Origin of the sequence: Nocardia sp. NPDC050717 (genome assembly GCF_040654275.1) — a bacterium.
GTDB lineage: Bacteria > Actinomycetota > Actinomycetes > Mycobacteriales > Mycobacteriaceae > Nocardia.
In genome coordinates this window covers 1-56,658 of record NZ_JBFAHR010000012.1, presented here as the reverse complement: position 1 = coordinate 56,658, position 56,658 = coordinate 1, and the positions used below count along the sequence as shown (strand labels likewise).

56 protein-coding genes and 4 pseudogenes (1 of these 60 only partly in view) are annotated in these 56,658 nt (G+C 68.4%); 24 read left to right on the top strand and 36 right to left on the bottom strand.

Going from position 1 to position 56,658, the window contains the following annotated elements; all coding sequences use genetic code 11:
• Positions 1–437, top strand: partial view of an NUDIX hydrolase gene (locus tag AB0H56_RS22990; RefSeq protein ID WP_357166781.1) — the 3' portion only. It extends 10 nt beyond the left edge of the window; 437 of the gene's 447 nt are visible here — the last part of the coding sequence; the start codon falls outside the window, past its left edge; its stop codon occupies positions 435–437.
• 143 nt (positions 438–580) lie between these two features.
• Positions 581–871, top strand: coding sequence for a hypothetical protein (locus AB0H56_RS22985; protein WP_357166778.1), 291 nt, complete (start codon positions 581–583; stop codon positions 869–871).
• Between the two features lie 7 nt (positions 872–878).
• Here AB0H56_RS22985 and AB0H56_RS22980 read toward each other — a convergent pair whose 3' ends face one another.
• The 5 genes and pseudogenes from AB0H56_RS22980 to AB0H56_RS22960 all read right to left on the bottom strand — a co-directional run bounded on the left by AB0H56_RS22980 (position 879) and on the right by AB0H56_RS22960 (position 5,413).
• Complete coding sequence (locus tag AB0H56_RS22980) at positions 879–1,400, bottom strand: OsmC family protein (RefSeq protein ID WP_357166775.1); 522 nt, start codon at positions 1,398–1,400, stop codon at positions 879–881.
• 146 nt (positions 1,401–1,546) lie between these two features.
• The gene (locus tag AB0H56_RS22975) at positions 1,547–2,368 is read right to left on the bottom strand and encodes a YceI family protein (protein WP_357166772.1); all 822 of its coding nucleotides are present in this window, start codon (positions 2,366–2,368) and stop codon (positions 1,547–1,549) included.
• Positions 2,368–3,123: a carboxypeptidase-like regulatory domain-containing protein gene (locus AB0H56_RS22970; protein WP_357167143.1), complete on the bottom strand. Its 756-nt coding sequence runs from the start codon at positions 3,121–3,123 to the stop codon at positions 2,368–2,370. The genes AB0H56_RS22975 and AB0H56_RS22970 overlap by 1 nt, the downstream gene beginning before the upstream one ends.
• 243 nt (positions 3,124–3,366) lie before the next feature.
• Positions 3,367–4,878, bottom strand: a pseudogene (locus AB0H56_RS22965) (MDR family MFS transporter); the annotation flags it as partial.
• 37 nt (positions 4,879–4,915) lie between these two features.
• Complete coding sequence (locus AB0H56_RS22960) at positions 4,916–5,413, bottom strand: MarR family winged helix-turn-helix transcriptional regulator (protein ID WP_357166769.1); 498 nt, start codon at positions 5,411–5,413, stop codon at positions 4,916–4,918.
• Between the two features lie 166 nt (positions 5,414–5,579).
• Between AB0H56_RS22960 and AB0H56_RS22955 the strand changes: the two genes are divergently transcribed.
• From AB0H56_RS22955 to AB0H56_RS22935, 5 genes are all read left to right on the top strand, one after another.
• On the top strand, positions 5,580–7,439 hold the full coding sequence (locus AB0H56_RS22955) for a hypothetical protein (protein WP_357166766.1): 1,860 nt from the start codon (positions 5,580–5,582) through the stop codon (positions 7,437–7,439).
• Positions 7,439–7,621 carry a hypothetical protein gene (locus AB0H56_RS22950; protein WP_357167141.1) on the top strand — a complete coding sequence of 61 codons (183 nt, stop codon included), beginning with the start codon at positions 7,439–7,441 and terminating at the stop codon, positions 7,619–7,621. The genes AB0H56_RS22955 and AB0H56_RS22950 overlap by 1 nt, the downstream gene beginning before the upstream one ends.
• Positions 7,618–7,986, top strand: coding sequence for a hypothetical protein (locus AB0H56_RS22945; RefSeq protein ID WP_357166764.1), 369 nt, complete (start codon positions 7,618–7,620; stop codon positions 7,984–7,986). Before AB0H56_RS22950 ends, AB0H56_RS22945 begins: the two co-directional genes overlap by 4 nt.
• Entirely contained in the window at positions 7,983–9,311 is a 1,329-nt protein-coding gene (locus tag AB0H56_RS22940; RefSeq protein ID WP_357166761.1) for a hypothetical protein, read from the top strand. The genes AB0H56_RS22945 and AB0H56_RS22940 overlap by 4 nt, the downstream gene beginning before the upstream one ends.
• Positions 9,312–9,485: 174 nt before the next feature.
• Entirely contained in the window at positions 9,486–9,752 is a 267-nt protein-coding gene (locus tag AB0H56_RS22935; RefSeq protein WP_357166758.1) for a hypothetical protein, read from the top strand.
• A gap of 8 nt (positions 9,753–9,760) precedes the next feature.
• On the opposite strand, the gene AB0H56_RS22930 is transcribed toward AB0H56_RS22935, so the two are convergent.
• Positions 9,761–10,297: a hypothetical protein gene (locus tag AB0H56_RS22930; protein WP_357166755.1), complete on the bottom strand. Its 537-nt coding sequence runs from the start codon at positions 10,295–10,297 to the stop codon at positions 9,761–9,763.
• Between the two features lie 80 nt (positions 10,298–10,377).
• Positions 10,378–11,022 carry a hypothetical protein gene (locus AB0H56_RS22925; protein ID WP_357166752.1) on the bottom strand — a complete coding sequence of 215 codons (645 nt, stop codon included), beginning with the start codon at positions 11,020–11,022 and terminating at the stop codon, positions 10,378–10,380.
• A 228-nt stretch (positions 11,023–11,250) separates the two neighbouring features.
• On the opposite strand from AB0H56_RS22925, the gene AB0H56_RS22920 reads away from it, so the two are divergent.
• The 3 genes from AB0H56_RS22920 (at position 11,251) to AB0H56_RS22910 (ending at position 14,057) form a co-directional block, all read left to right on the top strand.
• Positions 11,251–12,123: a DUF5995 family protein gene (locus AB0H56_RS22920; protein WP_357166749.1), complete on the top strand. Its 873-nt coding sequence runs from the start codon at positions 11,251–11,253 to the stop codon at positions 12,121–12,123.
• A 277-nt stretch (positions 12,124–12,400) separates the two neighbouring features.
• A complete protein-coding gene (gene rsgA / locus AB0H56_RS22915) occupies positions 12,401–13,492 on the top strand; it encodes a ribosome small subunit-dependent GTPase A (protein WP_357166746.1) in 1,092 nt (363 codons plus the stop codon).
• 49 nt (positions 13,493–13,541) lie between these two features.
• The gene (locus AB0H56_RS22910; protein ID WP_357166743.1) at positions 13,542–14,057 is read left to right on the top strand and encodes an N-acetyltransferase; all 516 of its coding nucleotides are present in this window, start codon (positions 13,542–13,544) and stop codon (positions 14,055–14,057) included.
• Positions 14,058–14,114: 57 nt separating this feature from the next.
• On the opposite strand, the gene AB0H56_RS22905 is transcribed toward AB0H56_RS22910, so the two are convergent.
• Positions 14,115–14,771: a nitroreductase family protein gene (locus AB0H56_RS22905; RefSeq protein WP_357166740.1), complete on the bottom strand. Its 657-nt coding sequence runs from the start codon at positions 14,769–14,771 to the stop codon at positions 14,115–14,117.
• Between the two features lie 163 nt (positions 14,772–14,934).
• Between AB0H56_RS22905 and AB0H56_RS22900 the strand changes: the two genes are divergently transcribed.
• Positions 14,935–15,825: an aminoglycoside phosphotransferase family protein gene (locus tag AB0H56_RS22900; RefSeq protein WP_357166737.1), complete on the top strand. Its 891-nt coding sequence runs from the start codon at positions 14,935–14,937 to the stop codon at positions 15,823–15,825.
• Positions 15,826–15,870: 45 nt separating this feature from the next.
• Here AB0H56_RS22900 and AB0H56_RS22895 read toward each other — a convergent pair.
• Positions 15,871–16,449 (bottom strand): annotated as a pseudogene (locus AB0H56_RS22895) (zinc-binding dehydrogenase); the annotation flags it as partial.
• Positions 16,450–16,480: 31 nt separating this feature from the next.
• Positions 16,481–17,401 carry an NAD-dependent epimerase/dehydratase family protein gene (locus AB0H56_RS22890; protein WP_357166734.1) on the bottom strand — a complete coding sequence of 307 codons (921 nt, stop codon included), beginning with the start codon at positions 17,399–17,401 and terminating at the stop codon, positions 16,481–16,483.
• On the opposite strand from AB0H56_RS22890, the gene AB0H56_RS22885 reads away from it, so the two are divergent.
• Positions 17,392–20,574 (top strand): protein kinase, encoded by a 3,183-nt coding sequence (locus AB0H56_RS22885; protein WP_357166731.1) that lies wholly within the window; start codon positions 17,392–17,394, stop codon positions 20,572–20,574. The genes AB0H56_RS22890 and AB0H56_RS22885 overlap by 10 nt on opposite strands.
• Here the strand turns inward: AB0H56_RS22885 and AB0H56_RS22880 are convergent.
• A complete protein-coding gene (locus AB0H56_RS22880; protein ID WP_357166728.1) occupies positions 20,564–22,045 on the bottom strand; it encodes a diacylglycerol kinase family protein in 1,482 nt (493 codons plus the stop codon). The two genes, AB0H56_RS22885 and AB0H56_RS22880, sit on opposite strands and share 11 nt — an antisense overlap.
• A 103-nt stretch (positions 22,046–22,148) precedes the next feature.
• Here AB0H56_RS22880 and AB0H56_RS22875 point away from each other — a divergent pair, with 103 nt between their 5' ends.
• Together AB0H56_RS22875 and AB0H56_RS22870 are read left to right on the top strand one after the other, a co-directional pair.
• Positions 22,149–22,892 (top strand): helix-turn-helix transcriptional regulator, encoded by a 744-nt coding sequence (locus AB0H56_RS22875; protein ID WP_357166725.1) that lies wholly within the window; start codon positions 22,149–22,151, stop codon positions 22,890–22,892.
• Between the two features lie 217 nt (positions 22,893–23,109).
• Positions 23,110–25,026, top strand: a complete 1,917-nt coding sequence (locus tag AB0H56_RS22870; RefSeq protein ID WP_357167138.1) for a potassium transporter Kup — start codon at positions 23,110–23,112, stop codon at positions 25,024–25,026.
• 30 nt (positions 25,027–25,056) lie between these two features.
• Here the strand turns inward: AB0H56_RS22870 and AB0H56_RS22865 are convergent, their stop codons facing one another.
• Positions 25,057–25,299, bottom strand: coding sequence for a MerR family DNA-binding transcriptional regulator (locus AB0H56_RS22865; RefSeq protein WP_357166722.1), 243 nt, complete (start codon positions 25,297–25,299; stop codon positions 25,057–25,059).
• An 80-nt stretch (positions 25,300–25,379) separates the two neighbouring features.
• On the opposite strand from AB0H56_RS22865, the gene AB0H56_RS22860 reads away from it, so the two are divergent.
• Complete coding sequence (locus AB0H56_RS22860; protein ID WP_357166719.1) at positions 25,380–26,138, top strand: SDR family oxidoreductase; 759 nt, start codon at positions 25,380–25,382, stop codon at positions 26,136–26,138.
• Positions 26,139–26,379: 241 nt separating this feature from the next.
• Positions 26,380–26,589, top strand: coding sequence for a hypothetical protein (locus AB0H56_RS22855; protein WP_357166716.1), 210 nt, complete (start codon positions 26,380–26,382; stop codon positions 26,587–26,589).
• Between the two features lie 34 nt (positions 26,590–26,623).
• On the opposite strand, the gene AB0H56_RS22850 is transcribed toward AB0H56_RS22855, so the two are convergent.
• On the bottom strand, positions 26,624–28,936 hold the full coding sequence (locus AB0H56_RS22850) for an FdhF/YdeP family oxidoreductase (protein WP_357166713.1): 2,313 nt from the start codon (positions 28,934–28,936) through the stop codon (positions 26,624–26,626).
• A 221-nt stretch (positions 28,937–29,157) separates the two neighbouring features.
• On the opposite strand from AB0H56_RS22850, the gene AB0H56_RS22845 reads away from it, so the two are divergent.
• The gene (locus AB0H56_RS22845) at positions 29,158–29,544 is read left to right on the top strand and encodes a hypothetical protein (protein WP_357166710.1); all 387 of its coding nucleotides are present in this window, start codon (positions 29,158–29,160) and stop codon (positions 29,542–29,544) included.
• Here the strand turns inward: AB0H56_RS22845 and AB0H56_RS22840 are convergent.
• On the bottom strand, positions 29,533–31,047 hold the full coding sequence (locus AB0H56_RS22840; RefSeq protein ID WP_357166707.1) for a serine hydrolase domain-containing protein: 1,515 nt from the start codon (positions 31,045–31,047) through the stop codon (positions 29,533–29,535). The genes AB0H56_RS22845 and AB0H56_RS22840 overlap by 12 nt on opposite strands.
• A gap of 36 nt (positions 31,048–31,083) precedes the next feature.
• Between AB0H56_RS22840 and AB0H56_RS22835 the strand changes: the two genes are divergently transcribed.
• Positions 31,084–31,716 carry a TetR/AcrR family transcriptional regulator gene (locus tag AB0H56_RS22835; RefSeq protein ID WP_357166704.1) on the top strand — a complete coding sequence of 211 codons (633 nt, stop codon included), beginning with the start codon at positions 31,084–31,086 and terminating at the stop codon, positions 31,714–31,716.
• Positions 31,717–31,726: 10 nt separating this feature from the next.
• On the opposite strand, the gene AB0H56_RS22830 is transcribed toward AB0H56_RS22835, so the two are convergent.
• Entirely contained in the window at positions 31,727–32,755 is a 1,029-nt protein-coding gene (locus AB0H56_RS22830; protein WP_357166701.1) for a hemolysin family protein, read from the bottom strand.
• Positions 32,752–34,110, bottom strand: a complete 1,359-nt coding sequence (locus AB0H56_RS22825; RefSeq protein ID WP_357166698.1) for a hemolysin family protein — start codon at positions 34,108–34,110, stop codon at positions 32,752–32,754. Before AB0H56_RS22825 ends, AB0H56_RS22830 begins: the two co-directional genes overlap by 4 nt.
• Positions 34,111–34,281: 171 nt before the next feature.
• Here AB0H56_RS22825 and AB0H56_RS22820 point away from each other — a divergent pair, with 171 nt between their 5' ends.
• Complete coding sequence (locus tag AB0H56_RS22820; protein WP_357166696.1) at positions 34,282–34,680, top strand: MerR family transcriptional regulator; 399 nt, start codon at positions 34,282–34,284, stop codon at positions 34,678–34,680.
• Between the two features lie 39 nt (positions 34,681–34,719).
• Here AB0H56_RS22820 and AB0H56_RS22815 read toward each other — a convergent pair whose 3' ends face one another.
• Positions 34,720–35,181 carry an RDD family protein gene (locus AB0H56_RS22815; protein WP_357166693.1) on the bottom strand — a complete coding sequence of 154 codons (462 nt, stop codon included), beginning with the start codon at positions 35,179–35,181 and terminating at the stop codon, positions 34,720–34,722.
• A 207-nt stretch (positions 35,182–35,388) separates the two neighbouring features.
• Between AB0H56_RS22815 and AB0H56_RS22810 the strand changes: the two genes are divergently transcribed.
• Positions 35,389–36,294 carry a hypothetical protein gene (locus AB0H56_RS22810; protein ID WP_357166690.1) on the top strand — a complete coding sequence of 302 codons (906 nt, stop codon included), beginning with the start codon at positions 35,389–35,391 and terminating at the stop codon, positions 36,292–36,294.
• Positions 36,295–36,325: 31 nt separating this feature from the next.
• A complete protein-coding gene (locus AB0H56_RS22805) occupies positions 36,326–37,084 on the top strand; it encodes a Clp protease N-terminal domain-containing protein (RefSeq protein WP_357166687.1) in 759 nt (252 codons plus the stop codon).
• A 197-nt stretch (positions 37,085–37,281) separates the two neighbouring features.
• On the opposite strand, the gene AB0H56_RS22800 is transcribed toward AB0H56_RS22805, so the two are convergent.
• On the bottom strand, positions 37,282–37,875 hold the full coding sequence (locus AB0H56_RS22800) for a helix-turn-helix domain-containing protein (protein ID WP_357166684.1): 594 nt from the start codon (positions 37,873–37,875) through the stop codon (positions 37,282–37,284).
• Positions 37,876–37,954: 79 nt separating this feature from the next.
• On the opposite strand from AB0H56_RS22800, the gene AB0H56_RS22795 reads away from it, so the two are divergent.
• The gene (locus tag AB0H56_RS22795; RefSeq protein ID WP_357166681.1) at positions 37,955–39,121 is read left to right on the top strand and encodes a glycosyltransferase; all 1,167 of its coding nucleotides are present in this window, start codon (positions 37,955–37,957) and stop codon (positions 39,119–39,121) included.
• A gap of 422 nt (positions 39,122–39,543) precedes the next feature.
• On the opposite strand, the gene AB0H56_RS22790 is transcribed toward AB0H56_RS22795, so the two are convergent.
• The 15 genes and pseudogenes from AB0H56_RS22790 to AB0H56_RS22720 form a co-directional block, all read right to left on the bottom strand.
• Positions 39,544–40,578: an alpha/beta hydrolase gene (locus tag AB0H56_RS22790; protein WP_357166678.1), complete on the bottom strand. Its 1,035-nt coding sequence runs from the start codon at positions 40,576–40,578 to the stop codon at positions 39,544–39,546.
• Positions 40,579–40,602: 24 nt separating this feature from the next.
• Complete coding sequence (locus tag AB0H56_RS22785) at positions 40,603–41,088, bottom strand: hypothetical protein (RefSeq protein ID WP_357166675.1); 486 nt, start codon at positions 41,086–41,088, stop codon at positions 40,603–40,605.
• A 222-nt stretch (positions 41,089–41,310) separates the two neighbouring features.
• Positions 41,311–41,850 carry a TetR/AcrR family transcriptional regulator gene (locus tag AB0H56_RS22780; protein ID WP_357166673.1) on the bottom strand — a complete coding sequence of 180 codons (540 nt, stop codon included), beginning with the start codon at positions 41,848–41,850 and terminating at the stop codon, positions 41,311–41,313.
• A 340-nt stretch (positions 41,851–42,190) separates the two neighbouring features.
• Positions 42,191–42,976: pseudogene (locus AB0H56_RS22775) on the bottom strand (IS3 family transposase); the annotation flags it as partial.
• Positions 42,977–43,080: 104 nt separating this feature from the next.
• Positions 43,081–43,386 (bottom strand): transposase, encoded by a 306-nt coding sequence (locus AB0H56_RS22770; protein WP_357166671.1) that lies wholly within the window; start codon positions 43,384–43,386, stop codon positions 43,081–43,083.
• A 16-nt stretch (positions 43,387–43,402) separates the two neighbouring features.
• Positions 43,403–43,645, bottom strand: a pseudogene (locus tag AB0H56_RS22765) (YnfA family protein); the annotation flags it as partial.
• A 25-nt stretch (positions 43,646–43,670) separates the two neighbouring features.
• Positions 43,671–43,967, bottom strand: coding sequence for a hypothetical protein (locus tag AB0H56_RS22760; RefSeq protein ID WP_357166668.1), 297 nt, complete (start codon positions 43,965–43,967; stop codon positions 43,671–43,673).
• Positions 43,957–44,412: a MerR family transcriptional regulator gene (locus tag AB0H56_RS22755; protein ID WP_357166665.1), complete on the bottom strand. Its 456-nt coding sequence runs from the start codon at positions 44,410–44,412 to the stop codon at positions 43,957–43,959. Before AB0H56_RS22755 ends, AB0H56_RS22760 begins: the two co-directional genes overlap by 11 nt.
• Positions 44,409–44,753 carry a hypothetical protein gene (locus AB0H56_RS22750; RefSeq protein WP_357166662.1) on the bottom strand — a complete coding sequence of 115 codons (345 nt, stop codon included), beginning with the start codon at positions 44,751–44,753 and terminating at the stop codon, positions 44,409–44,411. Before AB0H56_RS22750 ends, AB0H56_RS22755 begins: the two co-directional genes overlap by 4 nt.
• Positions 44,754–44,848: 95 nt before the next feature.
• Positions 44,849–45,052: a hypothetical protein gene (locus AB0H56_RS22745; RefSeq protein WP_357166659.1), complete on the bottom strand. Its 204-nt coding sequence runs from the start codon at positions 45,050–45,052 to the stop codon at positions 44,849–44,851.
• Between the two features lie 281 nt (positions 45,053–45,333).
• Positions 45,334–46,437: a zinc-binding dehydrogenase gene (locus tag AB0H56_RS22740; protein WP_357166656.1), complete on the bottom strand. Its 1,104-nt coding sequence runs from the start codon at positions 46,435–46,437 to the stop codon at positions 45,334–45,336.
• On the bottom strand, positions 46,413–48,002 hold the full coding sequence (gene phnE, locus AB0H56_RS22735) for a phosphonate ABC transporter, permease protein PhnE (RefSeq protein WP_357166653.1): 1,590 nt from the start codon (positions 48,000–48,002) through the stop codon (positions 46,413–46,415). The genes AB0H56_RS22740 and phnE overlap by 25 nt, the downstream gene beginning before the upstream one ends.
• Positions 47,999–48,808 (bottom strand): phosphonate ABC transporter ATP-binding protein, encoded by an 810-nt coding sequence (phnC, locus tag AB0H56_RS22730; RefSeq protein WP_357166650.1) that lies wholly within the window; start codon positions 48,806–48,808, stop codon positions 47,999–48,001. The genes phnE and phnC overlap by 4 nt, the downstream gene beginning before the upstream one ends.
• A 4-nt stretch (positions 48,809–48,812) precedes the next feature.
• Positions 48,813–49,781, bottom strand: coding sequence for a phosphate/phosphite/phosphonate ABC transporter substrate-binding protein (locus tag AB0H56_RS22725; RefSeq protein ID WP_357166647.1), 969 nt, complete (start codon positions 49,779–49,781; stop codon positions 48,813–48,815).
• Between the two features lie 29 nt (positions 49,782–49,810).
• On the bottom strand, positions 49,811–50,467 hold the full coding sequence (locus AB0H56_RS22720) for a phosphonatase-like hydrolase (protein WP_357167135.1): 657 nt from the start codon (positions 50,465–50,467) through the stop codon (positions 49,811–49,813).
• A 167-nt stretch (positions 50,468–50,634) separates the two neighbouring features.
• Between AB0H56_RS22720 and AB0H56_RS22715 the strand changes: the two genes are divergently transcribed.
• Positions 50,635–51,351, top strand: a complete 717-nt coding sequence (locus AB0H56_RS22715; protein WP_357166644.1) for a GntR family transcriptional regulator — start codon at positions 50,635–50,637, stop codon at positions 51,349–51,351.
• Positions 51,352–51,387: 36 nt separating this feature from the next.
• On the opposite strand, the gene AB0H56_RS22710 is transcribed toward AB0H56_RS22715, so the two are convergent.
• From AB0H56_RS22710 to AB0H56_RS22700, 3 genes are read right to left on the bottom strand one after another with little or no spacing between them, the layout of a single operon-like run.
• A complete protein-coding gene (locus tag AB0H56_RS22710) occupies positions 51,388–52,605 on the bottom strand; it encodes a PrsW family intramembrane metalloprotease (RefSeq protein WP_357166641.1) in 1,218 nt (405 codons plus the stop codon).
• Entirely contained in the window at positions 52,605–53,225 is a 621-nt protein-coding gene (locus AB0H56_RS22705; protein ID WP_357166638.1) for a hypothetical protein, read from the bottom strand. The genes AB0H56_RS22710 and AB0H56_RS22705 overlap by 1 nt, the downstream gene beginning before the upstream one ends.
• Complete coding sequence (locus AB0H56_RS22700) at positions 53,225–54,019, bottom strand: CPBP family intramembrane glutamic endopeptidase (RefSeq protein WP_357166635.1); 795 nt, start codon at positions 54,017–54,019, stop codon at positions 53,225–53,227. The genes AB0H56_RS22705 and AB0H56_RS22700 overlap by 1 nt, the downstream gene beginning before the upstream one ends.
• A gap of 108 nt (positions 54,020–54,127) precedes the next feature.
• On the opposite strand from AB0H56_RS22700, the gene AB0H56_RS22695 reads away from it, so the two are divergent.
• Positions 54,128–56,425, top strand: coding sequence for a LuxR C-terminal-related transcriptional regulator (locus AB0H56_RS22695; RefSeq protein WP_357166632.1), 2,298 nt, complete (start codon positions 54,128–54,130; stop codon positions 56,423–56,425).
• Positions 56,426–56,658 lie beyond the last annotated feature (233 nt).

Here is a 56,658-nt window from a genome sequence, read left to right as displayed (position 1 = left end):
CGTCGGAGTTGGCAGCGCTGGCCCGCCAGGCCGAAATCGACGGCACCGCACCGCGAGTCGGTGTCATCATCGATCGCGGCGGACAGGTCCTACTCCTGGAGCGCGACGACACAGGTCCGGTCAAGGTCCCGCTGAAACTGCCGGGGGCCACCGTCAGGGCCGGCGAAACCCTCGCCGAGGCGGTCGCTCGCGGAGTGCGCGAGGAAACGGGACTGGTCGTCACCGGAATCCGCTACCACGTCGGGGATTTCGACTACCTGTCCCCCGACGCGCATCCCGTGCGGCGCCTGCATTTCGCCGTGGACGTGGCGGCGTTCGAGCCGATCCAGCTCACCGCCCACGCGCGGTACGCCTGGACGCCGCTCGACGGCCCGCTCCCGGTGACATCCTCCATCCGCGGCATCCTCGGCGCGTACCGCGATCTCGTCCACCACTGACTCACGCACGAGCACAACACCTTTCGGGGGCGCGACGGCCACCCGCCGCGCCGCCGGAGCGACTGTTGCCGGTACCCCTGCCACCGGATACCATTTCAGTGTCGGTGTACAAGTGTTCACTCAAACGAGAGGCAGGGCGGACGATGAGGTCCCGTCACACGGAATCGTTCAGTGCGTGGCGTGAGCAGGTACGGGAGGACTGGCTCACGGTCGCCGAATTCGCCCAGGAGGCGCGCGCCGTCGCCGGAGTCCGCGGACGAGGCATCGGCCGACTCGCCGAGGGCCTCCGTCGCGACGTGACCGCCGAGGCCCTGGCGTTCGCCGACGACCTCGCCGACCTCGCCGACGCCGCGCTACGGGCACGCACCGACGGCCGCAAGTCCCGGCTGGCCGGCTTCTTCGGACACCGTGCGCGCTCGCGCCGTTGGCGCTGAGGCGGCGCTAGCCCGCGACGATCTCCAGCGGAACCGCGTTGCGCAGGGTGTGTCCGACGGGCGAGCTGGCGGCCACCCGGGCATGCAGATCGGCGAGCTGCTCCGGGGTGGCGTCGGCGTCGAGTCGCACCGTCGCCACGATCTTCTCGAAACCGGCGTGCCCCTGTGCCAGACCGAGAAAGACGTGCAGGTCGAGGTCGCCTTTCAGATCGATGCGGAGGTCCTTCAGCTCGATCCCCGCCAGTGTGGCATTGGCCGCGTAACCGACCGCCAGGCAATTGCCCAGCGCACCCAGCAACTGCTCGACCGGGTTGGGCGCGGTGTCGCCACCGCCCAGCGTGCGCGGCTCGTCCGACGGGATCGCGGCGAAGGACCGTACCCGCGCCGCCGAGGCGAACGCGCCGTTCCACGTCACGTGCGCGCCCCAGGTGGTCCTGGCCTTGCCGGGATCCTGCCGGATCGCCTCGACCAGCCCGCCCACCGCCTCGAGGTCGACAGCGTTGAGGGTGCTCCGGGTTTCGATCGTCATGACAGGGTCTCCCTCGCGATAGGTGCCGAATCTCCCACGGCACCCAGTCTGGGACGAGTGACCACCGATGAACACCTTTCGGCGCGGCCTGCGCCGAAGCTCATCCGCGGCCCGAGCACCCCGGCGTCCGCCACCGCTCCTCGGGGTCACATCGCGGGCAGCCGCTCGCCCTGGACGACCTCGATGTCGAGTTCGATCTTGACGGTGGTGCCGACGGCGGCCACTCCCGCACGCACGACCGCGCTGTAGTCGATCGCGAAATCGTTGCGGTGCAACAGGGTTTCGGCGTGGAACGCCGCGCGTACGCCGCCCCACGGATCCGGCCCGCAGCCACCGTAGGTCACCGCGAGTTCGATCGGGCGACGCTGTCCGTGCAGCGTCAGCTCGCCCGGCATCACCCAGGTGTCGGCACCGGTGCGGCGGAACCCGAGACCGGTGAAGGCGATCGTCGGATAGGCGGCGACATCGAGGAACTCCGGCGACCGCAGATGATCGTCACGCATCGCGATCCCGGTGTCGATACCGGCCGCCTGGATCTCCGCGTGCCCCGTCGATCGCTCGAACTGCTCGGCGATCTCGAGCCGCCCGCTCACCTGTGCGAATCGGGCCTTGATACTCGCGATGCCCAGGTGCCGCGCGGTGGCGATCACCGTCGAGTGCGCCGGATCGATGGTCCACGGCCCCGGCGGCGGCGAGGTGACCGCGCCCGCCTCGGGCACCAGCACCACCTCACCGACCGCACCCGATCCGGCCGCGGAGATCTGTGCGATCCGCGCCACCGGTTCGAACCCGATCGCGGTGAGCACGGCGGTGTGCGTCCCGGCGGCCAGGGGTTCGGTCCGCACCGTGCCGGTCTCGTCGGCGACCGCGCGGGCGATCTGACGGCCGGACATGTCGGTCACGGTCAGCACCGCGTTCGGCACCGGCCAGCCCTCCGCGGTACGGACCCGGCCGGTCAACCCGCTCATCAGCGATCCTCGGGCTCGTAGCCGAGCCGCACGTCATGGGCGACCTCGGCCCCGGCCACGGTCACCTGATCGGTCACGGGCGGGTAGCCGCGGGCGATCACGGTGTACCGACCCTCGAGCAGGTCGGGCACGACGTAGCGGCCGTTCTCATCGGTGCGGACGGTCGCGGTCACGTCGCCCGCGGCGTCGAGCACGCTCACCAGGGCGTCGGGCACGGCCCTGCCGTCCTCGGCGCGCGCGGATCCGGTCAGGACCGTCATCGCGGACAACGTGATGTCGTGGCGGAGCACACCGCTGTCGGGCACCGTCAAGGTGACCGCGCTCGGGCGCATGTGCTCGGCGGCCGCGACCAAGGTGTAGACACCCGAGACCACGCTCCCGCACGTGTACGCGCCGTCGCCGCCCGTGACGGCCGCGCCGACCACCTCACCGCGCAGGTCGGTCAAAGTGATGGTCGCGCCCGGCAACGGCGCACCGTCGCGGGCGGCGCGAACGACACCCGACAACTCGCCGGAACCCACCAGGGTGAGATCCACGCGCTGGGGCCGGGTACCGACCGACACGTTGACCGCGGTCGGCTGGTAACCCATCGCCGACACGATCAGGACATGGCTCCCGGTCGTCGGCGCGCTGATCGCGTAGCCACCGTCGGCCGCACTGCTCGCCCGCGCGACCTGGCGGCCGGCCGGATCGATCAAGGTCAGCACCGCGTCCGGGAGCACCTGGCCGTTTTCGCGGCGCACGTGACCGTCCACCGTCCCGCCGCCATCACTGCCGGACCCGACGGCCGTCAGCGCGCCCCGCGCCGGGACCGCGGCCCGATGACCGTTCTGTTCGAGCGTCGCATGCCGCCCGGCCGGTACCGGTTCCGCTTCGGACAGCACGCGCTCTGCGCCTTCCCAGACCCGCTCGCCGTCCCGGCTCGACGCCGTGAGGGCGGCGAGCTCGGCGTCCAGCGCGTCGGGCGAAGCACCCTGCGCCGCGGACTCTTTCGTGGTCGGGTCGAGCTTCGGATCGAGGTCGATCGTGGTGCGCAGCGGGCGGTTCGGCAGCAGCGCGGTCGCCAGGAGCGCGACGACGGCCGCACCGGCTGCGATGAGGAAGATCCGTCCGGTCGCGTCACCGTAGGCGGCGCGCAGGACCGTGACGATCGGGGCGGGCAGGGCGTGCAGATTCAGATTGGTGCCGCCGGCGGAACCGGTGGTCACGCCGAGCTCGGCGAAGCCTCGCGCCGACAGCTCGCCCACCCGGGTGGCCAGCACCGAGCCCAGCACGGAGACGCCGATCGCGCCGCCGAACGTGCGGAAGAAGGCGACACTGCTGGACGCGGCGCCGATGTTGTGCACGCTCACCGTGTTCTGCACGGCCAGCACGAGGTTCTGCATCATCATGCCGACGCCGAGCCCGACCACGGCGATGTAGATGCCCACCAGCCACAGATCGGTGGCGTGGTCGATGGTGGCGAGCAAGCCGAAGCCGACCACCAGCAGCGCGCCGCCGGTGACCACGAAGGACTTCCACTTGCCGAACCGGGTGATCAGCTGTCCCGAACCGGTCGACGCGACGAGCATACCGAGGACCAGCGGAATGGTCAGCACGCCCGCCATCGTCGGCGAGTAGCCGCGCGCGGTCTGGAAGTACTGGCCGAGGAAGGTGGTCGAGCCGAACATGCCGACACCGACCGCGATCGAGGCGATGATCGCCAGCCCGGTGGTGCGCTCGGTGACGATCGAGAGCGGGATGATCGGCGACTTGACCCGCGATTCGACCACCACGGTCGCGAGCAGCAGCAGCACACCGGTGCCGACGTACCAGGCGGATTCGCGGGAGAACCAGTCGTAGTAGTCCGCCTTACCGGCGAACGACACCCAGACCAGCAGCACCGACACGCCCGCGGTCAGGAGCGCGGCGCCGAACCAGTCGATCGACACCCCCTGCTTGCGTTCGGTGGGCAACCGCAGGGTCCGTTGCAGCAGCACCAGGGCGATGACCGCCAGCGGCACGCAGACGAAGAAGCACCAGCGCCAGCCGAGCGGGCTGTCGACGATGACGCCGCCGAGGATGGGTCCGCCCGACATCGACACCGCCATCACGGCGCCCATGTAGCCGGAATAGCGGCCGCGTTCCCGCGGCGAGACGATGGAGCCGATGATCGCGACGACGAGCGCGGTCAAGCCGCCCATGCCGATGCCCTGGACGACGCGGGCCGCCAGCAGCACCGGCACGTTGTTCGCGAATCCCGCGATCACCGACCCGATGACGAAGATGACGATGGCCGACTGCACCAGCAGCTTCTTGTTGAACAGATCGGCGAACTTCCCCCAGATCGGGGTGGACGCGGCATTGGCCAGCAGCGCCGTGGTGATGACCCAGGCGTACGCGGTCTGCGATCCCTCCAGGTCGCCGATGATCGTCGGCAGCGCGGTCGACACGATCGTGGTGCTGAGCAGCGCCGTGAACAGCGCCGCCAGCAGCCCCGTCATCGCCTCGAGGACCTGCCGATGCGTCATCGGTGCCGGGGCACCCCGAGTCTCCGTCCCGACTGAACTAGACATCCACTTCCTGACTTTCTGTCGAAACCGGTCGGCGCTCCCCCACGGCGGTGTGGTGCGGAGCGGCCGCCAGTGAATTCCTGAGCTTCTGCACGACCGCGGTGGCCTGCTGCGCTTCGGTCTCGGTCCACTCGGCCAGCGCGGCGCGCAGTCCGCGGGCCCGGGACTCCCGGACGCGCAGCAGCAGATCGCGGCCCTGATCGGTGATCCGGATGAGCGTGACCCGGCCGTCGAGCGGATCGGCGTGGCGGGCGATGTTGCCCGAGTTCACCAGTTCGGCGACGTGCCTGCTCAGGGTCGATTGACTGATGCACAGGTCCGCGGCGAGGTCCACCTGCCGCGATGGTCCCCGGGCCTCGAGCGAACCGAGCACGCCCACGCCGCCGGGGAGCATTTCCCCTTCGTCCGGATGCGAGAGCGCGGCACGGATCGCGCGGCCCATGTAGTAGAGCTCCCTGATCAGGCCCTGAGCCGTATCGGGTGACACTGCCATGCCGCCTCCCAGCACGAATAGTTGCTTGCGCTAACCAACCATAAAACACTTATTTGTACTATGCAACTAAATGTCCCCGGTGCGGGGTCTCGGCACCGCGCGGGATTCGGGGGATACTGCTCTTTCAACCCCTCGACCGGGCACTTCGACACCCCGGAGGACCGTCATGGCCACAGCGATATCCGCCCCGCCGACGATTCCGGTCGCGCAGGGCACCGAAGGCGGGGGCGCCGCGCTCGATCAGGTCGCGCTCATGACCGGTGCGGCCGCGGTGGTCGGCGCGGTGCTGCTGTGGGTGGCCTACCTGCATCGGACCCGGCGGATCACCTGGCTGGCACGGCTGGCCGACTTCAGCGGCCGCGTCATGAACCGTCCCGGCTGGGTGGCGCTCCCGATCGCGATGTTCCTCGCGACCATCCTGACCGCGTTTCTCGGCTTCATCTGGGACGTGAGCCTGCACGTCGGCAAGGGCCGCGACGCCGGACCACTGGCCAATCCGGCGCACTACTTCATCCTGGTCGGCCTGTTCTTCCTCTTCATGGCCGGCATGCTGGCCGTCATCCTGCCGCTCGACGAGAAGCCGGGCAGGGCCGCGGTGAAAATCACCCGCGACTGGTACGCCCCGGTGGGCGGGATCCTGATCGCCGGCGCCGGCTTGTACGCGCTGATCGGTTTCCCGCTCGACGACATCTGGCATCGGCTGTTCGGCCAGGACGTCACCCTCTGGGGACCCACGCACCTCATGCTCATCGGTGGCGCGGGCCTGTCGCTGGTCGGCGTGCTGCTGCTCGAGCTCGAAGGCCGGTACAACCGGCCCGATCCCGAGCGCACCGACGGCCGTGTGCTGTGGGCGGTGCAGGCGTTCGCCTTCGGCGGCCTGGTGATCGGGCTGTCGGTGTTCGGGGTCGAGTTCGACTTCGGCGTCGAGCAGTTCCGGCTGGTGCTGCAGCCGATGCTGATCGTCTTCGCCGCGACGATCGCCCTGATCTCGGCGCGGCTCACGCTCGGCCCGCTCAGCACCCTGCTGCTGGTGGCTTTCGCCTTCGGTGTGCGTGGCGTCGTCGCGGTCCTGGTCGGCACCGGATTCGAGGCACCGCGCAATGTGTTCCCGCTCTATCTCGGTGCCGCGATCGTGGTCGAACTGCTGGCCCTCGTGCCGCTGATCCGCCGACCGCTGTGGTGGGGCGCGCTCGCCGGGCTCGGGGTGGCCACGGTGGGCATCTGGCTGGAATCGCTGTGGATCGAGCGCGTGTTCGTCAATCCGTGGGTCGCCGGGATGTGGCCCGAACTGCTCGCGATGGCGGTGCCGGTCGGCGTGGCGGGCGGGGTGATCGGCGCGATGCTCGGCACCGTCCTGCGCGGCGAGGCACTGCCGCGACCCGCGGTGCGACGGGGACTCGTGGTCGCGGCGGTGGTCATCGCGGCCGCGGCGACCGCGAACGGCTTGATCATCCGGGTGCCGGAGAACGCTTCGGCGACCGTCGTGCTCACCGACGCCGCACCCGCCCAGGGCGGACGGATGGTCACCGCCGACATCCGGCTCTCGCCCGCGGATCTGGTCGGCGCCGATCCGGAATGGGTGGAGATCCTGTCCTGGCAGGGCGGTATCGGCGACGGCAGTCCCGGCCACGGCCTCGTCGTGGACGAACTGCGCCGCGTCGGCGACGACCATTTCGTGTCCACCGGCCCGGTGCCCGTGCACGGCACCTGGAAAACGGTGTTGCGCCTGCAGGACGGGCGCATGCAGGCCGCACTGCCGATCTTCATGCCGCTCGATCCCGGTATCGGTGCCGCCGAGGTCCCCGCGCCCGGGAGTTTCACGCGGCCGTTCGTCGCGGAGATCACGGTCCTGCAGCGCGAGCGGTCCTTCGATCATCCGTCCTGGCTGATCTGCCTCGCCGGTCTGGTGGTGCTGGCGTGCAGCCTGGCCCTGATCGCGGCGATGGCATGGGGTGCCGCGCGCGTCAACGATCGCTATCTGGCGGCGGGCAGCACACCGGAACACAAGGCGACGGTCGAACCGTGATTCGCCGGGAGCACGTCGACGTTCTCGCCGACCACTCCGCGCTGCTGGCGATTCCGGCGTTCCTGCCCGCCGTGGCACTGGTCGGGCTGGTGCTGTTCATCGCCCTGCGTGACCGGCGCGCCGAGCGGCGCGAGAACGACTCCGCCCGAACAGAACCCGAGCGCACCGAGGAGAACCCGTGACCATTCGTCGACGTCGGCTGGGTTCGGTCACGGTCGCCGCGGGCGCACTGCTGGTGGGCTGCGCGTCGGGCGAGCCGGCCACCGCCCCCGTGACCACACCCCTCACGATCGACATCCGGATCGCGAACGGCGAAGTGTCCCCGGCCAATACGCGCACCGACGCCCAGGTCGGGCAGCACATCGTGGTGCGCGTCGACAGCGACGCCGCCGACGAACTGCACGTCCACTCCGCTCCCCCACACACCTTTCCCGTCGCCGCGGCCGCGGGCCAGGAATTCGGTTTCACCGTGGCGGTGCCCGGCCAGGTGGACGTCGAACTCCACCATCTCGGGCGGACGGTGACGACGCTGCTGGTCCGCCCGTGATTCCGCTCGCCCACGGCCTCAACGGCGCCGAGGACCTGCCGATCCCGCTCAGTTACGCGCTGGTCGGCGCGGCGTGGGCGCTGACCGCCTCGTTCGCCGTGTTGTTCCTGGCCTGGCGTCGGCCACGTCTCGATCCCGCATCTCCGGGATTCCCGCTGCCGGAACCAATGCGCCGGATGATCGATGCTCCCGCGACGCGGATCGGTCTCGCCACGGCGAGCCTGATGGTCACGGTCGGTGTGCTCGTCATCGCGGTGTTCGGTTCCCCTGACCCGGCCCGGAATCCGGTGCCGGGCGTGCTGTACATCGGCGTCTGGGTCGGGGTGATGGTGGCGTCCTTGCTGATCGGACCGGTCTGGAAGGTCCTCTCACCGGCCAGGGCGATCCATCGCTGCGCCTGCCTGCTGTTGCGGCGCGCCCCTGCCCACGGTTTCCTGCGCTATCGCGAGGAATGGGGACACCTCCCCGCCGCCGCGGGCCTGTTCTCGTTCGTGTGGCTGGAATTGGCCTGGCGCGCACCGGGATCGGTGAGCTCGGTGCTGACGTGGCTGATCGGCTATCTGGTCGTGACCTCGATCGGGCTCGTGGTGTTCGGCACCGTCTGGGCGGAGCGGGCCGATCCGCTCGAGGTGTACAGCACGCTGCTGGCGCACCTGAGTCCCTACGGGCGCGACCGAACCGGCCTGCCGGTCCTGCGGATGCCGCTGAACAATCTCGCGGGAACGCCGGCACTCGCCGGATCCGTGGCGGTCGCGGCGACACTGCTCGGATCCACTGCCTTCGACAGCTTCTCGTCCTTTCCCCGCTGGCGCGAACTGGTCGACGATCTCGCGCCGGTCGTCGACGCGACGCTGGTCCGCACGGCGGGCCTGCTGGTCTTCATCGGGGTCGTGGGCGGGCTGTTCACCGCCGCCGCGCGGGCCACCGGTGGTGTCTCCCCCGCCGAGCGTGCGCTGCTGCCACGGCGGCTGGCACACAGCCTCACTCCGATCGTGGCGGGCTATCTGATCGCCCACTACCTCACGTTTCTCGTCGAGAAGGGCCAGGCGACGGTGCTGCTGTTCGCGGACCCGCTCGACCGCGGCTGGAATGTCGCGGGCCTGGCCGATCGCGACGTGGCCTACGTGCTGTCGAGTCACCCGGGTGTGCTCGCCACCTGCAAGGTGCTCGCCGTCCTCCTCGGCCACGTCCTCGGCGTCGCCGCCGCCCACGACCGCTGCCTGCTCCTCCTCCCACCACGTCACCGCCTGACCGGCCAGCTGGCCTTGATGCTGACCATGGTCGGCTTCACCTTCACCGGGCTGTATCTGCTGTTCGGTGGCTGACCGGGGCGCGATCGTCCGCAGCGCCTCCGGGTCGCCGGGGGGAATTCACTGAACATCGCGAGTGACCGCAGCGACTGCTTGAATGGATCCGTGCGTGGAGCCACGGAATCGCGAGAGCGAACAAGGCCGGACTATTGGTGTGGCGGCGCGGCACTGGGCTTCCTGCTCGTCGCCATGGCCGACCTGCTCTGGACGATGAACAGGCCAGGAAACGCATTGCCCTCCCCCATCATCACGATCGCCGGCTTCGCGGTCCCCACCGCCATCGCCATCGCGCTGTCCTCCACCGGAATGGTGATCAGCCGCCGAGCCGGCCTAAGACCGTGGCTCTCCGCCGCCGCCCTCCGGCTCTCCCTCGCCTTCGTCGCACTGTGCACCCTCGGCGCCGCCCTCTTCGTCGTCACGATGCTCCAGGGCCTGGACGCTCTTTCGAACTTCTGACATCTCCGTCACCCACACCGACACTGCACACCCGCACGCCGAGCGATCCGTTCGCTGCCGACGGAGAGGTGAAGGTCGTTGCTCTCATCGACGAGCTGTGCGCTGTCGACCGGCCGTGCAACCAGCCTCGCCAGGGTCGCCCGCACGGCACCGACGAAATGTTCGGGCCACTCGGCGGTGCGTACCGCGAGCACGGGCGTCCGGTCCACGTCGGCCAGGCCGAGCGATACGGCCAGCGTCTGCCCGAGACCTACCTCGGGCAGACCTGCCACGGCTCCGGGCGGGGTGTCCCGGTGCGGAGCGAACGCGTAATGCTGCCACGCTCCATCGCCGAACCGGTAACAGAGAACACCATGGTGACGCGCGTCGAGCCAAGCGAATTCCATCGCGCCGGTACTGAAGTTCGCGATATCCGCTGGCGTCGGCGACACGACATCCATGAGAAACAGCCCACCATCGGTGGTCAGGATCAGTTCCGGCCCAGGCCACCGCCGCAGACCGGCGTCGAAGTAGTCCCCGAGGCGCAGGCTCAGCGGGTCGGACATACGCCCATCCTTGCAGTATCGACGAATGTTGTCCGCAACAGCGGCACGCGGCGGCCTCTCGAAGTGGCGAACCCTGCGACTCAGAGGAGTTTTGGCGGGAGGGCCAACGACGGTACAAGCGCCGACAGATCGATGAGTTCGATGTGATCAGCATGCGAGCTCGTGAAGTTCGCAATCGTGAGATCGGTTGCGGGCCCGAACCGTTCATGGAACCGTGCTCTGGTGTGAGGTGAGGATCGCGCGAGAGCCCACGCGATGGTCGAGCGAGATGTTCGAAGGAACCTGACCGGCAAGGCGCCGACGACGAACAGCTGAGCCCGCCGGCCGCTTTCGTCGAGCGTCAGGTGCACCAGGTCGGCCACGACTCCCCGTTTGCGCATGGTGTCGGCGCCCTTCCATTGTGCGACTTTGAATTCCGCGATCCGGCGATCGGTTTCGAGATCGAAGGGGCGCGTGGAGTCGTTGCCGGCTCCGAGTGACGGGCGGCGAGCGATGCGTTCTCCGGGCTCCAGGATGGCAGGCAGAACACGCGCGATGACGGTTGCGTGGATCACATCGTTGAGACGACCGACGTGCGTGCGAACGGCGAGGGCGGCATCGAGCAGGTCCTCACTGAAGCCGAACTCGGCAGCCACCTCGGCGCTCGTCTCCGAGTGCGCTCGATCCAGTGCCTCTTCCGCGGCAGCGAGGTGCTGCGTGAGGTCGTGGTCGAACAGGAACCGCACCAGAGTCGAGAAGGACTCCGACGGTGGTAGCGCCGATCATCGCCGACATCCTGTCAGCTTTCACTCTCACCAGCTGGGAACGCAACCGTCAAGGCACGCTCATTGCGAGTGCTTGCTTTGGGCAAGCTGGTGCCTCGTTCGCTCGGTTCGGCGACCAGTCTCGTCGTGTCGTAGTCGGCGGTTCTCACTTGTGGGTGGTGGAATCTGCGGGTGCGTGTATCGAGCGGAATGGCCGCTGTCGCTGCGGCCTTGATCATGGCCCTGCCCGCGGTTGTCGCGGTGCCTGCTGGCGGCGCTGTGCGCGATATCGCGTGCGGTTCGACGTTGTCGTCCAGCGATGTCGCCGACATCGTCCGGCTGTCGGATACCGCGACGATCACCGGCGCGGACGGTCTCGCGCGGCTCGAGGACGCGGTGGATCGGCACCACCGGATCACCGAGATCCTCGTCGCCCACCGGGATCTGCGTGGTCTGTTCGCCATCGGTCTCGACGGCGTCGAGTACGCGGCGGTCATGCCGCTGCAGCGCGATCCCGCCGCGTTCGTGAACCGGGAATACGCGCACGCGATCAGCACCGAGCTCCTGCGCCGGTTCCTGGACAATCTGCACGCCGAGTTCACCGGCGGCGTCACCGAACCGCACTGGGCCCACTATTTCGCCCTTGCCAAGGACTGCGGCGTGTCCAGGGCCCGCACCGCGATGGCGGGCTACAACGCTCACCTCACCGTCGATCTGGCGTATTCGGTTGCGGCGGTGCACAGTCGGCCCGAGAACGCCCCGGACTACTTCAAGATCGTCGCGAGCATCGCCGCGGTCGGCGACGTGATCATCGACCGCACCAGAACCGTCTACGGCGCCGATCTCGGCCCACTGTGGCGGTTCTACTTCGTCGGCGAGGGGCTCGACCAGCTTTTCGGCGCCGGCGTCGCCACCGAGCAGATGCTCATCGCCGCCGACCTGGGGGCCAATACGGTCATCTTCACCAACGGCCTCGCCCTGCAGGACCCCGCCCTCGCCCCGGGCGTGCGTGCGGAGATCACCGCTCTGTGGCAGGCAGCCGATCTGGCCTTCGACGCGCTGGCCCGGATCAACGCCCTCTGATCGCGCGCCTCGCGGCACGTATGAGGACGTTCACAATGCGCTGGCGAGGCCGGCTGGTCGCGTGTTAGCTTGTCGTGTCCGTGTTCGACCTGGTGGCGAGAGAATGGGAGGTGAGTTGATGTTTGCGGCGAAGACCGCTGCCGTGCGCAGCGCCCGTGTCATCCTCACGTCCCGGGCCCTGGTCTGATACCGATCCCCATCGAGTAGTCCTGCCTCGCGGTGTGACTACTGGTGGACTCCGTGTTCGGGCGGGGCTCCCTCTTCCAAGGGTCTCACCGTGCATTCCTCTCACTCTTCTTCCTCATCGTCGTCTTCGCTGGAGCTGTCCGAGCTCGGCTGGGACGAACACTTCGCGACGCTGTTCGCCGACCACGCGGCCGCTGGCCTGATACCGGCTCGCATCGTGCGCGTCGACCGCGGGCGATGCGACACCCTCACCGCCGCCGGACCGATCCGGGCCGACAGCAGTGCGCTGACCGCCACGGATCGCGAGCACATCGTGTGCACCGGCGACTGGGCCGCGCTCTCGCTCGGACCTCGACCACAGGTGGTGGCGTTGCTGCCCCGGCGAACCGCGATCACCCGCGCGTCCGCGGACCGCACCTCCCAGCAACAGGTCCTCGCGGCCAATGTCGACACCGTGGTCATCGCGGTGTCGCTGGCGGCGCCGGTCAACGCGGGCCGGATCGAACGTCTGCTCGCCCTGGCCTACGACAGTGGGGCCCGCCCGGTCATCGTGTTGACCAAGGCCGATCTGGCCGATCATCCCGGTGCCGGCGAGGCCGTGGTCACCGGGGTCGCGCCCGGCGTGGAAATTCTCACCACCAGCGCCGCGACCGGGGCCGGCCTGGCACGGCTGGCCGCTGTCGTCACCGGAACCGCGGTCCTGCTCGGCCCCTCCGGAGCCGGGAAATCCAGCCTGGCCAACGCGTTGCTGGGCCGAGAACACATGGGCACCAACGATGTTCGGGCCGTCGACGGCAAGGGCAGACACACCACCGTGCATCGTGAGCTGCTCACCGTGCCCGGTGGCGGGGTGCTCATCGACACCCCGGGCTTGCGCGGCATCGGTGTCCAAGACGTCGCGGACGGTGTCGGTCAGGTGTTCGCCGAGATCGAGGCCTACGCCCGCGACTGCGTCTTCCGCGACTGCGAGCACCGCAGCGAACCCGGGTGCGCGGTGCAGGACGCGGTCGTGTCCGGCGAGCTGGACCTCGGCCGGCTCGAGCGCTACCGCAAACTGCTGCGCGAAAGCCAGTGGGCCGCCGCCCGCGGTGACGCGCGCCAGGCAGGCAAACGCGGCAAGACCGAGAAGGAGATCACGCGGCACCTCCGCGCGACCTACCGATTCCGCGACCGCCAGCGCTGACACCGATCGCCTTGGCACACACCATCATTCATCACAGGAGGCAACACTCGTGAACACTCACCACCCCTGGACCACGCGCGCCGAGACCAGCACCGATATCGCCACGATCAGGCAGATCACCCTCGCCGCCTTCGACAGGGCAGAGGAAGCCGATCTCGTCGACGCCTTGCGCCGGGACCCGGCCTGGATCGCGGACCTGTCGATCCTCGCGCTCGACGACAACGGCATCCCCGCCGGCTACGCACTGCTGACCCGCGCGCACATCGGCGACACCGCCGCACTGTGCCTGGGACCGTGCGCGGTCCTGCCGCGGTATCAGAAGACCGGCGCCGGATCGGCCGCGATAAGCGCCGGCCTGGATGCCGCCAGGGCCATGGGTGAGCACTTCGTCACCGTGCTGGGACACGCGGACTACTACCCGCGTTTCGGATTCACCCGTGCCGCCGCCCATGGAGTCGGCATGACGATGCCGGTCCCCGAGGAAGCGCTGATGGTGCTGAGCCTGGACGGTGAACCCGTGCCCCGCGGCGTCATCCGCTACGCGGAAGCCTTCGGCGACATCTGAACTGGGCCCGGTGAAACCCCGGGGGCGCGCCTGTGTGCGGGCGAGCCCCCGGGACACCTACCACTTGTTGATGTGGAGTACCGACTCGAGCGGGGCGCGTTTGGCGAGCTTGAAGTCGGTCCCCTTCGTGTAGGCGACCGGCAACAGCACGCCCTGGCGGATGTTCGGCGGCAGCCCCAGCGCCTCGGCCACCTCGCGTTCGTACTCCAGATGCAGTGAGGTCCACGCGGACCCGAGGCCGCGTTCGCGCAGCGCCAGCGCGAGGCTCCAGGCCGCGGGCAGCAGCGAACCCCACAGACCCGCCTGATTGCCCTCCGGGAACTGCCCGCCGGGGACGTGGATCGCGCCGATCACCAGCACGGGCACCCGCTCCATCACCTCGGCCAGATAGGTGGCGCTCGAGGCGACCTTCTCCGCGGTCTCGATGTCCTTGGGCGGCTTGGCCGCCCGCGCGGCCGCGCCCGCCGCGGCGTAGGCGGTGTAGGACTTGCGGTAGTACTCCGCCACGATCTTCTTGGGTTCGGGATCGGTCAGCACGATCCAGTGCCAGCCCTGCGCGTTGCTTCCCGACGGCGCCTGCAGCGCCACCTCCAGCGCGTCGGTGACCACGTCCAGCGGCACCGCGCGGTCCAGGTCGAGACGTTTGCGCACCGACCGCGTCGTGGTCAGCACCTCGTCGGCGGACAGGTCGAGATGCGGGAAATCGATGGTCATTGCTTCTCCGATCGTGCTTCTCGGTCTCAGGATCGCGACACCACATACCCGGCCATGCGCTGGTCGGAGTACGCGGAGATCCTTTCACGGCCGGGGTCGTCACGATCGGCGAGGATCCGCTCGTCACGGCACTCGCTCCGCAGGCTCGGTACTGTGAATACACATGACCGACACCGACATCACCGCGGACCTTGTCCGCGGTCTGCTCCGTGATCAGCATCCAGACCTCGCGGGGCTGGCGATCCGGGAGGTGACGGGCGGCTGGGGTAACCAGATGTGGCGGCTCGGGAACGACCTGGCCGTGCGAATGCAGCGCATGGACCCCACTCCCGAACTCCAGCTGAAAGAACGGCGGTGGCTGCCGGTACTGGCCCCGCAGCTGCCGCTTCCGGTGCCCGTGCCGGTGCGCTTCGGTGCGCCGTCCGACCGGTTTCCCAAGCACTGGACCGTGGTGACCTGGGTTCCCGGCGCGCCGCTGGACGAGAGCTCGATCAGCCGTGGCACCCACGCGGCCGACACCCTGGCCGGGTTCCTCCGCGCGTTGCATGTGCCGGCGCCCGCTGACGCGCCGACCTCCCTCGACCGTGGCGCGCACCCGAGGAACTACACGGACGGCTTCGAGACCATCCTGCGGGCCGTCGCTCCCGACGATGTCGCCGCCGAGGTCCGGGCGGTCTGGGCCGACGCCGTCGCCGCACGGGAATGGCAGGGTCCGCCGGTCTGGGTGCACGGCGATCTCCATCCCGCGAACGTCGTCACCACGGACGGAACACTCTCGGGCATCATCGATTTCGGCGACCTGCTCGCCGGCGATCCGGCGTGGGATCTCGCCGCCGCCTGGGTGTTGCTCCCCGCGGGCACGGCCGCACGGTTCTTCGACAGGTACGCGGACGCGGACGAATCGGCGATTCGGCGCGCCCGCGGACTGGCCGCCATGAAGAGCCTCTTCCTGATGCTCATGGGGCAGAACGGAGATCGGGGTCTGCCCGGTGGCAAGCCGCACTGGGGCCCGCCCGGCCGAGCGGCTCTCGATCGCGTCCTGCGCGGCCTCTGACACGCCTCGTCGCCGTCGGTTCAGGGCCGCAGGAAGGACTTGATCGCGCAGCGCCTGCGTCATCGACTCCCCGGTGCCGACGCATTCGAGGACCGAATCGGCGCCGACGCCGTCGGCCATGTCCTGGATCCGCGCGACGCCCTCCTTCCCACGCTCGCTGACGATGTCGGTGGCCCCGAACGCGGCGGCCAGCCGCTGGCGGTCGGCATGACGGCTCATCGCGATGATCCGCTCGGCCCCGAGCTCTTTCGCGGCGATGACCGCGCACAACCCGACCGCGCCGTCGCCGACGACGACCGCCGTCGATCCGGGCCGCACCTCGGCGGCGACCGCGGCGTACCAGCCGGTGCCCATGACGTCGGACAGGGCGAGCAGGCTGGGGACGTGCGCCGGATCGGGGGCGCCGTCGGTGGCCACCAAGGTGCCGTCGGCGTTGGGGATCCGTACGTACTCGGCCTGGCAGGTGGACATGAATTCCCGATGGACACAGGCGGATTGGTGGCCGTTGCGACAGTTGGCGCAGGTGTTGTCGGAGGTGGCGAAGGAGCCGATGACGAACTGGCCGGGCCTGACCGCGCTGACCCGGTCACTAACTTCCTCGACCACGCCGACGTACTCATGCCCCAGGGTGGGTACTGGAGCGTCGTGCGGCGGTTCAGTCTGTCTTGATGGCGGCCACGCCTTCGGCGTAGCTGGTGACGCGGAACTCCGGGAAGGCCTGCTTGAATTTGTCGGAGACGAAAATGTTGTCCGATTCGTAGCGCGGCAGCAGCTCCCAGAGTTCGCGCACGCCGGGGTTGAACAGCCTAGCCACGGAGAACACCGGACGCTTGGTGACCGAGTAGTCGATCTCGCGACCCCAGGCCGCGGCGGCCAGCTCGATCAGCCCGCGGTAGGTCACGCGGTGATCGTCGCACGGCAGATGCCAGGTCTGGCCGTACGCCGATGGCGTGTTGCCGATCAGGGCCATGGCGCGACTGGCGTCCGGGGTCCAGATCAAGGTCCGCAGCGTGTCGTCACGCTGCGGAACCCGCGGCTTCTTCCCGGCCGCGATCCGGTCGAAGACCAGCGCGTTGGTGAAGCTCTGTGTCTTTCCCGGCCCGTAGAACTCCGGCGCGCGGCAGATCACCGCCTCGACGCGACCGGCGGCCATGGCCTCCAGCAGCATCGTCGCCATCCGCGCCCTGGTCCGCGCCTTGCTCCCGACCGGGGCGAATCGTGTCTGCTCGGTCTGCGGCTCACCGGTCATCGGATACATGTACGTGTTGTCGAAGAACACGAGCTTGACCCCGTGCTTCTCGCACGCCGCGATCGTGTTCGCCATCATCACCGGGAGCTGCTCGGCCCACAGCTTCGCGTCCGGCGGCAGGCCGACGGTCAGGTAGGCGACCTCGCTTCCCGCGACCGCCGAGGCGGTCTGCTCGGCGTCCATGAGGTCCGCCGTGACCAGCTCGTCCGTCTCGTGCAGCCGCCGGGGGTTACGGCTCACCAACCTGATGTCCTTCGTGAACCGCCGATGGAGCTCGTGCGCGAGCTCGGTCCCGATCTGCCCGTTCGCTCCGAGAATTGTCTGCACGAGAAAGGCCTTTCGTTCGCCGGACACTGACAAGAGGCCACACTAGCACAAATGTAAGCAGCAATAACATCGCGAGGTGGTGGCGCGAAGATCCGGCCCGCGGGAGCGCCCATCGTGCGGCCCCGCCGGATACGCTGGCAGGTAACCCCTGGGATTCCGAGCAACCGATGGTCGACAACGATCCGTGTCAGACTCAGCGCGATGGCGGCGTCGACGTCATCGCGGAGTTGCGTGCGGCCGGATTCGCCGACGCCGAGGAGATCGGGCGCGGCGGATTCGGCGAGGTCTACCGGTGCACGCAGCTCGGCATCGGCCGCACGGTGGCGGTCAAGGTGATCACCCGTGAGCTCGACGAGAACCGGGATCGCTTCGTCCGCGAGCAACAGGCCATGGGGCGCTTGACCGGACACCCGAACATCGTCGACATGCTCGAAGTCGGTATCACCGACCACGGCTACCCGTATCTGGTGATGCCCTTCCACGCGCGCGGCTCGTTGCGGACCCGCCTGCGGCACGACGGCCCGCTGCCGTTGCCGGAGGCGCTGCACCTCGGTGTCAAGCTGGCGGGCGCGCTCGCGACCGCGCACCGCGGCGGCATCCTGCACCGCGACATCAAGCCGGGAAACATCCTGCTCACCGACTACGGCGAGCCCGCGCTGACCGACTTCGGCATCGCCCACATCACAGGCGGTTTCCAGACCACGTCGGGCGTGATCACCGGCTCGCCCGCGTTCACCGCACCCGAGGTGCTCAGCGGTGACATGCCGAGCGAGGCCGCCGATGTGTACGGACTCGGTTCCACCCTGTTCTGCGCGCTGACCGGGCACGCGGTCTTCGAGCGGCACACCGGGGAACAGGTCGTCGCGCAGTTTCTGCGGATCGCGGGCGAACCCACTCCCCCGCTGGGCGACAGCGGACTTCCCGCCGATGTCGCGGCACTGCTCGAGTCCGCGATGGCCCACGACCCCGCCGACCGTCCCACCGCACTGATGTTGGCCGAGCAGCTCCGGGACCTCCAGCGCCGCAACGGTTTCCCGCTCGACCGGATTCCGGTACCCGATGGCGTCGACACCGCGGCATCGCCGCCAGTGGCGCATCGCGACGGAAACCTGCCGGCAGAGGTGACCAGTTTCGTCGGGCGAAGCCTCGAATCGGCCGCGGTCGAGCGGCTGCTGGACCGGTCACGGCTGGTGACCCTCACCGGCATCGGCGGCGTCGGCAAATCACGACTCGCCCTCCGTGTCGCGCACACGCTCAAAGATGACTTCGCCGACGGCGTCTGGCTGGTCGAACTGGGCGATACGCGAGATCCGTCCCTGCTGGTCGACGCCCTCGCGGGGGCGCTCGGCCTGCGCACCAGAGGCGCAGGGCCGACCGTGGACGTCGTGACCGGCTACCTGTCCGCCCGGCATGCGCTGCTCGAACTCGACAACTGCGAGCAGGTGATCGACGGGGTCACCACGCTCACGGAATCGCTGCTGCGCGCCTGCCCGCACCTGCGGATCCTGGCGACGAGCCGCGAAGCCCTCGACGTCGGCGGGGAATCGGTGTATCCGGTACCGCCGCTGCCCCTTCCCGATCCGTCGGCACCCGGCGCGGACGAGAGCGCGGTGACCCTGTTCGCCGAGCGAGCGGCGGCTGTGGTGCCCGATTTCGCGATCACCGACGACAACCGACCCTGCGTGCACCGGATCTGCGCGCTGCTCGACGGGCTCCCGCTCGCCATCGAACTCGCGGCCGCACGCCTCAAGACGCTCTCGCCCGAACAGATCCTCGCCCGGCTCGACGACCGCTACAGCCTGCTCACGCGCGGTCGCCGCGGCGCCCCACCGCGCCAGCGGACACTGCGCTGGTGCATCGACTGGAGCTACGACCTCTGCACGCAGGACGAACAGCGGTTGTGGCGGCAACTGTCGGTGTTCACCGGCGGCTTCGAGCTGGACGCGGCCGACCGGCTCTGCGCAGGCGAGCGGGGCCCCGCGGAGGTGCTCGACGCGGTGTCCGCCCTGGTCGACAAATCGATCCTGCTGCGCGAGCAGAGCGACGGGACAGTCCGCTTCCGCATGCTCGAGACCGTGCGTGAGTACGGCAGGCAGCAGGCTGATGCTGCCGGCGAGTACCCGGAATGGGCTCGGCGCCATCGGGATTGGTGTCTGGAGCTGGCGGTGCGCGCCGAGGCGGAATGGATCGGGCCGCACCAGCTGCGGTGGGTCGCGCGGCTCGAACGCGAGCTGCCGAACCTGCGCGCGGCGCTCGAATTCGCGCTCACCGCGCCCGACGACACCGCGGTGCGGATCTCGGCCGCGCTGTACCCATTCTGGATGATGCGGGGGCGGCCCGGCGAAGGCCGCCGGTGGGCGGCCCGCGCCCTCGCCCGGACCACCGGCACCCACCCCCGCGACGAGGCACGGGCGCTGTTCGCCGCCGTCGCGATGGCCGCGCTGCAGCACGACTCCGACGATGCCGCGCTGACCCGCCTACGACAGCTGGCGGCAAACAGCGACGACCCCATGATCGGCGCCCTGTTCGCACACGCCGAGGCCGATATCGCCCTGATGACCGGTCACGCCGATCCGGTTCGGGCCGAAAGGCTGGCAACCGAGGCCATCGCCGGGTACGCGGCCGTCGGCGAGCTCGGACAGCGGCTGGACGCGCTGATCGCCCTCGGCTGGGCGAACGCCGTGCTCGGCGCCACGACTCGCGCGATCGACTGTTTCGAGGAGGTGCTCACCGTCACCGGATCCGCGGGCGAGACGATGCTGCACTGCTGGGCATCGGCGGGCGCGGGATACCTCGCCTGGCGGGCCGGGGAATCCACGCGGGCCGTCGAATTGCTGGCGGCCGGCATCCGGTCCGCCCGGCGAGTTCCGGATCCGCTCGTCATCGCGTCCTGTGTCGAGACGCTGGCCTGGGTCAGCGCGGATCAGGGCGGCTACCGCAGGGCCGCCGTGCTGATGGGGGCGGCCGACGCACTGGTCGCCGTCATCGACAGCTCCCCCTTCGTCTTCCCCTCGCTGCGCCACCACCGCGACGATTGCGACCATGCCTGCCGCGCCGCGCTCGGCGGAGCGGACTTCGACACAGCCCGCCACGACGGGGCGACGATGTCACTCGCGGCCGCCGCGGACTTCGCACTCGGTGCCGATGAGCAGGGCCGCCCGGTCATTCGGTGAGGCTGGCGCCGAAGACACGCAGTTCGCGATAGGCCACCCGGAACCGCGCCCGCGTACGCAGCTCGCCCGCCTCGCCGTCGTGTGCCACCCGGAACGGTGTGTCGGCCTCGATCGTGACGACGGGAGCCTGCAGTTCGCGGTACACCTTGGAGTTGCGCATCCGCCCGCTGATCCACGACAGCAACAACCGTGTCGTCGCGAACCGGTGGCCGTCTTCGAGGTAACGCACATCGAGCACCCCGTCGTCGAGCCGGGATCGGCGCCCCGGCACGAAGTTCGGCGCGCCGTACATCGAATTGCCGAGGAAGAAGAACGACACCGTGGCAGGGCGGCCCTCGATGCGCACCGTCACCGGCGCGGTGTGGCGCATCACCCGGCGCAAAGCGCGCACTGTCGCCGTCACCCGCCCGAGCCTGCGCCGCTGGAATCGCGTTCTGGCCCTGACGAATGCGGGATAGGCGCCGATGCTCGCCGTGTTGAGCAGCAGCTTCTCCTCGTTCAACCACACCACGTCGACCCGGGCGATCCGTCCCCGCCGGATCGAATCCACCACCGCGGAAACGGTTTCGCAGCCGATGTCCTTCGCGAAATGGTTGAACGTGCCTGCTGGGAACACCGCGAGCGGTTTGCCCGTCGCGACCGCGTGCGCGGCGAGGGTCGCGACGGTGCCGTCGCCACCCGCCACGCCGAGGAATTCCGCCCGCTCGGCGGCCTGCGCGGCCACCTCGTCGATGTCGGAACCCTGCGTGAGTTCGACGATCTCGGCCTTCGGGAGGTCCCTGCGGATCTGCTGGGCGACGCGCGCGCCGGTGCCGTCACCGGAGGCGGGATTGAGGACGACGACCAGTCCCGCGCCGTCGGGGTCGGTCGCGATCCGCTCGACGGTGGGCTGCGGAATCATGATGCGGCTGTCGTCGACCGGCGGCACGAGGCGCGCGCCCGCGATCGCGATCCCGGCGCCTACCGCGAAACCCGCGAGCACGTCGCCCGGATAGTGCGCGCCCGTGGCGACCCTGGACAGGCCGACCGCGGCCGCGAGGCCCGACAGCAGATAGCCGGCGGTGCGGTTCTCCAATCCGACGCCCACCGCGAAACCCGCCGCGACCGCGGCGTGCCCGGAGGGAAACGAGGTGGAGGTGGGTTGATGCCGGGCGCGCGCGATCGGCACACCGTCGAAGACTGGGCGGAGGCGGGGATATATCCGCTTGAGCCCCTGGTTCACGACAAGACTCGTCACCGCGATCGTCCCGAGCCCGCGCACCGCACCGCGGCGCGCGGACAATCCGCCGAAGCCGAGTCCCGCGGCGATGACCATCCACAGCTTCGAGTGATCGGCCACCGCGGACAGGGGCCGCATGGTGAGATCCAGCAGCGGGCTCGGGGACTCCGCGACGGCGTCGAACAGCCGGCGGTCGAGGTCGCTGAGCCCCACGTGGAGAGTGCGGAGTGGGGGCAACACCGGACCGGGCATGATCTCGAAAGTACCGCCTCGCGACGGCACCGGACGGGATTGACCGCGAGCGCGTTGTCGCCGGCGGCGGCGCGGCACTCCCGCGCCGCGTATATTCCAGGCGATGCAGGAACGACGACCATCGACCGCACGGTGGTCGGGCCTCGGACGCCTGCGTCCCGGTGTGCTCGAGATCGAGGGGCCGCTGGGCAGTCTGCCGCGCCATTCCCACCACTCCGTCCAGGTGGCCATCGCCCACCGGGGGACCTTCGTCCTCGAGGATCCGCGGGGCCGTCGGGAACGCATGAGCGCGGCGATCGTTCCCGCCGATCAGCCGCACGCCTTCAGCGCTGACGACGCCTGGGGCGTCGTGGCACACGTCGAGCCCCGATCGTCCCTGGGCACCGAGCTGACCGAGCTGGTCGACGATCCGTCCCACGTTCGCGCCTGGCAACACGCGGGACACACCCTGACGACAGGACACAGCGCGTACGTGCACGGGCGTCTGCGCGCTCCCGGACCGAATGCTCGGCTGCACCCGGGAGTCGCCGCCGCGCGCACCCGCCTGCAGACCGAGCTGGACTCACGACCCGTCCGGCTCCGCGACCTCGCCGCGACCGTGCATCTGTCGGAGAGCCGACTGTCCCACCTGTTCGCCCAGGACCTCGGCATCACCTTTCGCGCCTACGTCCGATGGCTCCGGCTGCTGCGGGCCACCGAGGCGGTCGCCCAGGGCCGAACACTCACCGAGGCAGCCCATCTGGCGGGATTCACCGACAGCTCCCACCTCACGAGGACGTGTCGCCGGACCTTCGGCGGCCCGCCCACCGCGTTCAGCACGATCCGCTGGGAGATTCTGCCGAACTAGCGGATCCGTCCGAGCAGGACACCGAGATTCACCGTCGACCTTCTTCACCCCCGAAGACGACGGCCGCCGGCTCGCGGGGTCCGCACTCCGCTTCGCGCGGGCGCAGATTCGCTCGTGGCGCGACGTGCTTCACCGCCTCGACCGGTTTATCGTCGGCACAGCGCTACCGGCCGGGTAGCTCCGCGGAAGGACCACCGTGACCGAAACACCCCTCCACATACCCACCGGCCGCGGCACCGCCCGCGAAGCCGTCCGCCTGGCCACGATCGTCGCGGCGCTGGGAGTGGTGTTCGGCGACATCGGCACCAGCCCGATCTACACCATGCAGACGGTGTTCAACCCCGCCGACCCACACCCGGTGCCGGTGAGCAGGGACAACGTGTTCGGGATCGTTTCCCTGATCTTCTGGTCGGTGACCGTGATCGTCACCATCACCTACGTCACGCTGGCCATGCGCGCCGACAACGACGGCGAGGGCGGCATCATGGCGCTGATCACCCTGCTGCGCCGCTGGAGTGCACCGGGTGGCAAGCGAACCGCGATGTTCCTCGCCGCGCTCGGAATCTTCGGCGCCTCACTGTTCTTCGGCGACTCGATGATCACCCCCGCGATCTCGGTCCTGTCGGCGGTCGAGGGATTGAAGGTGGTCGAGCCCGAGCTCGAGGAGCTCATCATTCCGATCACCGCGGTGATCATCGTGGTGCTGTTCCTGGTGCAGCGCAAGGGAACCGCGGTGGTCGGGCGGGTGTTCGGGCCCGTGATGATCGCCTGGTTCACCGCCATCGGCGCGGCGGGCATCTCCGGTATCACCGAGCACCCCGACATCCTCCGAGCGATCTCACCGACCTACGCGCTCGGATTCCTGTTCGGCCACTTCCACATCGCGTTCTTCGCACTCGCCGCGGTCGTGCTCGCGGTCACCGGCGCCGAAGCCCTCTACGCCGACATGGGCCACTTCGGCCGCAAGCCGATCGCCCGCGGCTGGCTGGCACTGGTGTTCCCCGCGTGCATGCTCAGCTACCTGGGCCAGGGCGCGCTGATCCTGTCCGACCCGGCCAACATCGCCAGCCCGTTCTTCCTGCTCGTCCCCGGCTGGGGCCGGCTGCCGATGGTGCTGCTGGCCACCGCCGCCACCGTCATCGCCGCCCAGGCCGTGATCACCGGCGCGTTCTCGGTCGCCTACCAGGCCGCCCAGCTCGGCTATCTGCCGCGCTTGCGGATCGTGCACACCTCCGAATCCACCATCGGCCAGATCTACGTCCCGTGGATCAACTGGCTGCTCATGGTCTCGGTTCTCGTCCTGGTCTTCGCCTTCCGGAGCTCGGCCGCGCTGGCCTATGCCTTCGGCATGGCGGTCACCGGCACCATCACCATCACCACGCTGCTGTTCTTCTACGTCGCCCGCGCCCGCTGGCAGACACCGCTGTGGCTGCTGGCGCTGGGCGCGGTCCCGCTGGTGGCCGTCGACCTGCTGTTCCTGGGCGCCAACCTCACCAAGCTCGTCCACGGCGCCTGGCTGCCGCTGCTCATCGGCATCATCGCGTTCACGGTCATGACCACCTGGCAACGCGGCCGCGACATCGTCACCGCCGCGCGCGAGCGGCTCGAAGGACCGCTCCAGCAGTTCGTCGACGATCTGCGCGCGGACCGTCCGACGACCTTCCCGGTGCCCGGAACCGCGATCTTCCTCAATCGCGGCAAGGAAACGACCCCCTTGGCCATGCGCGCCAACGTCGAACACAACCACGTCCGGCATCAGCACGTCGCCATCGTCAGCATCGCCACCGACCCGGTCCCCCGAGTTCCCGCCGAGGAACGGCTCACCGTGGACCACCTCGGCCACGGTGACGACGGCATCGTCCACGTCACCGCTCGCTACGGCTACATGGACCGGCCCGACGTCCCCGGAGTGCTGCGGCTGCTCGATGCCGAAGCCACCGAAGGCCGCCTCGACCTCGACCATGCCTCCTACTTCGTGTCCAAGATCGAACTGCGCCGCGGCGACGAGCCGACCATGGCGAGCTGGCGCAAACGCCTGTTCATCGCCACCTCCTACATCACCGCCGACGCCGCCGACTACTTCGCCCTCCCCCGCGACCGCACCGTCATCATGGGCTCCCACATCGACGTCTGAACGACCGCGGGACCGCTCGTCCCGCCCGGCTCAGTCCCGGTCCCGGAGTGCGGGACCCGTTGCCGGACTTGCGCGCTGGGCAGCGGTCGCGAGGTTGTCCGCGTGCGCCCGGAGGACGCGGTGATGCTCGGGGCACTGATCGAGTTCCTCGTAACAGCGCTTTCCCGCCACTCGCCCCGAGGCGCGGAGCAGGCCCTTCCGTTCGTAGAACCGCAGCGCCGAGGACGCCAGCCCCGTGCGTTCCCGTAGCTCGGATATCGATAGGTCACCCATTGACTTGAACCGTAGTTCACCGTGGATGCTCGACGGGAGGTCGCGGTGAGGGAACACCGGATTCGGGATGAGCGGCAGTGGTGAACGCAGCAGGTGTGGCGGTGGTGACCGGCGCAGGAAGGGGCATCGGGCTGGCGATCGTCCGCGCCTTGGCCGACGACGGTTACACGGTGGTCGCGGGCAGTCGCACGGTCACCGCCGCCTTGCGTGCGGCGACGCCGGAGGTGGTCGAGGTGGATCTCACCTCGAGCGACGGGCCCACCCGCTTGGTCGACGACGCGATCGACCGACACGGCCGCCTCGATCTTCTCGTCAACAATGTCGCGGGGACCTCGACCCCGGCCGGCGGCTTCCTCGCGCTCGGCGACGACGCGTGGCAGCACACCTTCGACACGACGCTCATGTCCGCCGTTCGCGTGACCAGAGCCGCGCTGCCGAGTCTGCTGGCGCGGCGAGGCGCGATCGTCAACATCAGCTCGATCAATGCCAGGTTGCCGCAACCGCGGCTGGTGGCCCGATCAGCGGCCAAGGCCGCGGTGTCGAACCTCGCCAAGGCGCTCGCCGAGGAGTTCGGCGGGCAGGGTCTGCGCGTGAACACGATCTCGCCCGGCCCGGTGCTGACCGACCTGTGGACGACGCGGGGCGGTCCGGGGGACACGCTGGCCCGAAATGAGGGTGTCCCCCTCGAGCAACTGCCCGCCGTGCTGGGCATGTCCACGGGTCGATTCACCGCTCCCGAGGAGATCGCGGCACTCGTCGTGTTCCTCGCGTCAGGACGGGCGCCGAATATCAGCGGCGCGGAACTGGTCATCGACGGCGGCATGCTGAAGACGAGCTGAGCGCGCCCGCCACACGGCCACTCGCATGTGCTGGAAGATTGCTCCGCGCGGCGAAAGGCGGTAGAAAAGTCTCCGGATGGTCGCCGCGCCGGTCCAGTCTCTGTCGTTGCGGTCATCCGGCCTGGCCGTACTCCAATGGGTAATGCTCGACCGACTCCATTCCGAGGGAACGCTGTCGGGTTGCTTCAGGTACCGCCGTTCTCAGGAATGATGCGGACGTTCTGGTGAAAGGTGAACGAGCATGCGGAAATTGACGGCGAGCGCGGTATTCGGTGCCGTGGCGGCGGTGATGGTGGCCTCGGCAGGCACCGCGGGAGCGACCCCACCACCGGCGGCGCCGCTGTGCGCGGTGTACTCCTACCCGGCGGCCCTGGTGATCGAGTTGACCGGAGGACAAGGCAGCCCCTTCCTGCCTGCGCTGACCTCACTGCAGCCGATCTTCTGCGGCTGACGCCTTTCCGTCGACCGCCCGGCGCCGCCGGCGGTCAGCCGGATCGCTCGATGCGGACTGTCAGATTCTTCATGATCGGTTGGTCGCTCTGCGTGCTGTAGTCGCCGATCGCGCACAGCACGTTCATCTCCGGCATGTACCCGGCGGCGCAGCCCCGCGGGATGTCGTAGGGAATCGCCTGATAGCGGCGCAGTGTTCGGGTGCTGCCGTCGCGGGCGAAACTGGTGATGTCGACCTCGTCGAACAGGGCGAGGCCACGCTCGCGCATGTCCTCTTCGTGCATGAACACGAGGGTGCGCAGGTTCTTCACCCCGCGATAACGGTCGTTGTCGGAATAGATGGTGGTGTTCCACTGGTCGTGCGAGCGCATGGTGGCCAGGGTCAGCGTGCCCGCTTCCTGGGTGAGATCGGGCAGCTCGGCGCTGGAGAACTCCGCCTTGCCCGACGGCGTGAGGAACACCAGTTCGCGGGCGGGTTGCTTGATCCGGAATCCCAGCGGCAACCTGACCCGGCGGTTGAAGTCCTCGAAGCCGTCGATCACCTTCGCCATGGTGTCGCGGATCCGGTCGTAGTCCTCGACGAAGTGGTCCCATGGTGTCGTGCTGCCGGGCAGCGCGGCTTTCGCGATACCGGCGATGATGGCGGGTTCGGAGCGAAGGTGCGGTGAGGCGGGCTTCTTCATACCGCGCGACAGGTGCACCATCGCCATCGAGTCCTCGACGGAGGTCTCCTGCAGGCCACCGCGCTGTTCATCGCGTTCGGTGCGGCCCAGGCACGGCAGGATCAGCGCGGCCCTGCCGTGCACCAGATGACTCCGGTTCAGTTTCGTGCTCACCTGAATCGTCATGTCGCAGTTGCGGAGTGCGTCGAAGGTGTAGGCGGAGTCGGGCGCGGCGAGCGCGAAATTGCCGCCCATCCCGACGAACACCTTCACCCTGCCCGCCCGCATCGCCTCGATGGTGGCCACGGTGTCGAGCCCGTGTGCGCGCGGCGGATCGATGCCACACACCTGGGCGAGCCGGTCCAGGAATTCCGGCTTGGGCCGGTGGTCGATCCCGCAGGTGCGGTTGCCCTGCACGTTGCTGTGGCCGCGCACCGGCGACGGTCCAGCGCCCTCCCGGCCCAGATTTCCGCGCAACAGCAGCAGATTCACGATCTCGCGGATGGTGTCGACGCCGTGCTCGTGCTGGGTGACACCCAGACACCAGCTGATGATGGACCGGTCGGCATCGCGGTACACCCGTGCGGCCCTGCGGATCTCGGCCTCGCTCAACGCCGACTGCCGCTCCAGGTCAGCCCACGGCGTTGCCGCCACGACCGCCCGGTAGTCGTCGAAACCCGTGGTGTGGTGCTCGATGAATTCGGTGTCGAGTGCTTTCGGGTCGGTGCGCGCCTCCTCCAGGACCGCCTTGGCGATACCGCGGAGCACGGCGAAATCGCCGCCGATGCGCGGCTGCAGGTTCAGCGTGCTGGTCTTCGTGGCGTGGAATGTCGCCATCTGCAGGAACTCGTGCGGGATGATGGTGCGCGTCGCGCCCGCCTCGACCAGCGGATTGATGTGCACGATCTGGGCGCCCCGCCGGTCGGCCTCGGCCAGCGCGGTGAGCATGCGCGGCGCGTTGGAGGCCGCGTTGACGCCCATGATGAACAGCGCGTCGGCGGTCTCCCAGTCCTCGAGATCGCAGGTGCCCTTGCCGGTGCCGAGCGCCGCCTGCAGCGCGCGCCCGCTCGCCTCGTGGCACATGTTCGAGCAGTCGGGAAGGTTGTTGGTGCCCAGTTCACGCGCCATCAACTGGTACAGGAATGTCGCCTCGTTACCGAGGCGGCCCGAGGTGTAGAACGAGGCCTGGTTCGGATCGTCGAGTTCGCGCAGCGCCCTGCCCGCGGTCTCGAACGCGTCCGCCCAGGTGATCGGCACGTAGTGGTCGGTGGCCGGGTCGTAGACCATCGGCTCGGTGAGTCTGCCCTGGTTCTCCAGCTCGAATTCGCTCCAGGTGGCGAGCTCGCGCACGGTGTGCGCGGCGAAGAACTCGGGCCCGACGCGCTTGTGGGTCATCTCCCAGGTGACGTGCTTGATCCCGTTTTCACAGATGTCGAGATGAATGCCCTTGATCGAGTCGGGCCACGCGCAGCCGGGACAGTCGAATCCGCCGTTCTCGTGGTTCATCTTCACGATGGCGCGGGGACCGAGGATCGGCTCTTTCTCTTTGCCGATCATGAACTCGGTGACCGATTTCGCCGCTCCCCAGCCCGCGGCCGGGTGATGGTAGGGCTTGAACTCCGGGGCAGCGGAGCCATCAGCCTGGCCGTCGCCGGGGTCGAGTTGTCCATCAGTTCGGGTTGCCATGACGCGTTCCCTTCGACGATGTCTCCGAAGCTGGACGTGCGCTGCTGCTGGTGATCCTTCCTCGAGCAGGTCACGGTTCGGCGAAGGCAGGCCGCACAGCATGGACGGATCTGCCACGCGACGGCTGATCTCCGACGGATCCGGCGCTACCCTGGTGGTCGGTCGACACTTCTTCATCCTGCGATACCAGCGAATGACCTCATCGGAACGAGGAGCGAGTTGTGGGCGCGCAGACAGATACCATCACGGCAAAGATCCACGGGAACCCGCTCGGCATCGACAACAACCCCTGGCCGGACGGGCATCCGGTCGAGGGTGAACGGGTGGCGATCTTCGCCTTCGACGTGCGCTCGGTGGACGGATCCGCCGCCGACCTCCGCACCTATCACCTCACCCCCGTCGACCGCGCCGGCGAGGGCCCGGTGACGGCACCGCAGGTCACACCCCAGGGCACCACCACACAGTGGACGGCATGTGGAACCGGCACCGTGGTCCGCGCACCGGACGAACTCGGCGTCGAAGAGTCCCAGATGGATCCGGTCGCCGCCGCGGAGAAGATGTTCCAGTGCCAGGTACGGCCGGACGCCCCGTTGCCGTCACCGCAGTGAGCCCGGCCGGAGTGCGGGACGCCGGACGCCCTCACCTCCACCCGACGACCGGATCCCGCGCTTCAGGGTGAGGATGATCCGCAGCACGGCCAGCACGGCAGCGGCCGCCGCGATCGCATACCCGAGGCCGGCGATGTCCGGAGCCCACAGGACGACGTGAGGCAGTTCGACCCCCAGATGAGCAGGAGCCGCGACGCCCAGCAGATAGACCAGCAACGCTAGCGGCAGCAGCCATGCCGCGAGCTGTGCCGCGAGCCGCACCCGGCCCGAGCTGGGCGATCCGGGACGGGTGAGCAGCCAGAGCGTGCGGGCCGCCAGCCCGACGAGGAGCGCGGCCAGGGCGCTCAACGCGGTCAGGATCATCGGGTAGGTGTGGTCCGCCTCGGTGGCGGGCGCCGCGACGCCGAGTGATGTCGCGGCGAGGCCGAAGCCGATGTCGAGAAGTCGCGGTTCCTGCAGTGTCCCGTAGGCGTTCACGGTCAGGACCACCGCGTGGTCGGGCAGCAGGATGACCTGCGTCGAATACCCGGGGGCCGCACCACCGTGCCAGACCATGGGGATCTCGGTGCCCGCAACGGTCCAGCGGCGCCACCCGAGGCCATAGCTCTTGCCCGGGCTGGTTTCGATGTCGCCACGAAACATGCTCTCGCGCTGATGATCACCGACTACGTCGGTTCGGCCGCCGAGACCGCCGCGGGCGAAGGCCGCGAGGTCTTCGATCGAGCCGCCGAGATATCCGTAGCCGAGACCCGCCGGATCGAACGGTGCCGCGAACGGAACGGTGCGACCGAACACATACCGATGCCCGCGGGGCACCGTGTCTCTCGCCTGCTGCTCGGTCGTGACGGCGGTCCGCATGCCCAGCGGATCGAGCAGCCGCTCGCGCAACACCTCGGGGAAGGGCTCCCCGGTGACCGCCTCCACGATGGCCGCCAGCAGCAGATAGTTCGTACTCGAGTAGTGGTGCACCGCACCGGGTTCGCTGTCGAGCGATTCGTTCGCCAGCTCGGGCAGCACGTCCATCGGTCGCCGCTCCGGATCGGTTCGATCGGTGTACCGGGTGCTGGTGGGCAGGCCACTGGTCTGGTTGAGCAACTGGCGCACCGTAATTCGCGCCGACTGCGCGCGGTCGCGGGTGCGGAACGTCGGCAGATAGGTGGTGACGGGCTCCTCGAGACGGAGTTCCCCGGACTCGACCATCGCCGCGACCAGGGTGGCGGTGACCGGTTTGGCCACCGAACCCCACAGGAACGGCGTCTGCGCGGTCACCGGGCCGCCGTTCCCGTCGGTGCCGAACGCGCCGACATGCCGTATCCCCTCCCGATCGACGATCGCGTAGGCACCGCCCGGAACGCCCGCGGCGCTCATACGGTCGCGCAGGAACTGGTCTGTGCGCTGGTAGCCGGACGCGGTGGCCACGTCGGCACCCGCACCTTCGCTCGTCGCGCACCCGGTGAGGGCCAGCAGGGTCAGCGTCACCACGCACCGTAGCAATATGTTCATATTGGAAAGATAACCGTACAGGTATATTGTTGTCACGTGCCCCGAGTTGCCGACCACGACCAACGCCGCGCCCTGATGGCGCGCGCCTTTCAGCACCTGCTGGCCACCGAAGGGCTCGGCCGCGTCTCGTTCGCCCGCGTCGCCGAGGAAGCCGATGTCTCGGTCGGCTTGATCCAGCACTATTTCGCCAACAAGGATGAGCTGCTGCGGTTCTCGTACGAGGCCTGCCTGCGATCCAGCTTCGCCCGGGTGCAGGCTCGCATCCAGCGGGGAGAGGCCGATGCCGAGCCGATCTCGGCCATGCTGCTCGCCGGACTCACCGAGCTGCTTCCGCTCGATGCCGAGCGGACCCGCGAGTTCCGGGTCGAGCGCAACCTCTGGCTGCTGTCGCTTCACGATGCGGACCTGGGCGACGTCGCGCGTCAGGCGAGCGCCGAGCTGCACACCCGCATCGCCACCGCCATCGACAACGGCAAGGAATGCGGCGAAGTCCGCCCCGAGGTCGACAGTTCCACCTCAGCGGCCATGATCCTCGCCGCCGCAAGGGGATTCGCGGATGCGCTCGCGCTCGAGCCGACACGTAGCCAGGACAGGGACTCGATCGACGCGGTGCTGCGCCCGGTGATCTCGATCGTCTTCACCGGCCGATGCCATCACTACGACCGCTGACGCCCGGGTCTCAGCCGCTCACGGACTCACCCGACGTAGCGTTCCCGATCAACCGGTGCAGAACGTCGGTGATCGTGACCAGGCCGATCACCTGATCGTCGGCATCGTGGACGAGCGCCAGATGGCTACGGGTCTCGCGCATCGTGCGCAGTGCCTCGTACACCGCGACCCCGGTCGACAGATCCAGCACCGGTCGCAGGAGTTCCCGTGCGGTGGCACCGGGCGGCGCCGTGAGGCTGTCACGCACATGGACCACACCGAGCACCTGCTCGCCGTCACGCACCAGCAACCGCAGGTGCCCGGTTAGCCGGGACGCGGCCTGGATGTCGAGCGCGTCTGCCTCCGGGGCGACCGCGCTCGGCGCCGGGTTCGGCGAGACGATGTCGCCGACGGTGAGCTGTTCGAGTTCCAATGCGCTGGTGAGATTTCCGCGATATCGCTCGTCGAGGGTGCCCACGGTCGCGGAGTGCTCCACCAGGTGCCGCAGCGCCGCCGGGTCCTGACCGGCGTCGACCTCGTCGACCGGGGCGACGCCGACCTTGCGCAGACACCAGTTCGCGGCTCGGTTGAGCGCGGCCAGCAGCGGCCGGGTCAAGGCCATGAACGCCCGCATCGGAATCGCCAGCATGGTGGCCGACTTCTCGGGGTGCGCGATCGCCCACGATTTCGGCGCCATCTCCCCGACGACGAGATGCAGGAACGTCACCACGATCAGGGCCACCACGAACCCGGCCACGTCGGCGATCCACAACGGTGCGCCGAGGTGCTCGATCAGCGGGGTGAGCCAATGGTGCACAGCGGGTTTGGTGACCGCGCCCAACGCCAGCGTGCACACGGTGATGCCCAGCTGTGAACCGGCCAGCAGCACCGAGAGCTCGGCGGAACTGCGCAACGCCGCGCGGGCGGCGGCGCTGGTGGGCGCGGCGTCTTCGAGCCGGTGCGGGCGCGCGGCGATGAGCGCGAACTCGACCGCGACGAAGAACGCGCTGGCCGCGATCAGCACGACCGTGATCGCGACGACAACCAACGGGTCACTCATCGGTCGAGGTCCCTCCGCCGGCGGACCGTCAGCCATACCGAGGTCGGGACATGCCTGCCGACCGCGCGGACCTCGGCCTCGATCACCCGGCTCACCGGGGGATGCTCGGCGATGAACTCCGCCCCGCTCGGCGGGACCGCGACCGTGACCCGGTCACCCACCGCGGGCAGCCCGCCGTAGGCATTGATCACCAGTCCGGCGACGGTTTCGTAGTCGCCGTCGGGCAGGTCGGCATCGAGCAGGCGTTCGACCTCGTCGAGGTGCAGATCACCGGCGACCAGCCAGCCCTCGCCCTCGGCCAGGACTTCGGGCTCGAGATCGGTGTCGTGCTCGTCGGCGATCTCGCCGACGAGTTCCTCGGCGATGTCTTCGACGGTCACGATCCCGGCGAAGCCGCCGTACTCGTCGACGACCAACGCCATCTCCTGCCCGGCGGCGGTGAGCTGGGCCAGGACTTGCGGCAGCGGCAGCGATTCGGGCACCAGCACCGCCGGGCGCAGGTGCTCGCCCGCGACACCGGACGGCGTGCCGTCGAGCAGGTCGTGCAGTTCGATGGTTCCGCGCAGGTCGTCGCTGGTGTCACCGACCACAGGGTAGCGGGTGTGCCCGGTACCCATGCGCTCGAGAACTTTCGCGACGGGTTCGTCGACGCGGACCAGATCCACCTGCGAACGCGGGATCATCGCGTGCTCGGCGGTCGCCGAGGGGAAGTCCAGGATCCGGTCGAGCAGGGTCGACAGTTCCGGCGGCAGCTCGCCTGCCGAGCGCGAGGCCGCGACGATGTGTTCCAGATCCCGCGGCGTCGCCGAATGCTCGACGTCGTGGACGGGTTCGATCCGCAACGCGCGCAACAACACGTTCGACGACTGGTCGAACAGCCAGATCAGCCAGCCGAACACCCGCAGATACCAGGTGGTCGAGCGGGCCAGCCACCGCGCGACCGGCTCGGGCCGGGCGATCGCCAGGTTCTTCGGGAACAACTCGCCGAACAGCATCTGCACCAGCGTCGAGAACACGATGGCGAGCACGGTGCCGACCGCGATGCCCACGCCGGTGGGAACGCCGACACCACCGAGCAGTTCGCCCAGCCCCCGGCCGATCAACGGCTCGGCGACGTAGCCGACCAGCAGGCCGGTCACCGTGATGCCGAGCTGAGCACCCGAGAGCATGAACGAGGTTCGCCTGGTCACCGCCAACGCCCGGCCCGCCGCGGCGTCACCAGCCTCGGCGCGGGCCTTGAGCCTCGATCGGTCCACCGCCATGTAGGCGAATTCCTGCGCGACGAAATATCCCGTCGCCGCCGTGATCAACACCACGACCACCACCCCGGCGAGGATGCTGAGAGCGGTCAGCACCTGCTCGCCCGCCGGTGAATGCGTGATCGGCCGCGCGGCGACGGGTCCGGTTCTCGGGGAGGTTCGTCAGCGGGTTCACCATCTGGCATGTCCGCCAAAGTAGCACGTGGCACTGTACGGTTGAGGGGTCCGGAGCACGCGCGCGGTGTGTGCGAGACGAGGAGGCAGCAGGTGGCCGGGAACCTGCTTCGCATCGGCGAGCTGGCCGAACACGCCGAGGTGAGCACCCGCACCGTCGATCACTACACCCAGCTCGGGCTGCTGGTCCCCGCCGAACGCACCGCAGGCAACTACCGCCTCTACGACCGCACAGACGTCGACCGCATCGCACTGATCCGGCAGCTGGAAACCCAGGGCATCCCCCTGGAAGAGATCGCCACCGCGCTCACTACCCGATCCGGCGACCTCGGCCCGATCATCGCGCGCCTCGACGACGATCTGAAGGCGCTGCACTCGCTCGTCGACACGGCGCCCACCGCGCTGCACGGCGTGCTCACCGTTCTCACCACCCGCGCGCAGACGCTGATCTCGATCGCCCTGCAGATACCACCCGATATTCCGATTCCCTGACCCCGGCCGAGCCGTCCTGTCCGCCCGCTCGGATCGAACTCACGCCTTGACGACGCGGGTACCGCCGGCGAAGTTGTCGTGCCAGCCCTGCTTGGTCGAGCTCGAGCTGACCGTGACGGCGATGGCGATCGCGCTGACGAACCACAGCAGCCCACCGACCCACGGGATCAGGTTGAACAGCATGTAGGCGTTGCGCTTGGCCGATTCGACGACACTGGGCTTGTCCACACCATCGGCGCCGATCACACGCAGCCCGAGAATCTTCTTGCCCGGCGTCGACCCGGTCACCACTTCGAAGAAGACGAAATACAGGAACCCGAATCCGGCACCGGGCAGAATCGCCAACCATCCCGGCAGATCCGCAACTCGCTCGAGCACCCAGAACACGATCCCGCCCACGATCCCGGCGATGATCCAGTCGATGAACCTCGCGGCCGCCCGCCCGCCGAGACCGGCCGGCGCCCACGTCCCACGAACCTGTTCGAAACCACCCGTTGTCATAGCTTCTCCTCGCACAGGACACCGGCACTGGCACGGCGCATCCTCAGACAGACTGGCGCGACCAGCATCTCACGAAAACGCGTCGTCATCGGGACAACGAGCCACTGTCCTGCGCGGTCGTTCGCGTCGCGTCTGCCGTATTCCGAGCACGTAGCATGGTCCGATGGGGTGGCTTGCGCGGTGGACGGTACGGCCTGGGGAGGGACGATGACGGCATCCGGCATTTCTGTGGAGTTGCCCCTGCATCCGACTGTGGTGAACGCGTTGTGGCAGGCCAGATCCGAAGCCGGAACACGCCCCGTCGATACCCGCGATCTGTGGGTGGCGCTGATGCGGGTCGACACCACCGGCAACTGGGACCGTATCACTGAGCATTGCGGAGACCCCGGATGCTTGGCCCGAAAGGTCGTTGTGGATCCGGCGGCCACTGGTACCGCGCACTGGGACGGGATCCGGCTCACCGATACCTGCGCCCAGGCTTTGCGGACCGCCGTCGAGCTGGCTCGAAGCGCCCAGCTGCAGGGGGTCCCGGCGGGGATGCTGGCGTTGGGCCTGATCACCGACAGCTCCACTGCCGCAGCGCAGGTACTGCACGATGGGCTTGGTCAGCAGGAACTGCTGGACATCGTGCGAGCCGATATCCTGGGTTCCCCACTGCCCCTGCCGGATAGGGCGTTGTCGACAGCCCAGCGGCCGATCAGATCGGCGCCGACCCGCTCGACACTCTGCTGCCTGCACTGCGGCGCCACCCCCGCCACCGCGGTGACGGTGCGCAGTCACCGCGGATTCATTCTGTGGATGCAGTTCGTGCGAGTGCCGGGACCGTTCTGCCGCAACTGTGGTCTTGCCACCCTGCGGCGTATGACGGTCGAGAGCCTCTGGCTCGGCTGGTGGGGTCCGTTGTCGCTGTTCATCAATATGTTCACGCTGTTGTCGAATTCGTCTGCCCATTCGCGGATCACCGAACTCCCGCCACCGAATCCGGGAAGCCCGGGTCGGCCGATGGATCCCGGCAAGCCGGTCTTGCGCCGACCCCTGGCCATAGCTTTCCTGCTCCTGGTCATCGTGCTGCTCTGTGTCAAGCTCGTTTCGCTGCTGCTGCTGTCGGCATGACCCCCCGTCCCTGTCTCGAGCTGGAGGACTCGTGAACTCGTTCAACCCGACCAGCGCAGTCGACGCGGCGCTGACACAGGCCTTGGCGGCGGCGTGCTCAGCCGAGGCCATCGAGATCACCCCCGCCCATATCCTGAGCGCGCTCATGAGCAGGCCCGGTGGCGCCAGCACCCTGCTGCGGGTCCTGGGCGTTGATTCAGAGGCGTTGTGCCACAGCGCTGCCGCGATCGCCGCGCGGAACGCGCAGGGCGTGGATCCGGGTGTCGTGCCGCACCTGAACGAGGCCGCGCTCGCCGCGTGTCGGGAAGCGAGGCGCCTCGCCGATGAACGCGGCAGCGACGCCGTCCACCCCGAGCACCTGCTCATCGGTCTCGCCCATGCCGACACCGCCGAATCACGGCTACTCGCCGAGCACGGCGCCTCCTACTACCTGTTGCGGGCGGCATTGGCAGGGCGCGGAATCGCCGAGCCACGCGCCGGCGATATGACCAGCCCTCGCTCGCCGGCGGGCCGCGACCCGATCGCCACCACCTCGCCGCGCGAATCCGATCCTGATGCGCCCTACGGCCCGCAACCGGAACCCGCACCGCAGCCGAATACTTCCGGCCAGTTCCGGGCACCTGTCCCGGTGCAGGTCAACGAGTTTCGTCTCCTGCTGACCATGGTTGCCGGCAGCCGATCGACCGCCGAACGACTCATCGCTTTCGAGCAACGGCAGTCACCGGGCGCCGATCGCGCCACCTGGATCAGCCAGGCCATCGCCCGGCTACGCCACGATGGCGGCACCTGAGCCACCACCATTTGATGACCAGCTTCGCCAATCTCACCGTCACTACCGACTGCCAGACGAACAGGTTGAAGCCACTTTGTGCTGTCACCGCGCTAGCGAAATTTCTCGATACGCAGCATTGATTCCGGCCGAATACGATTCACAGTCTGGGGCGGTCACGAGACGGCGCGTCGAAACCTCGGGTTGAGCACCCTTGTTCAGCCGCCGAGGCCGAGTTCGCGGTGGATCGTTGTCCGCACCCATCGGGCGTAGCGCTCGAGGGACCATCCGCGTTCGCGGACCAGTGCGCGGTAGGTGCCGAGGTTGACCAGTGCCCACAGCGAGTCCGCGGCGTCGGCCGGACCGACCGTCGCCGGCAGCAGGTCCGCCTCGCCGAGCCGAGTGGTCAGGGCGATCAGTTCCGCGTAGCGATCCTGCTCACGCGGCCGAATGGTCTCGTCGACCTCGGGGTGCTGGCGGCGCGCGGTGGTCAGCGCCTCGTGGACGCGCCACACCCGGTCAGCGATCTCCACGTCGGCGTCGATGCACGCGTCGAGGGCAGCCAACGCGCTGTCGTCGGCGGGGAGGTGGCGGGCCATCGTCGGCACCACGTCGGTCTCGTAGACGTGCAGATGCAGCGCGGTCAACAGCTCGGCCTTCGACGCGAAGTGCAGATAGATCGCCTGCCTGGAGACACCGGCGCGCTTGGCGACCTCGGCCAGGCCGGCGCCGTTGTACCCGAACTCCTCGAACATCGCCCGTGCGGCGGTGAGGATCTTGGTGCGCGTCTCGGACGACCCATTGCTTGACACCCTGTAAACCCTACCGTAGTTTACAAGCTGTCAAGCACTTTACTCGCTGTAAAGTGAGACGTAGCCGAGGAGGCACGAGATGGCCGAGTATCTGATCGTCACGTGGGACGGGGCCGGGAATCTGGTCCCCACACTGGGCACAATCGCGGAACTGAGACGGCGCGGAAACCAGGTGACGGTCCTCGGACACGACACCATCGCCGACCGCGTCGACCCCCTCGGGGCGCGGTTCATCCCGCTCTCACAGCCGCCGGGCTGGGACGAGCTGGCCGATCCGACCGATTCCGAGGCCGAGATCCGCCTGATGATCACCGAGCTCAGCTTCAGCCGGGCCATCGCCGATGATGTCACCAGGCTGCTGAATCACGAGTCCTTCGACGCGGTTGTCGTCGACTGCCTGCTCTACACCGCCATCGACGCGGCGATCGCGACCGGCGCCCCGACCGCCAACCTCGTGCACACCCCCTACACGATCCTGCGCGACGGCCCACTCATGGCCATGTTCGCGCCCGGCATCGAGCTGGCGAACGCGCATCGCGCCGACCTCGGCCTGCCGCCGATCGCACGCCTCGGCGACATCCACGACGCGTGCGCGATGACCATCGTCGCCGTGCCGAGCGAGTTCGAGCCACCGATCCCCCTGGCCGCCAACGCCGTTCGCGTCGGACCCATGCTCGACGCGCCACCGCTGGCCACCGAGCTCGACACGGTCGACCTCACCGGCGAGCCGCCGCTCGTGCTCGTCAGCATGTCGACGAGCGAACAGGGCCAAGCCGAAATGCTGAACCGCTGCGCCACCGCCATCGCGAACCTGCCCGTGCGCGCGATCATCACGACCGGTTCGGCTGTCGACCCGTCGACCATTCCCGCCGGCCCCAACACCCAGGTCGTGCGCTACACCCCGCACACCGACATCCTGCCCGCGACCGACCTGGTGATCACCCACGCCGGTCTCGGCACGACGCTGGCCGCGCTCGGCCACGGCGTCCCGCTGGTCTGCCTCCCCATGGGCCGCGACCAGTTCTTCAACGCCGAACGCGTGCAGGCGATCGGCGCGGGCGTCATGCTCACCCCCGACGCCATCTCCGTCGACGCCATCGCGACCGCCGCCACGACCGTCCTCACCGATCCCACCTACCACGCGAAGGCCCACGCCCTGTCCACCGCGATCGCCACCTACCCCGGCGCGCCCGGCGCCGCGGCGCTGATCGAATCCCTCACGGCCCCAGCCCCTTCGACTCCGTAGCGCCTCGCCCGAGGCTAGACATCACCCACTCCTACTCAGCATCAATATCTTTCGCGAAGGTGCCGCCCGCGCGTCGAAACCACCGAGGCCTAGAGGTGGATCGTCGTCCTCAGCCGAGGCTGAACGGCTGGCCCCACAGCGTCACCCAGCTGGTGACGCGCTCAGGACGGCGAAGGAGGCATGTAACCGAGGAGGATTAGACGATGAGCGAAACCGGGATCGTCCAGGTCGATCATCACCAGTTCCCAAACCTTCGAACGTGGCGCTGCCGGTCGAGGCAGGGTTGACTTCGCCGATATCGGCGAGATACGACAGCACCCCTGCGCGCCGAACACGTGTCAGGACCCGAAAGCACAACATCCCCGTGACCACACCAGGCCCTCATGACCAGGCCGGCCACCGCTCTTCGGGCCCCGCCGTGCTCAGGACTTGATGAAGTCCATGATATCGGCATTGATCTGTTCGGCATGGCTGATGAAGATGCCGTGGCCGGTGGCCGGGTATTCCGTGTAAATGTTGCCCGGGACGAGATCCCTGGTCTTGCGGCCGCAGATTTCAATAGGCGCGGACGCATCGGCGTCACCATGAATGGTCAAGGTGGGCACCGTGATATCGCGGAGCTCGGACCGGAAATCAGTGGTGAAGACGGACTCCAATAGTTCGTCGGAGGCCAGCAGTGAACAGTCCATGCACTGCTGCTGCATCCATGCGATGCGGGCAGAGGAGACTTGATTGCCCAGATGAGTGGCGAAAAACGCCTGCGCGTTCTGTTCCATCCACAGCGGCCGGTCGGCGGCCCGGACCGCATTTATCATGTCGACCACGTCCTTCGGCACGCCGTCCGGGTTGTCGGCCGCCTGAGCCGGGAACGGCAGTGTGGACGAGATCAAAGCGATCCGTTCGATCCGTTCGCTACCGTGCCGGGTCAAATATCGGACGAGTTCACCGCCACCCATCGAGTGCGCGACCACGACGACGTCGCGCAGGTCCAGATGTTCCAGGAACGCAGCGAGATCGTCCGACAGCGTGTCGAAGTCATATCCGTGCCCCGCCCGATCCGACTTGCCATGCCCACGCCGGTCATAGGACAGACACCGCAAACCCTGCCGAGACAGCGGCAGCATCTGCAGCTCCCATGAACTGCTGCTCAACCATGCACCAGCCATGAAAACAACCGGCCGGCCGCTGCCCCAGTCCTGGTAGTGCATCCGAGTGCCGTCATACGAGTCGAAGTAGGGCAATTGGAATCTCCCGTTCATCGTGCAGTTCTTCATTGTTGACGCAACAAGTTCATCGAGTCGATGACTTCCCAGGTAATTTCTCCCGCTTTCGCCTATGGTCGCGAACCTCGTCGCTGCGAAGCAGATCTGGTGATAGCGCCGATCGCCGCAGCCCGGCGGCTGTCGCTGTTCACGACCGACCTCCGACGATTTCGAAGGCACAGAAGGTGTCGTCACAGTGATCGCGGTATGCGGTCGTTGTCAGCGGCGACTGAGCTCAGGGATTCGCTGGAGACCACCGGGGGCTGTTCGGTGTTCGGCCGTTCGCCGCCGGTAGTAGGCGAAGGTCACGGCGGCCAGGAGTGGGCCCCACAGCAGCAGCGGGGCGTAGCAGAGGTAGTAGACGAACGCCTCCCAGCCGCCTGCCCGGGACGGGAAGTCGGCCGGGGTCGGGTCGCCGCGCAAGGTGACGCCGGCCAGTTCGGTGAGGAACGCGGCGGTCCACATGATCGTCAGCGTCGTGGCACCGAGCACAGCGGGGACCACGGCGACCGGTGTCGGGATTGTTCGCCCGTGTAGCCAGGGGAACCAGCGCGGGAACCATTCGCCCCAGGCCGCGATCAGTCCGACGGCGGTGAACGCCAGCAGTTCCGACACGATCGACAAGAAGATCACGTACAGCTCGCCGGGCAGCCAGGACGGGAGGTCCCCACGCTTGCCCGCGGCTCCGTCGTCGAGGAAAGCCACAGCTATCCGCCAGAGACTGGACGGTAGCGCCGTCAGCGGAACAGCGTACGCGGCGACCTCGGCCCATCGCGGCACTCCCGCCACCGGACGATGTAAAGCCTGCCACGCGGTGCGGACCGTCCGCCTGGCGCTGCCTGTTACGGAACTATTCCTATCGAAACGCACAGTTTCGTATGTTGCCATAGCGCGGACGATGAAGCAATCAGCGGCAAACGACGTCGGTCAGCCGACGGTGGGCACCTGCCCCGCAATGAGTGCGGATGCCACCATCGTGGCGACCAAGTGCGTGAGTTCGGTTGCGCGCGTTGTATCTTCATCGAGCACGACCACCCAGGCGTACACGGGGCCGAGCAGCAACGCTTGAACTATCGCAACGTCGGGGCGGTCGGTGAGTTCGCCGCGGGCGATCGCGCGGTCGAGCACCGTCGAGATGATCGTGCGCTCCACAACCAGGAAGGCCTCGGCGAACCGCGTCCGCAGGACGGGGTCGGCCCGGATGTCGGCGAGTAGCCCGCTGAGGGTGTCACCGCCCGGGCCGACCACCTGCGCGGCGATCTGCTCGGCGAGTGCGATCAGGTCGCCGCGCAGGGTTCCGGAGTCGGCCGGCGGCTCCTCCTGCAGGTCGTGAAGCAGGACGGCGAAGATCATCTCCTGCTTGGTGGAGAAGCGGCGATAGATCGCAGCCTTGCTGACCCCGGCGCGCAGCGCGACCGCGTCGACGGTCAGACCGCCGTACCCGCGTTCCATGATCACCTCGATCACAGCGGCGGCGATCGAGTTGTCAACTCGCACTTCACGAGGTCGCCCGCCTGCCGGTTTCGCTGTCGCCATGACGGCAGTATACGAAACCGGCGGTTTCGCGCCGGTCTGCACTGACTCCGAGGTGGGCAGGCCCGGCGTCGAGTAGCCGTAGGTGCCGTCGGATTGCCGTTCCCAACGCCGGGGCTCCGGCGTGCCCAGCTTCGAGACCGAAGGGCACCAGCCGACGATGGCCGAGGAGTCGCGCGCCGGGATCCAGACACTGTCCGCCGCCCGGGCACCCTCGGTGCACAGCACTTCGACATCGACACGATGAGGTTCCCCCGCTAATCCGGAGAGCGGATTATCTGGTTCCAGCAGGAACCCGATGATGATAGCTGGCTTCGTACTCGTCGGGTGATCGCCAGCCGAGCTTCTTCTGGATCCGCTGGGTGTTGTACCAGCCGTCGATGTAGGCGAACAGGGCGTTCTCGGCGTCTTCCCTTGTCCGCCAACTGTTCCGGTAGACCAACTCGGTCTTCAAAGTGGAGAAGAAATTCTCCATGAGGGCGTTGTCATAGCTGTCACCGACCGACCCCATTGATTGCGCTATCCCGTTGTCGGCCAAGCGGTTCGCGAACCGAATCGCCGTATAGGTCGACCCGCGGTCGGAATGATGAACCAGCTGCCCGTCGCGAACATCACGGGTCCAGACCGCGTACTCGAGAGCGCCGAGCACCAGTTCGGTGTCGCAACGGTCCGAACACTTCCAGCCCACGATCCGATTCGAGAACGCGTCCCGGACCGCGGCCAGCCAGAACACACCCTCACCGCAGACGATGCGGGTGGCATCGGCAACCCACAAGCGGTCCGGCTCGCCGGCAGTGAAGTCACGATTCACCAGGTCCGGAGCTGGAGTGGCACGCCGATCCTGCCGAGTCGAGCCCAGCCGCCACTTCCTGCGCAGGAACGCGCCCTGCAAACCCGCACCCCCCATCAGCCGCTCGACTCGTTTGCGGCCGACCGAGAACCCGCGCCGGGCCAGCATCGCGTGCACGCGTGGTGACCCGTAGGTTCCGCCGGAGCTGGTATGGATGTCGACGATCTCGGCCAGCAGCTCTTGATCGGCCAGTTGCCGCCGTGACGGCGTCTGTGCCTGCCATTACCAGCCGTAATACGTCGAGGACGCGATGCCCAGAACCCGTAATACGAGCTCGACCGGGTGCTGTGGATATTCGCTGACGAACGCCACGATCACCGTCGGGTCTGGCCGAGCTCCGAGGCGAAATACGCACTCGCATCACGCAATACGGCGTTGACTCGCTCCAGCTCTGCGAACCGCTTCTTCAGCGCCCTGTTCTCGGCCTGCATGTCGGTCGTCGGGCGATCGTCTCGCTCGCCGGCATCAGCCTCCGCTTGACGAATCCACAGCCGCAACGCTTCGTGATGCACACCGAGCTGCGCTGCCAGCTTGCGGATCGTCGGCTTCGGGTCCGACTCCCGATACAGGCGCACGGCCCGCGCCTTCAACTCGTCCAGGTACTTCTTCGGTGCTGCCACGAATGACTCCTTCCGGCAGAGCCATGCCCCACAACAGGGATCCAGCGACGAACACCCCGCCGTAGGCGGCCAGGATGCGGCCGAAGTTGGCATCGGGTTGCAGCGTCGCGACGAACCCGTAGCCGCCCAGCGCGATCACCCCGGCACCGATTCAGGCCCAGCCCCGGTGCTCGCGCACACCCTGCCAGACCAGCCACGCCCCACCGATCTCGGCAACGGCGGCCAGCACGAACAGCACGATCGAACGCAGCACAGTCACGACCGCTGATGCTAAATGCCTGGATTCAGGCGGCTTCCGCAACGGCCGTGCATCCACAGCCCGAGCGCCCGCACGAACCCAGGGACGAGCCGTTGCTGCATTTCCGGCGTGGGGCGCGGCGCTGGCTCCAGATCAGGCCCGCGACACCTACCCCGATGAGGGCGAACCCGACAGGCTCGAGCCACGACAGGCCGACCAGAAAGGTGCCGCTGCCCAGGACTCCAGCGGCGATGAGCAGCGGGGCCAGGCAACAACCCACGCACAGCAGCGCTCCGGCACCGATCGAAGCCCACCATCGCCACGCGATGTTCTCAGCAGCCACAGCCGCCTCCCTCCCCGTTGGCCGTGGTGGCGCTGCCGGAGTCGAACGGCACCGGACACGCTGGGGACTCGCTACAGGCCAGCAGATCCTCGCACCCGGCAGCCAAGGCCGCGCGCAGGGTGTCACGGACCTCGGTGAGTTCGGCCAGCTTCGCATCGACCTCGGCAAGCTTGTCGGTCACGCGGGCACGCAGCCCTGCGTCGGTGCGGCGTCGCGAGATGACGCGGGTTCCCGCGAGCAGCTCAGCGACCTCGTCGAGGGTGAATCCGAGCCGTTGCGCGGCCTTGATCACCCGCAACACCGTGACAGCGTCCTCGGGATAGAGCCGGTGCCCGCCCAGCGTGCGGGCCGGTTCGGTGAGCAGGCCCCGACGCTCGTAGTAGCGCAGGGTCTGGGCGTTCACCCCGGCCGCCGCGGCGAGCTCACTGGTTCGTAACGCGCTCATCGCCCACCTCCGATCGCGGTCTGCGCGCGAGCGGCGAACGCATCGAGCACCTCGACATAGGCCGAGGGAACATCGACGCCCATCACCAGGTGCTCTCCGGCCTCGGCGAAGTCGAAGGTGAAGAACGAGCAACAGCTCGACTCCTGCCCGGCCAGTTCCCGCGCCAGCGCATCAGCGGCGGGGTCGACCAGCAGTTCCAGCCGTGTCGGGCCCGCGCGGCGCAGGTCGTGGGTCGAGTCGGTGAAGAATCGGTCGAACTCGGCGATGCGGATCGGCTGCTGCACGGTCGGCAGGGTGCAGGCATCGGGCACCCATCCCTCGGTGCCTGGCGAGATCGTCATGATTCGACGGTAAGCCTGTACCCCGGTACAGGATGCAACCTCAGCCATGCGCGCCGAACCACCTCCACGACCGAAGTCCCCACCTGCAACATCTGTCACGACCGTACCGCTGGCGCGGTCAGAACTAGCCAGATCTTGCCCGAGATGCCGGGAACCTTGTCTAAGGCCGCATCGTCCAACCTGACATGAGCCCCGAAGACCGTGACGCGTTGATCGAGGCCGACCCCGACGACATAGCCTTCCAAAACCGCATGGCGCAGGTAGAACGAGGTCTGAAACTCCTTCGCCAGCGTTGGCACCCAACCAGAGTCGCGCGTGAACCTGACGATCGCCAGAACATCTCGCGCCGAACGTGATCCGGATATCGAACTCGCGACAGAAGGCCCGGGGCGGCACCGCGATCAGGTCGCAGGCCACTCACAGCGCGATCGAGAGCGCCAGCGACAGCGTCGAACTCGCGTCGGCTCAGCCGAGTCTCGGGTCAGTCGGTCGAAGATGGCGCCGGTATCCAGGCCGACCGGTAGGGTGCCGAAGACGTCGCCGCGATCGCGGCCGAGCCGGGTTCGGGTGAAACCTGCGGTCAATCCGGCATCGGCGATGATGGGGAAACTTCGGGCGAATGCCGTCGCTCTCGGACCAGGACGTCTCGGTCGACGAAGGGTGCGGTCGGCGGTCTGCTCGGATCCACGGCCGCACGTAGCGAGCGGCCGGTGACGTGTAGTCCGTCAGCGAGGTCGTGCAGACCTGTCGGTTCGGCGACGACGGACTCCCACGGGTACCGATCGCGGGTTCGGTCGAGGAACTCGATCGCGCGGGTGAGATGATGGGGCTCGTAGTTGTGCACGCCGGTGATGACGTGCCAATTGCGCACGATGTTCTCCGGGACGACCTCGATCGGCGGGCTGGGTGTGACCGATCCGGCCAACACCAATGTGCCGCCGATGTCCAAGCGCGACAGCGCATTCTGGATCGCGGTAGTCGCGCCGGAGAAGTCGATGGCGAGGTCGACCGCGTCGCCCTGGTCTGGCTGTGCCCCGAATTCCGTGGCCGCGCTTTGCCGGTGCGTGTCGATGTCGTCGACGTACACCCGCGCGCCCGCGTCGGCGCAGACCGCCGCGGCGGTGACCCCGAGCATGCCCGCTCCGCAGATCAGGACCCGCTCTGCCGGAGCGCCGGCGGCCTCGATCGCCGCCATCACGGTGGCCGTGGCGCAGGCGGCCGGGGCCGCTACCGAATCGGGCAGCGCTGTCGGCACCGCGACGATAGTGGTGCCGGCGGGCAGCAACGCGTAGTCGGCGTAGCCGCCCGACAGTGGCCAGGGTCCGTCGAGGGGTTCGTGCCCGAATTTGCGCACCGTGAGGCATTTTGCGGTGCGGCCGGATCGGCAGCGGTGGCAGTTCCCGCAGCTGACGGTGACCGACCAGACGACGCGGTCACCGAGGACGGCGGAGCTGCCCGCGCCGATTGCCACGACCTCGCCGACGGACTCGTGTCCCAGGATCGAGGGGCAGGGCGCGGGCCTGCGGCCAGCGACGGTGTGCAGGTCGCTGCCGCAGATGGTGGCCAGGCGGATCCGGACCAGGGTTTCCCCGGCACCGGGCTGCGGAATCGGTATCTGCTGGAGTTCGATTCCGCGACCGGTCCAGACGGCTGCGGTGGCTAGGCGAGGAGGGAACGGATCCACCCGGAGAGCCTTTCGATGGTGTAGACGATGACGAAGATGACGAGCACGATCGCGCCCGCGACGTCGAACTGCAGCGTGCGGATGGACTCGAACAGTAGGAAGCCGATACCACCGGCGCCGACGATCCCGAGGATCGTCGAGGTGCGGATGTTGACGTCGAGCAGATACAGGCCGGATCCGACCAGCGCGGGCATGGCCTGCGGCAGTACCGCGGCGAACAGGGTCTTCCACCAGCCGGCGCCGACCGCGCGGGCGGCCTCGACGGGACCGGGGTCGATCTCTTCGATCGCGTCGGAGACGAGTTTGCCCAGGAAGCCGATCGATCCCACGGCGAGCGCGCAGGTTCCGGCGATCGGGCCGAGCCCGATCGCGGCCACGAACACGACCGCGAGGATCAGTTCGGGCACCGCACGCACCACCAGGATCCAGGCGCGGGCAAGCCAGTAGATCCAGGCGGCGGGTGCGGTGTTGCGGGCGGCCAGGATGCCCAGCGGTATCGACAGCGTGGCGCCGATCGCGGTAGCGACGATGCCGATTGCGACGGTCTGCGCGGCGCCGTGGAAGAGGGCAGCGCCCAGCGCACCGAAATCGGGCGGGACGAGTCGGCCGAATACCTCGATCGACGGTCCGACCCAGGTCAGCAGCGCCCACGGGGAAATGTCGAGGACGATCAGCGAGCCGATCGTCGCACCGATGACGGTGCCCGCAAACAGGATTCGGGCAGCACGATCACGAACCGGGCCTGCGTCACCCGGGGTCAGCAGGGCGCGCCGGATGAGCACGGCCAGGATCTCCATGGCCGCGATCACCACCAGGATGACCCCGACGATCCCGAGCGCGTCGGGGTAGATCAGCCCGCGCAGTGCGTCCTGGAGCGCGAAGCCGATGCCGCCGGCGCCGACGAAACCGAGGACGACCGACGTGCGCAAGTTGATGTCGACGCGGTAGACGAACGTGCCGATCCACGCGGGCACCACCTGCGGAGTGACCGCGTTGACCATCTCGCGGAGGTATCCGCCACCGGCGCTGCGGACGGCTTCGCGCGGTCCGGGATCGGTTTCCTCGATCGCGGCGGCGAAGAGTTTGGCCAGCATGCCGATGGAATGCAGTGCCAGGGCGAGGATTCCGGGCAGCACACCGATCCCGAGCGCCCGCACGAGCAACACCGCGAACAGCAGGTCCGGCATGGCGCGGCAGAAGGTGATCACCGCACCCGCGGCCGAGGCCACCACGGGGTGGGGCGTGGTGTTGCGGGCCGCGAGGAACGCCAGTGGCACCGAGGCGATCGCGGCGAGCACTGTGCCCAGCACCGCCATCAGCAGGGTCTCGAGCGCGAGTGCCCAGATGTGGGCGGGTTCGTCGAGACGGGGCGGGAGCATGCGTTCCAGTAGTGCGAGCACATCGTCGATGCCGTCGAGCAGCGCCCCGGGGGCGAACTCGATCGACCAGGCCGCCAGCAGGGTCGCGACGACACCCACGCCCGCTAGGGCGGCGAGCAAACCAGCGCGCGCTCGCCGGTCCGGTGTCGGCGAAGTGGTGGTGCGGCGCGGCAGCAGCGCGGTCATGACGAACCCGCCGGTGCTGCTTCGGTTCCTGTCGGGTCGACCCGCTGATAGATCGCCATGACCTCACCGCGGTCCAAGCCGAGGACGGGCCGGTCGAACACCTTGCACCCGTTGCGCAGGCCGACGAGCCGGTGCGCCCAGCCCATGGCCAGATCGACCTGGTGCAAAGTGCAGATCACAGTCAGCTTCTGCTCGACGCAGACCTGGAACAGCAGATCCATGACGACAGCGGCATTCTCGGGGTCCAGCGATGCCACCGGTTCGTCGGCCAGCAGGATGCTGGGCCGCTGCATCAGGGTGCGGGCGATGGCCACGCGCTGCTGCTGTCCCCCCGACAGGGTGTCGGCGCGGCGGTGCGCGAAATCGGCCAGCCCGACTCGGTCCAGGTGCTCGAACGCCTCGTCGCGCAGGGTTCGCGGGTAGGTGAGCGCGCCGTAGCGAGGAATCGACAGGCGGCCGAGCCCACCGATCAGGACGTTGTCCAGGCAGCTGATCCGGCCGACGAGATTGAAATGCTGGAACACGAAACCCACCTGCCGCCGCAGCCGGCGCAGGTCACGGCCGGATGCGCGATGGACATCAGTACCCGCGACGGTGACCGTGCCGCTGGTCACCGGGTGCAGACCGTTGAGGCAACGCAGCAGCGTGGACTTGCCCGAGCCGGACAGGCCGAGCAGCACGAGCAGTTCGCTGCGGTGAACGTCGAGGCTGATGTCGTCGAGCGCGAGGGTGTCACCGAAACGTTTGGTGACACCGCGGACGGCGACGGCGATGTCGTCGCCGGCCACGGCGGCAGGGGAGGTCATCGGATCAGCCCTTGCACTTCTTGGAGCCGGTGATCTGACAGACCCGGCGCACGCCGTCGTAGTCGGCGTCGGCCGCGGCCACGACCCCCCACGCTCGTTCGTCGGTGATCCGGCATTCGCCGGTGCAGTATCCGGCGGCCTTCAAGCTGTCGGCGTTGGCCTTCTCGGTGAACAGTGTCCGCAGCTTGTCGATGGCCGCGGTGCCGAGCTTGTTGCTGGCGGCGAAGACCGAGCCGGCGATCATCTCCGACTTCCACACCGTCTTGAGCTGGCCCGGCTTCAGATCGCCTTTGTCGATCATGGTCTTGTCGACCATGGTGTCGAAGGCGAACCCGGCGTCGCAGTCGCCGGAGGCGATCGACAGGGCCGAGGCGTCGTGGCCGCCGGCATAGATCGGTGTGACCCCGGCCGCGATGTCGGCTTCGGACCCGGACTTGATCACCTTGGCATCGATCAAGCCCGCGGAGGGATAGAGGAATCCCGAGGTGGAGCTGGGATCGACGAAACAGACCTTCTTGCCGGCGAAGTCGGCCAGCCCGTTGATCGCGGTGTTGTTCGAACGGGTCAGGCCGTAGGACTGGTAACCGGGCTTGCCGCCGGCTTGTTTGACCACCGCGCCGAGCGGGCTGATCTGTGCCTTGTTGATGCCGGCGACCACGTAGGCGAAGGGGCCGAAGAAGGCGAGGTCGACTTTGCCCGCGATGATGCCCTCCACGACACCGGCGTAGTCGGAGGCCTGGACGAACTCGACCTCCGCACCCGTCTCGTGCTCGAGCATGGCGATCAGCGGGTCATAGCTGGCTTTGAGATCGGTGGAGTTCTCGGCGGGCACCGCGGCCAGGGTGAGTTTCGAGGGAAAGCCCTTTTCGTTGGTGACGGTCGAGTCGGAGCCGGAGCATCCGCTCATCACCAGTGCCAGGCCGGTGACGGCGGCAGCGACCGTGAGGGCCGAGCGGCGGAAGTGTTGTTTCATGGCGGTGCAGTCCTTTTCGGTGGATCTGGTCATCGGGACAACAGGGCAGGCAGGTCGGCGACCGACGGCAGGATGTGGGTGGCTCCGGCGGCACGCAGGGTTTGCGCGTCGTGGGCGCCGGTGCGGACGCCGACCACGGTCGCCGCGCCGGCTCGGCAGCCCGACTCCATGTCGCCCGCGGTGTCGCCGACCACGACGACGCCGCCGACACCGGCCGCCCCGGTGCGCATGACGGCGGTGAACACGAGGTCAGGAAAGGGCCGTCCTCGCACATCGGCAGTGGGTGCCAGCGCCAGATCCACCAGCTGGTGCCAGCCCAGCGCGTCGAGCAGTCGCTGCTGGGTCGCCGCGCTGAAGCCGGTGGTCAACACCACGCGTAAACCCTGCGCACGGAGCTGCGCGAGCGCTTCGGTCGCGCCAGGTATCGGTGTGACACCGGCGCTGATGCGCTCGTCGTAGGCGCGTTCGAACGCCGCGTTGGCCTCCTCGGCCCGCGCGCCGAACAGGGCCCGGAAGACGGTGATCTTGGACTGGCCCATGGTCTCGAGGACATATCGGCGAGCGGACGCCCGCTCGGGACCTTCAGTGGGGAGGCCGACCGCGGTGGCCGCGACGTCGAAGGCCGCCACGACCGAGCCGCCGTCGGTGACGGTCGTGCCGGCCATGTCGAGGACGACCAGTTCGATCGGCCCGCTTGCTACCTGCGCGGGCTCGCCGATGCCGGGAAGTGGTGTGTTGTCTAGCACGCGAACAACTCTCAGCCTTGGTATATACCAACAACCGGATTGCGGTTGTACAGCAGGTGAACGCGCCGCAAATCTTGGTATATACCAAGATTTGATAGGGTGGATCCATGACCGCGACCGCCGAACCACGGGTCCTCAAGCACCAGGCCCTCCGTGCACAGCTCGAGACGTTGCTCGACGGGATGTCGGTCGGTGATCCCTTCCCCGCCGAGCGCGAACTCGCTGAGCGGTACAACGTTTCGCGCGAAACGGTTCGTCAGGCGCTACGCGCGGTGCTGCTCGAAGGCCGGATCGAACGACGCGGCCGCACCACGGTGGTTGCCCAGTCCAAAGTGGTGCAGCCACTCATGATCGGCTCCTACACCGAAGCCGCACTGGCTGACGGCCGCAGCGCGAGCCGCATCCTGGTCGGACTCACCCAACACACCGCCGACGCCGAATTGGCCGCGGCGCTGCGCATCGCGCCGGGAGCCCCGATCGCCCAACTCGAGCGCGTCCTCACCACCGACGGCTACCGGGTCGGCCTCGAAACCACCCGCCTCCCCGCGGACCGCTACCCGGGCATGCTCGACAACTTCGACCACACCTCGTCGCTGTATGCGGCGATCATGGCCCGCGGCATCGACTTCGAGCGCACCGAAGAAACCATCGACACCACCCTGCCCGACGCGCGAGAAGCCGCACTGCTCACCGTCGACGCCCGGACGCCGATGTTCCTGCTGAACCGGATCTCCTACGACCAGAACGACATCCCGATCGAGCACCGACGATCGCTCTACCGCGGCGACCGGATGACCTTCACCACCACGCTGCGGGCAGGCTGACTCCACTCGATTACCGAGATCGAGACCGAGCAGGCGTCACACAATCGCCGGGGCGCCGCGTAGTCGCCGAATCTCGGACCGAGCGTGTTGCACGGCAGCCGATTCCTCGCCTTCGCCTGCTACCTGGGCGCTCGCAAGATCCTGCGCGAGGCCGCGGGCAGCTGCGAGGACATGCTTCTCGCGTCGCCGGGATGTGCCGGCCTGGCGACCGCGCAGCGCGGCGCGTCGGTCCTGCCGGCGGTCGCCGTGCTCGCCGGCGACGGCCGCCAACTCCAGTTCGGTGATGGTGCCGTTGGCGACTTCGGGGGCGAGTACCGCGTGCAGGAAGCCGCGTTCGCGGCGGGCGCCCCAGCGGATGGCGAGGGTCAGCAGGATCACGCTCACGACGGTGATGGTCAGCATGAGCAGGATGGCGGCGATTTCGTTGCCTGAGACGATTGCGGCGACCGAGTCCCACACGCCGTGCACGACGACGGCGGCGAGCATCAGCGCGAGGCCGCGGCCGACCCGCCGCGGTTGCGCGACGGTACCGATGAGGTAGATGAGTCCGGCCGCGAACAATGCCGTGTAGAGGGCGTGCGAGGCGATGCCGGTCACCGCACGCATGGCGAAGGTGTGCAGCACGCTGCCGACCTGGTCGTCGCCGAAGTGGGCGTAGGCGCTGTTCTGGCCGTAGAGGACGTCCTCGAGCACCTGGAATCCCAGGCCGATGTAGGCACCGACGATCAGGCCGTCGTACACGGTCCGGATGACCACCGGTGCCAGGCCGAGCAGCAGCAGGAAGATCGCGCCCTTCGCGGACTCCTCGACGAACGGCGCGGTCAGGCCTGCCTTCCAATCGGTGGCCCACACCTGGCCGAAGATCTTGGTGTAGATGTCCATGAGCGCACCGTTGCCGGGTAGGGCCACCACCCAGGTGGCGATGAAGCCGCCACCGGCGAATGCGACCAGCGCCAGCCCGGCCGGGGTTCCCTCGAACTTGTCGGCGTGAGGCAGATAGGCCAGGAACAACAGACAGAACAGGGCGGCGCAGACGGCGGCTGCGGTGTTCGCCGCGGCGAACACCCCCGCCGTCGGTGCGGCCATGTCGTAGAACTTCTTGGCACCGACGACGACCAGTGCGACGTAGATCCAGAAGCACGCGTTGCGGGGTTGGATGAATCGGAACGGTGCCCCCCATCCGGAAGTCTCGATGGCGGTGCGGCGTGCCTCGGTCAGCTCGTCGGAGGCGGCGTTGAGGGTGGTGGTGCTCATCAGGCAGCGTCCTTCCCGGTGACGGCGAGCGAGTCGACCATGGCGTAGACCTCGTCGGACATCTCGGTCATCTGCTCGGCGGGTCCGACTACCTGGATCTCGATGCCGGTCCCGTTGGTGACGAAGGCGACGACGACTCCGACATTGCGGGCGGAGGAGAATCCTTGCGCGAGACCACGCAGCTCGCCTGCGGTCGACATCGCGATCGGCTCCCCCCGGACGTGGAAACCGTCGTCGTCGGCGGCTGCCGAGGCGATCCGCTCGATGTTTCCGAGGAGTTCGTCGGTCGTGCCCGCGAATTCGCTTTGTTGGACGAGGACCGCGACGCCGTTCTTGGCGAGGACGTCCTGGGCGCTCGCGACCTGACCGCTGCGTGTCACGTCGTCGGCCCGCAGACCCGAGTAGAGGCCCCAACCCTGCGGCACGACCATGGTGACGTTGGAGGTGACCTGGAGGACCTCGCCGGCGGCGGTCACGTCGTCCCACGCGGTGCGGTTGTCGATCCAGGGCAGCAGCCACGCCCACAGCGCGACGATGGCGAGCGCGACGGCGGCGTACGGGATCGATCGGCGGTCCACACCGAACCAGCGCTGGTCGACCGGGACTCGATGAGTTGCCATCAGCGGACCTGCTCTTCCTGGATCGGCCCGGCCGTGGGCTCGATGCGCCCGCGGCGCACGACGACCAGGCCCGCGATCACAACGTAGGCGAGGATGGCGGCGACCACCCCGGGGTAGCCGGCCTGGTCGACGACGATCGCCGTGCCGCTGAGAATCGAGAAGTCGAACAGGCCGTGCAGCACCGAGTTGACGGCGTTGGTGCCGGACGCTCGCCGGGTGAGGTAGAAGAAGTATCCGGCGAAGCTCACGATGATCGCCTGCGGGATGGCCTTGGCGCCGCCACTGCCGAGCGCATTGCCGATGTGGACGGCGCCGAACACCAGGCTCGACCAGAGAGCTACCTTGCCTTCGGTCAGCCCGTGCTGACGCAGAACGACGACGCCGATGCCGCGGAACATGCCCTCCTCGCCCCACCCGACGAGTTGGGTACCGACGAAGAGCGCGAAGACGAACCACAGGCCCTTGTCGAGCAGTCCGGCGTAGTCGATCGCGAGCAGGATGCAGACAGCCAGGATGATCGGCACCGCCCGGACCCAGCCTTGTGTCCGCTTCTCTTCGTGGAGAACCGGCCGGGTCCAGCCGAGCCAGGCGATCACACCGTAGGTGAACAACAGCGCAGCGCCGAGCGGCACCCACATGTTGACCACGACATCCCGGGCTGTCGTGTACCCGTCGCCGGAGTCGAACACCGCCTGAGCGAGCTTGCCGCCCAGCAGAATGATCGCCATATAGACGGCGACGACGGCGGCGAACCAGGCATACGACAGCCGGCGCGGTACTCCTACGTTGCTCATGGTGCGCAGAATATCGAGCGCAGGGGCCCACAGAGCGCTCGAACGGGCCCGCGACACGCGAATTCACCCAGGTGAAAAGCCGAATTGTCCACTGGAATGATGGCCGCTGTGGGTACTCCCTTCTATCCTGCGACCAAGTTCGCGGCGGGGCGCATTGCCGGCGGTGCGCTGACACGGCACACAGTGCTGTCCGAGGTCACTGCGCTCGGTCAGCCGGCAGTCGTCGTCGCGTGCGCCCCCGCCGGCTACGGAAAAACGACATTGTTGGCGCAATGGGCGACGCACACCGCACTGGAAGCGACGTGGGTTTCGCTCGAGGACGAGGACGACGACCCGCAGGGGCTGTGGTCGGCGATCCTCGCCGGTTTCCAGCACACGGCGCCCGCCGACTTCGGTGACCTCGTGCCGGGCGCGACCGGTTCGGTCCGCGGCGACGTCATGGTCCCGCTGATCAACCGCATCGCCGGCTGCGGCCGGCCCCGGATCCTGATCCTTGACGACCTCCATCGACTGGCCGGGGAGGACACCCTGGCCAGTCTCGACTGGTTCCTGCGGAACCTGCCGCTCGGGCTGACGGTCGCCATCAGCAGCCGGACACCGGTCGAGCTCCCCGCGCTGACCCGCCTGCGGGCGCACGGCGAGGTCACCGAGCTCACCGCCACCGACCTGCGATTCACCGAACAAGAGATCGCCGACATCGGCTCGGACCGGTACAACCTCACGCTCCTACCGGCGGACGCCGCGCGGATCGCGGAGCTGACCGGCGGCTGGCCCGCCGCGGTGTCGTTGGTGCAGGCGGCGATGGGGCGTGGGGCAACCCTCGACACCTTCGACGCCATCGACACGTCCGCATCGGCGGCGCAATCCGCGCTGTCGGCGCTGGTGACCGAGGGACTCGCCGGCAGCAGCACCGAGATCCGGGCGCACCTGCTCGACCTCTCGGTTCTGGAGCGATTCACCGAGCCGCTGGTCAGCGAGGTGACGGCGTCCGGCGGCGTCTGGCCCGCGCTGATGGGCGATGCCCGGCGCTCCGGCCTGGTCCTGCCGCTGGACGACGGCACCTGGTGGCGGATGCACCATCTGGTCCGGGAGGTGCTGCACGACGAACTCGGCCGGCGGGACCCGGATCGGCGTCGTCTCCTGCATGCGAAGGCAGCCCGCGCCTTCGAGGACCGCGACGACATCACCAGCACGGTTCGCCACCTGCTCGGCGCAGAGGACTATGTCGGTGTCGCAGGGGTGTTGTCCAACGTGCGCGGTAACTTCGCCGTGCCACGGCAAGCGCTTGGCATGGCGTGGCTCGATCGGATCCCGGAGAACGTGCGGGCACGCGATCCACGGCTCGGGTTCTGGGAAGCGTGGGCACGTGCCACCGCCGGCGACCGCGACGGACGCGACAGGGCCCTCGCCCGGGGCCGCGACGCAGCCGGCGCGAAACCTGTCGGGGACTTCCCTGACTGGGACGCGGCCGCGGACTTCGTGCTCTCCAGCGCCTGCTACGACAACGTCGACGGTGCGCTCGAGGCGGCGAACCGCTTCCTGGCACGGGAGACCGACCAGGCAGGGGTGCACACCGTGTTGGTGCGTGCCCGGCGCGGCACGATGCTGCACCTCGCCGGCCGCAATCACGAGGCACGCGACGAGCTCGACTCGCTCGTGACCGACGTCGCCGCACTGCCGCGGCCCCTGACTCTGCTGGTGCCGGCCTACCAGGCGATGGCAAGCCTCGAACTCGCAGACCTCGATGCCGCCGCCCGGCACGTCGCCGAAACCGAGCGCGCGCGGGTCGTCCACGATCTCGGTCCAGATCTCGTCTACCTCGTGTCGGCGCAACCCGCGGCTCGGCTCCGCACCGAGACCGGCTGTCCTGCCGAGGGTCTCGCGATCGCGACCGACGCGCTGGCCCGAGCACTGCCGAACTCCGACGCGGTGCTCCTCGTACCGCACTTGCTGGGGGAAATCGCCCGCGCCCAGATCGCGCTCGGGCGTCCGGAGCAGGCCGCCGTCGCGGTGACCCAGGCGCGGCATCTGATCGCCCAGGCGCCGGATCCCGGCGCGCTTCCTGCCCGCCTCGACGCGCTCGCCGGTGACCATGCTCGACCCGATCCGCGCACACTCAGCCAGCGTGAGCTCGAGGTGCTGATGCTCCTGCCGACCCCCTGGTCGGCCTCCGAAATCGCGGCCGAGCTGTTCATCTCGGTCAACACCGTGCGCTCACACATCAAGGCGATCCACCGCAAGCTCGGCGTGAGCAGCCGTGTTCAGGTCATCGCCGAGGCGCGGATGTTGGGTCTGCTCGATGAGGAGCAGAACGGCCTGCTCCCGAGTTCGCACTCGGACGCAACAACGCAGCGGGTCCGCCCTAGCCCTCATCCGGTCGAACCAAAACGCACTCGTCACCAATGAATACGTCTCGCTATCGCTACGTTCTGTCTCCCAATGAGATGAGCGATCGGACCCATGTCCGCCATGTCGACCGCAATCGGTGATCGACACTAGGTTCTGACCGACAAGCAGTCGGAGCTGCTGGAGTTGCTACTGAATCGCCCCGGCGGGTCGGGAGACTTCATCTTCTGAGGAAGGATGAAGTTCGTGAGTTCGAAAAAGTACCCGCCGGAACTGCGTGAGCGGGCCGTCCG

What these genes read in the sequence shown, in the direction of transcription:
- AB0H56_RS22985 (WP_357166778.1), top strand. Translation starts at nt 581, where the DNA reads ATGAGGTCCCGTCACACGGAATCGTTCAGTGCGTGGCGTGAGCAGGTA.
- AB0H56_RS22980 (WP_357166775.1), bottom strand. Translation starts at nt 1,400, where the DNA reads ATGACGATCGAAACCCGGAGCACCCTCAACGCTGTCGACCTCGAGGCG.
- AB0H56_RS22975 (WP_357166772.1), bottom strand. Translation starts at nt 2,368, where the DNA reads ATGAGCGGGTTGACCGGCCGGGTCCGTACCGCGGAGGGCTGGCCGGTG.
- AB0H56_RS22960 (WP_357166769.1), bottom strand. Translation starts at nt 5,413, where the DNA reads ATGGCAGTGTCACCCGATACGGCTCAGGGCCTGATCAGGGAGCTCTAC.
- AB0H56_RS22955 (WP_357166766.1), top strand. Translation starts at nt 5,580, where the DNA reads ATGGCCACAGCGATATCCGCCCCGCCGACGATTCCGGTCGCGCAGGGC.
- AB0H56_RS22935 (WP_357166758.1), top strand. Translation starts at nt 9,486, where the DNA reads ATGGCCGACCTGCTCTGGACGATGAACAGGCCAGGAAACGCATTGCCC.
- AB0H56_RS22930 (WP_357166755.1), bottom strand. Translation starts at nt 10,297, where the DNA reads ATGTCCGACCCGCTGAGCCTGCGCCTCGGGGACTACTTCGACGCCGGT.
- AB0H56_RS22920 (WP_357166749.1), top strand. Translation starts at nt 11,251, where the DNA reads ATGGCCGCTGTCGCTGCGGCCTTGATCATGGCCCTGCCCGCGGTTGTC.
- AB0H56_RS22905 (WP_357166740.1), bottom strand. Translation starts at nt 14,771, where the DNA reads ATGACCATCGATTTCCCGCATCTCGACCTGTCCGCCGACGAGGTGCTG.
- AB0H56_RS22900 (WP_357166737.1), top strand. Translation starts at nt 14,935, where the DNA reads ATGACCGACACCGACATCACCGCGGACCTTGTCCGCGGTCTGCTCCGT.
- AB0H56_RS22880 (WP_357166728.1), bottom strand. Translation starts at nt 22,045, where the DNA reads ATGCCCGGTCCGGTGTTGCCCCCACTCCGCACTCTCCACGTGGGGCTC.
- AB0H56_RS22875 (WP_357166725.1), top strand. Translation starts at nt 22,149, where the DNA reads ATGCAGGAACGACGACCATCGACCGCACGGTGGTCGGGCCTCGGACGC.
- AB0H56_RS22865 (WP_357166722.1), bottom strand. Translation starts at nt 25,299, where the DNA reads ATGGGTGACCTATCGATATCCGAGCTACGGGAACGCACGGGGCTGGCG.
- AB0H56_RS22855 (WP_357166716.1), top strand. Translation starts at nt 26,380, where the DNA reads ATGCGGAAATTGACGGCGAGCGCGGTATTCGGTGCCGTGGCGGCGGTG.
- AB0H56_RS22850 (WP_357166713.1), bottom strand. Translation starts at nt 28,936, where the DNA reads ATGGCAACCCGAACTGATGGACAACTCGACCCCGGCGACGGCCAGGCT.
- AB0H56_RS22840 (WP_357166707.1), bottom strand. Translation starts at nt 31,047, where the DNA reads ATGAACATATTGCTACGGTGCGTGGTGACGCTGACCCTGCTGGCCCTC.
- AB0H56_RS22830 (WP_357166701.1), bottom strand. Translation starts at nt 32,755, where the DNA reads ATGAGTGACCCGTTGGTTGTCGTCGCGATCACGGTCGTGCTGATCGCG.
- AB0H56_RS22815 (WP_357166693.1), bottom strand. Translation starts at nt 35,181, where the DNA reads ATGACAACGGGTGGTTTCGAACAGGTTCGTGGGACGTGGGCGCCGGCC.
- AB0H56_RS22810 (WP_357166690.1), top strand. Translation starts at nt 35,389, where the DNA reads ATGACGGCATCCGGCATTTCTGTGGAGTTGCCCCTGCATCCGACTGTG.
- AB0H56_RS22795 (WP_357166681.1), top strand. Translation starts at nt 37,955, where the DNA reads ATGGCCGAGTATCTGATCGTCACGTGGGACGGGGCCGGGAATCTGGTC.
- AB0H56_RS22755 (WP_357166665.1), bottom strand. Translation starts at nt 44,412, where the DNA reads ATGAGCGCGTTACGAACCAGTGAGCTCGCCGCGGCGGCCGGGGTGAAC.
- AB0H56_RS22750 (WP_357166662.1), bottom strand. Translation starts at nt 44,753, where the DNA reads ATGACGATCTCGCCAGGCACCGAGGGATGGGTGCCCGATGCCTGCACC.
- phnE (WP_357166653.1), bottom strand. Translation starts at nt 48,002, where the DNA reads ATGACCGCGCTGCTGCCGCGCCGCACCACCACTTCGCCGACACCGGAC.
- phnC (WP_357166650.1), bottom strand. Translation starts at nt 48,808, where the DNA reads ATGACCTCCCCTGCCGCCGTGGCCGGCGACGACATCGCCGTCGCCGTC.
- AB0H56_RS22725 (WP_357166647.1), bottom strand. Translation starts at nt 49,781, where the DNA reads ATGAAACAACACTTCCGCCGCTCGGCCCTCACGGTCGCTGCCGCCGTC.
- AB0H56_RS22715 (WP_357166644.1), top strand. Translation starts at nt 50,635, where the DNA reads ATGACCGCGACCGCCGAACCACGGGTCCTCAAGCACCAGGCCCTCCGT.
- AB0H56_RS22710 (WP_357166641.1), bottom strand. Translation starts at nt 52,605, where the DNA reads ATGAGCACCACCACCCTCAACGCCGCCTCCGACGAGCTGACCGAGGCA.
- AB0H56_RS22705 (WP_357166638.1), bottom strand. Translation starts at nt 53,225, where the DNA reads ATGGCAACTCATCGAGTCCCGGTCGACCAGCGCTGGTTCGGTGTGGAC.
- AB0H56_RS22700 (WP_357166635.1), bottom strand. Translation starts at nt 54,019, where the DNA reads ATGAGCAACGTAGGAGTACCGCGCCGGCTGTCGTATGCCTGGTTCGCC.